Source organism: Rhodoferax sp. ZS1R25, assembly GCF_056521335.1.
In genome coordinates this window covers 1969256-2023667 of the sequence record NZ_JBWMAZ010000001.1, presented here as the reverse complement: position 1 = coordinate 2023667, position 54412 = coordinate 1969256, and the positions used below count along the sequence as shown (strand labels likewise).

The 54412-nt window shown below is 61.6% G+C and carries 61 protein-coding genes (2 of these 61 cut by a window edge); 29 read left to right on the top strand and 32 right to left on the bottom strand.

The window, feature by feature from the left end:
- From AC097R_RS09685 to AC097R_RS09655, 7 genes are all read right to left on the bottom strand, one after another.
- On the bottom strand, positions 1 to 374 hold the beginning of the coding sequence (locus AC097R_RS09685) for a hypothetical protein (RefSeq protein ID WP_479597873.1). 1012 nt of this gene lie to the left of the window's left edge; 374 of the gene's 1386 nt are visible here — the first part of the coding sequence; its start codon is at positions 372 to 374; the stop codon falls past the left edge of the window.
- A gap of 139 nt (positions 375 to 513) precedes the next feature.
- On the bottom strand, positions 514 to 1329 hold the full coding sequence (locus AC097R_RS09680) for a phytanoyl-CoA dioxygenase family protein (protein ID WP_479597872.1): 816 nt from the start codon (positions 1327 to 1329) through the stop codon (positions 514 to 516).
- 9 nt (positions 1330 to 1338) lie between these two features.
- Complete coding sequence (locus AC097R_RS09675) at positions 1339 to 2793, bottom strand: pyridoxal phosphate-dependent decarboxylase family protein (RefSeq protein WP_479597871.1); 1455 nt, start codon at positions 2791 to 2793, stop codon at positions 1339 to 1341.
- 6 nt (positions 2794 to 2799) lie between these two features.
- Positions 2800 to 3075, bottom strand: a complete 276-nt coding sequence (locus AC097R_RS09670; RefSeq protein WP_479597870.1) for a hypothetical protein — start codon at positions 3073 to 3075, stop codon at positions 2800 to 2802.
- A gap of 29 nt (positions 3076 to 3104) precedes the next feature.
- Entirely contained in the window at positions 3105 to 3755 is a 651-nt protein-coding gene (locus AC097R_RS09665; RefSeq protein ID WP_479597869.1) for an SGNH/GDSL hydrolase family protein, read from the bottom strand.
- A gap of 15 nt (positions 3756 to 3770) precedes the next feature.
- Entirely contained in the window at positions 3771 to 4445 is a 675-nt protein-coding gene (locus AC097R_RS09660; RefSeq protein WP_479597868.1) for a dihydrodipicolinate reductase C-terminal domain-containing protein, read from the bottom strand.
- Positions 4446 to 4470: 25 nt separating this feature from the next.
- Positions 4471 to 4977 (bottom strand): DinB family protein, encoded by a 507-nt coding sequence (locus AC097R_RS09655; RefSeq protein WP_479597867.1) that lies wholly within the window; start codon positions 4975 to 4977, stop codon positions 4471 to 4473.
- 121 nt (positions 4978 to 5098) lie between these two features.
- Here AC097R_RS09655 and AC097R_RS09650 point away from each other — a divergent pair, with 121 nt between their 5' ends.
- From AC097R_RS09650 to AC097R_RS09630, 5 genes are all read left to right on the top strand, one after another.
- Positions 5099 to 5575, top strand: a complete 477-nt coding sequence (locus AC097R_RS09650; protein ID WP_479597866.1) for an Rrf2 family transcriptional regulator — start codon at positions 5099 to 5101, stop codon at positions 5573 to 5575.
- A complete protein-coding gene (locus tag AC097R_RS09645) occupies positions 5572 to 6468 on the top strand; it encodes an NAD(P)/FAD-dependent oxidoreductase (protein WP_479597865.1) in 897 nt (298 codons plus the stop codon). The genes AC097R_RS09650 and AC097R_RS09645 overlap by 4 nt, the downstream gene beginning before the upstream one ends.
- Positions 6469 to 6814: 346 nt before the next feature.
- Positions 6815 to 7297 (top strand): GreA/GreB family elongation factor, encoded by a 483-nt coding sequence (locus AC097R_RS09640; RefSeq protein ID WP_479597864.1) that lies wholly within the window; start codon positions 6815 to 6817, stop codon positions 7295 to 7297.
- A gap of 259 nt (positions 7298 to 7556) precedes the next feature.
- Complete coding sequence (locus tag AC097R_RS09635) at positions 7557 to 8009, top strand: GFA family protein (protein WP_479597863.1); 453 nt, start codon at positions 7557 to 7559, stop codon at positions 8007 to 8009.
- Positions 8010 to 8297: 288 nt separating this feature from the next.
- Entirely contained in the window at positions 8298 to 10991 is a 2694-nt protein-coding gene (locus AC097R_RS09630) for a type I restriction enzyme HsdR N-terminal domain-containing protein (protein ID WP_479597862.1), read from the top strand.
- A 215-nt stretch (positions 10992 to 11206) separates the two neighbouring features.
- Here the strand turns inward: AC097R_RS09630 and AC097R_RS09625 are convergent, their stop codons facing one another.
- Positions 11207 to 12010 (bottom strand): SDR family NAD(P)-dependent oxidoreductase, encoded by an 804-nt coding sequence (locus AC097R_RS09625; protein ID WP_479597861.1) that lies wholly within the window; start codon positions 12008 to 12010, stop codon positions 11207 to 11209.
- 162 nt (positions 12011 to 12172) lie between these two features.
- Between AC097R_RS09625 and AC097R_RS09620 the strand changes: the two genes are divergently transcribed.
- From AC097R_RS09620 to AC097R_RS09605, 4 genes are all read left to right on the top strand, one after another.
- A complete protein-coding gene (locus tag AC097R_RS09620; RefSeq protein WP_479597860.1) occupies positions 12173 to 13207 on the top strand; it encodes a MerR family transcriptional regulator in 1035 nt (344 codons plus the stop codon).
- An 87-nt stretch (positions 13208 to 13294) separates the two neighbouring features.
- Positions 13295 to 14638, top strand: a complete 1344-nt coding sequence (locus AC097R_RS09615) for an MFS transporter (protein ID WP_479597859.1) — start codon at positions 13295 to 13297, stop codon at positions 14636 to 14638.
- Positions 14639 to 14722: 84 nt separating this feature from the next.
- On the top strand, positions 14723 to 15070 hold the full coding sequence (locus tag AC097R_RS09610; RefSeq protein ID WP_479597858.1) for an NIPSNAP family protein: 348 nt from the start codon (positions 14723 to 14725) through the stop codon (positions 15068 to 15070).
- Positions 15067 to 15789 carry an ArsR/SmtB family transcription factor gene (locus AC097R_RS09605; protein ID WP_479597857.1) on the top strand — a complete coding sequence of 241 codons (723 nt, stop codon included), beginning with the start codon at positions 15067 to 15069 and terminating at the stop codon, positions 15787 to 15789. The genes AC097R_RS09610 and AC097R_RS09605 overlap by 4 nt, the downstream gene beginning before the upstream one ends.
- A gap of 110 nt (positions 15790 to 15899) precedes the next feature.
- Here AC097R_RS09605 and AC097R_RS09600 read toward each other — a convergent pair whose 3' ends face one another.
- Complete coding sequence (locus AC097R_RS09600) at positions 15900 to 16826, bottom strand: LysR family transcriptional regulator (RefSeq protein WP_479597856.1); 927 nt, start codon at positions 16824 to 16826, stop codon at positions 15900 to 15902.
- A 147-nt stretch (positions 16827 to 16973) separates the two neighbouring features.
- Between AC097R_RS09600 and AC097R_RS09595 the strand changes: the two genes are divergently transcribed.
- From AC097R_RS09595 to AC097R_RS09585, 3 genes are all read left to right on the top strand, one after another.
- Complete coding sequence (locus AC097R_RS09595) at positions 16974 to 17369, top strand: RidA family protein (RefSeq protein ID WP_479597855.1); 396 nt, start codon at positions 16974 to 16976, stop codon at positions 17367 to 17369.
- Positions 17370 to 17450: 81 nt separating this feature from the next.
- On the top strand, positions 17451 to 18035 hold the full coding sequence (locus tag AC097R_RS09590) for a TetR/AcrR family transcriptional regulator (RefSeq protein WP_479597854.1): 585 nt from the start codon (positions 17451 to 17453) through the stop codon (positions 18033 to 18035).
- 71 nt (positions 18036 to 18106) lie between these two features.
- Positions 18107 to 18601 (top strand): hypothetical protein, encoded by a 495-nt coding sequence (locus tag AC097R_RS09585; protein WP_479597853.1) that lies wholly within the window; start codon positions 18107 to 18109, stop codon positions 18599 to 18601.
- 68 nt (positions 18602 to 18669) lie between these two features.
- Here the strand turns inward: AC097R_RS09585 and AC097R_RS09580 are convergent, their stop codons facing one another.
- The 3 genes from AC097R_RS09580 to AC097R_RS09570 all read right to left on the bottom strand — a co-directional run bounded on the left by AC097R_RS09580 (position 18670) and on the right by AC097R_RS09570 (position 21797).
- Entirely contained in the window at positions 18670 to 20328 is a 1659-nt protein-coding gene (locus AC097R_RS09580; protein WP_479597852.1) for a hypothetical protein, read from the bottom strand.
- Between the two features lie 39 nt (positions 20329 to 20367).
- Positions 20368 to 21120, bottom strand: a complete 753-nt coding sequence (locus tag AC097R_RS09575) for an SDR family oxidoreductase (RefSeq protein ID WP_479597851.1) — start codon at positions 21118 to 21120, stop codon at positions 20368 to 20370.
- 71 nt (positions 21121 to 21191) lie between these two features.
- Positions 21192 to 21797, bottom strand: coding sequence for an ATP-dependent Clp protease proteolytic subunit (locus tag AC097R_RS09570; RefSeq protein ID WP_479597850.1), 606 nt, complete (start codon positions 21795 to 21797; stop codon positions 21192 to 21194).
- A 93-nt stretch (positions 21798 to 21890) separates the two neighbouring features.
- Here AC097R_RS09570 and AC097R_RS09565 point away from each other — a divergent pair, with 93 nt between their 5' ends.
- A complete protein-coding gene (locus AC097R_RS09565) occupies positions 21891 to 22697 on the top strand; it encodes a sigma-70 family RNA polymerase sigma factor (RefSeq protein WP_479597849.1) in 807 nt (268 codons plus the stop codon).
- A 79-nt stretch (positions 22698 to 22776) separates the two neighbouring features.
- Here the strand turns inward: AC097R_RS09565 and map are convergent, their stop codons facing one another.
- From map to AC097R_RS09545, 4 genes are all read right to left on the bottom strand, one after another.
- Positions 22777 to 23568, bottom strand: a complete 792-nt coding sequence (map, locus tag AC097R_RS09560) for a type I methionyl aminopeptidase (RefSeq protein ID WP_479597848.1) — start codon at positions 23566 to 23568, stop codon at positions 22777 to 22779.
- Positions 23568 to 23822 (bottom strand): ParD-like family protein, encoded by a 255-nt coding sequence (locus AC097R_RS09555; protein WP_479597847.1) that lies wholly within the window; start codon positions 23820 to 23822, stop codon positions 23568 to 23570. The genes map and AC097R_RS09555 overlap by 1 nt, the downstream gene beginning before the upstream one ends.
- A gap of 105 nt (positions 23823 to 23927) precedes the next feature.
- Positions 23928 to 25934: an elongation factor G gene (gene fusA / locus AC097R_RS09550; protein ID WP_479597846.1), complete on the bottom strand. Its 2007-nt coding sequence runs from the start codon at positions 25932 to 25934 to the stop codon at positions 23928 to 23930.
- Between the two features lie 428 nt (positions 25935 to 26362).
- Positions 26363 to 26941, bottom strand: a complete 579-nt coding sequence (locus AC097R_RS09545) for a TetR/AcrR family transcriptional regulator (RefSeq protein ID WP_479597845.1) — start codon at positions 26939 to 26941, stop codon at positions 26363 to 26365.
- A gap of 93 nt (positions 26942 to 27034) precedes the next feature.
- On the opposite strand from AC097R_RS09545, the gene AC097R_RS09540 reads away from it, so the two are divergent.
- From AC097R_RS09540 to AC097R_RS09525, 4 genes are all read left to right on the top strand, one after another.
- Positions 27035 to 27502, top strand: coding sequence for a nuclear transport factor 2 family protein (locus tag AC097R_RS09540; RefSeq protein WP_479597844.1), 468 nt, complete (start codon positions 27035 to 27037; stop codon positions 27500 to 27502).
- Positions 27503 to 27558: 56 nt separating this feature from the next.
- Positions 27559 to 28002 carry a cyanase gene (cynS, locus tag AC097R_RS09535; protein WP_479597843.1) on the top strand — a complete coding sequence of 148 codons (444 nt, stop codon included), beginning with the start codon at positions 27559 to 27561 and terminating at the stop codon, positions 28000 to 28002.
- Between the two features lie 169 nt (positions 28003 to 28171).
- A complete protein-coding gene (locus AC097R_RS09530) occupies positions 28172 to 31156 on the top strand; it encodes an MASE4 domain-containing protein (RefSeq protein WP_479597842.1) in 2985 nt (994 codons plus the stop codon).
- A 19-nt stretch (positions 31157 to 31175) separates the two neighbouring features.
- The gene (locus AC097R_RS09525) at positions 31176 to 32411 is read left to right on the top strand and encodes an EAL domain-containing response regulator (RefSeq protein WP_479597841.1); all 1236 of its coding nucleotides are present in this window, start codon (positions 31176 to 31178) and stop codon (positions 32409 to 32411) included.
- On the opposite strand, the gene AC097R_RS09520 is transcribed toward AC097R_RS09525, so the two are convergent.
- From AC097R_RS09520 to hutU, 3 genes are all read right to left on the bottom strand, one after another.
- Complete coding sequence (locus AC097R_RS09520; protein WP_479597840.1) at positions 32408 to 33577, bottom strand: MFS transporter; 1170 nt, start codon at positions 33575 to 33577, stop codon at positions 32408 to 32410. The two genes, AC097R_RS09525 and AC097R_RS09520, sit on opposite strands and share 4 nt — an antisense overlap.
- Before the next feature lie 96 nt (positions 33578 to 33673).
- Entirely contained in the window at positions 33674 to 35221 is a 1548-nt protein-coding gene (gene hutH / locus AC097R_RS09515; protein WP_479597839.1) for a histidine ammonia-lyase, read from the bottom strand.
- A 26-nt stretch (positions 35222 to 35247) separates the two neighbouring features.
- Entirely contained in the window at positions 35248 to 36942 is a 1695-nt protein-coding gene (hutU, locus tag AC097R_RS09510) for a urocanate hydratase (RefSeq protein ID WP_479597838.1), read from the bottom strand.
- Positions 36943 to 37020: 78 nt separating this feature from the next.
- Here hutU and hutC point away from each other — a divergent pair, with 78 nt between their 5' ends.
- From hutC to AC097R_RS09485, 5 genes are read left to right on the top strand one after another with little or no spacing between them, the layout of a single operon-like run.
- A complete protein-coding gene (gene hutC / locus AC097R_RS09505) occupies positions 37021 to 37722 on the top strand; it encodes a histidine utilization repressor (protein WP_479597837.1) in 702 nt (233 codons plus the stop codon).
- A complete protein-coding gene (locus AC097R_RS09500; RefSeq protein WP_479597836.1) occupies positions 37719 to 38309 on the top strand; it encodes a HutD/Ves family protein in 591 nt (196 codons plus the stop codon). The genes hutC and AC097R_RS09500 overlap by 4 nt, the downstream gene beginning before the upstream one ends.
- Complete coding sequence (hutI, locus tag AC097R_RS09495) at positions 38306 to 39523, top strand: imidazolonepropionase (RefSeq protein ID WP_479597835.1); 1218 nt, start codon at positions 38306 to 38308, stop codon at positions 39521 to 39523. The genes AC097R_RS09500 and hutI overlap by 4 nt, the downstream gene beginning before the upstream one ends.
- On the top strand, positions 39520 to 40317 hold the full coding sequence (gene hutG, locus AC097R_RS09490) for an N-formylglutamate deformylase (protein WP_479597834.1): 798 nt from the start codon (positions 39520 to 39522) through the stop codon (positions 40315 to 40317). Before hutI ends, hutG begins: the two co-directional genes overlap by 4 nt.
- The gene (locus AC097R_RS09485; RefSeq protein ID WP_479597833.1) at positions 40314 to 41708 is read left to right on the top strand and encodes a formimidoylglutamate deiminase; all 1395 of its coding nucleotides are present in this window, start codon (positions 40314 to 40316) and stop codon (positions 41706 to 41708) included. The genes hutG and AC097R_RS09485 overlap by 4 nt, the downstream gene beginning before the upstream one ends.
- Before the next feature lie 84 nt (positions 41709 to 41792).
- Here the strand turns inward: AC097R_RS09485 and AC097R_RS09480 are convergent, their stop codons facing one another.
- A complete protein-coding gene (locus AC097R_RS09480) occupies positions 41793 to 42212 on the bottom strand; it encodes a BLUF domain-containing protein (RefSeq protein ID WP_479597832.1) in 420 nt (139 codons plus the stop codon).
- Positions 42213 to 42323: 111 nt separating this feature from the next.
- Positions 42324 to 43181: a hypothetical protein gene (locus AC097R_RS09475; RefSeq protein ID WP_479597831.1), complete on the bottom strand. Its 858-nt coding sequence runs from the start codon at positions 43179 to 43181 to the stop codon at positions 42324 to 42326.
- A gap of 14 nt (positions 43182 to 43195) precedes the next feature.
- Between AC097R_RS09475 and AC097R_RS09470 the strand changes: the two genes are divergently transcribed.
- Positions 43196 to 44071, top strand: a complete 876-nt coding sequence (locus AC097R_RS09470) for an AraC family transcriptional regulator (protein ID WP_479597830.1) — start codon at positions 43196 to 43198, stop codon at positions 44069 to 44071.
- A 13-nt stretch (positions 44072 to 44084) separates the two neighbouring features.
- Here AC097R_RS09470 and AC097R_RS09465 read toward each other — a convergent pair whose 3' ends face one another.
- Entirely contained in the window at positions 44085 to 44372 is a 288-nt protein-coding gene (locus tag AC097R_RS09465; protein ID WP_479597829.1) for a hypothetical protein, read from the bottom strand.
- Between the two features lie 102 nt (positions 44373 to 44474).
- Here AC097R_RS09465 and AC097R_RS09460 point away from each other — a divergent pair, with 102 nt between their 5' ends.
- On the top strand, positions 44475 to 45119 hold the full coding sequence (locus tag AC097R_RS09460) for a hypothetical protein (protein ID WP_479597828.1): 645 nt from the start codon (positions 44475 to 44477) through the stop codon (positions 45117 to 45119).
- Between the two features lie 35 nt (positions 45120 to 45154).
- Here the strand turns inward: AC097R_RS09460 and AC097R_RS09455 are convergent, their stop codons facing one another.
- The gene (locus AC097R_RS09455; RefSeq protein ID WP_479597827.1) at positions 45155 to 46099 is read right to left on the bottom strand and encodes a LysR family transcriptional regulator; all 945 of its coding nucleotides are present in this window, start codon (positions 46097 to 46099) and stop codon (positions 45155 to 45157) included.
- Positions 46100 to 46215: 116 nt separating this feature from the next.
- Between AC097R_RS09455 and AC097R_RS09450 the strand changes: the two genes are divergently transcribed.
- On the top strand, positions 46216 to 46890 hold the full coding sequence (locus tag AC097R_RS09450; protein ID WP_479597826.1) for a glutathione S-transferase family protein: 675 nt from the start codon (positions 46216 to 46218) through the stop codon (positions 46888 to 46890).
- A gap of 56 nt (positions 46891 to 46946) precedes the next feature.
- The gene (locus AC097R_RS09445) at positions 46947 to 47900 is read left to right on the top strand and encodes a hypothetical protein (RefSeq protein WP_479597825.1); all 954 of its coding nucleotides are present in this window, start codon (positions 46947 to 46949) and stop codon (positions 47898 to 47900) included.
- Between the two features lie 44 nt (positions 47901 to 47944).
- On the opposite strand, the gene AC097R_RS09440 is transcribed toward AC097R_RS09445, so the two are convergent.
- Entirely contained in the window at positions 47945 to 48172 is a 228-nt protein-coding gene (locus AC097R_RS09440) for a hypothetical protein (protein ID WP_479597824.1), read from the bottom strand.
- Between the two features lie 290 nt (positions 48173 to 48462).
- On the opposite strand from AC097R_RS09440, the gene AC097R_RS09435 reads away from it, so the two are divergent.
- Positions 48463 to 48684 carry a hypothetical protein gene (locus tag AC097R_RS09435; protein WP_479597823.1) on the top strand — a complete coding sequence of 74 codons (222 nt, stop codon included), beginning with the start codon at positions 48463 to 48465 and terminating at the stop codon, positions 48682 to 48684.
- Positions 48685 to 48714: 30 nt separating this feature from the next.
- On the opposite strand, the gene AC097R_RS09430 is transcribed toward AC097R_RS09435, so the two are convergent.
- The 3 genes from AC097R_RS09430 to AC097R_RS09420 form a co-directional block, all read right to left on the bottom strand.
- Positions 48715 to 49314 (bottom strand): PEPxxWA-CTERM sorting domain-containing protein, encoded by a 600-nt coding sequence (locus tag AC097R_RS09430; protein WP_479597822.1) that lies wholly within the window; start codon positions 49312 to 49314, stop codon positions 48715 to 48717.
- Positions 49315 to 49384: 70 nt separating this feature from the next.
- Positions 49385 to 50065 (bottom strand): hypothetical protein, encoded by a 681-nt coding sequence (locus AC097R_RS09425; RefSeq protein ID WP_479597821.1) that lies wholly within the window; start codon positions 50063 to 50065, stop codon positions 49385 to 49387.
- A 10-nt stretch (positions 50066 to 50075) separates the two neighbouring features.
- Positions 50076 to 50867 carry an IclR family transcriptional regulator gene (locus AC097R_RS09420; protein WP_479597820.1) on the bottom strand — a complete coding sequence of 264 codons (792 nt, stop codon included), beginning with the start codon at positions 50865 to 50867 and terminating at the stop codon, positions 50076 to 50078.
- A gap of 101 nt (positions 50868 to 50968) precedes the next feature.
- On the opposite strand from AC097R_RS09420, the gene AC097R_RS09415 reads away from it, so the two are divergent.
- Both AC097R_RS09415 and AC097R_RS09410 read left to right on the top strand, forming a co-directional pair.
- Complete coding sequence (locus AC097R_RS09415) at positions 50969 to 51973, top strand: TRAP transporter substrate-binding protein (protein ID WP_479597819.1); 1005 nt, start codon at positions 50969 to 50971, stop codon at positions 51971 to 51973.
- 16 nt (positions 51974 to 51989) lie between these two features.
- On the top strand, positions 51990 to 52430 hold the full coding sequence (locus AC097R_RS09410) for a type II 3-dehydroquinate dehydratase (protein WP_479597818.1): 441 nt from the start codon (positions 51990 to 51992) through the stop codon (positions 52428 to 52430).
- Here AC097R_RS09410 and AC097R_RS09405 read toward each other — a convergent pair.
- From AC097R_RS09405 to AC097R_RS09385, 5 genes are all read right to left on the bottom strand, one after another.
- Complete coding sequence (locus AC097R_RS09405) at positions 52372 to 52722, bottom strand: 4Fe-4S dicluster domain-containing protein (RefSeq protein WP_479597817.1); 351 nt, start codon at positions 52720 to 52722, stop codon at positions 52372 to 52374. The two genes, AC097R_RS09410 and AC097R_RS09405, sit on opposite strands and share 59 nt — an antisense overlap.
- Positions 52723 to 52787: 65 nt before the next feature.
- On the bottom strand, positions 52788 to 53024 hold the full coding sequence (locus AC097R_RS09400; protein WP_479597816.1) for a hypothetical protein: 237 nt from the start codon (positions 53022 to 53024) through the stop codon (positions 52788 to 52790).
- Between the two features lie 33 nt (positions 53025 to 53057).
- Positions 53058 to 53693: a DsbA family protein gene (locus AC097R_RS09395; RefSeq protein WP_479597815.1), complete on the bottom strand. Its 636-nt coding sequence runs from the start codon at positions 53691 to 53693 to the stop codon at positions 53058 to 53060.
- A gap of 24 nt (positions 53694 to 53717) precedes the next feature.
- Positions 53718 to 54158: a nuclear transport factor 2 family protein gene (locus AC097R_RS09390; protein WP_479597814.1), complete on the bottom strand. Its 441-nt coding sequence runs from the start codon at positions 54156 to 54158 to the stop codon at positions 53718 to 53720.
- A gap of 33 nt (positions 54159 to 54191) precedes the next feature.
- Positions 54192 to 54412: the 3' end of an MBL fold metallo-hydrolase gene (locus AC097R_RS09385; protein WP_479597813.1), read on the bottom strand. Its footprint extends 646 nt past the window's final position; the window shows 221 of its 867 coding nt (coding positions 647–867); its start codon lies beyond the right edge, outside the window — the gene reads right to left on this strand; its stop codon occupies positions 54192 to 54194.

The window sequence follows — 54412 nt, the reverse complement described above, 5'->3', positions numbered from 1 at the left end:
TCCACCCATTGGTTCTTGCTGATACTGGGATTGCACGGCTTCACACCGGCGTCCAGGTTGGTCAGGCGCCCGGTCACAGTAAAGACCATTAGCGGCAGCATGCTCCCCGGCTCGCTGTTCTTCAGCGTCAGGTCGTATTTGGAAATAGTCCCGGATGGCTCACGGGTCCGGCTGTTGATCAGCGGAATTTCTTGGATATTTCGCGCCACCACCGTCCATTGCCCCGGAGGCATAGGAAACGTTTTGCTAAAAATACCAAGACCAATCCCCCCCTGAACGACCGCCCCTACATCCAATTGTTCGTAATGGGTTTGGGCTTGCGTTGCTCCGGCGAGCCAGAGGACGGAAAACAAAAGAAACTGTACGAATCTCATAGACTGGTATCTCCCGAATTGCCACGGTAATGGGCAAGGCAGGGGGACTTTACAACATGCTTTCTGTACGCACGGCACAGTAGATATATTTAAAGAAAAGTAGGCCTCTAGCCCCCGTGGAATATGCGCAAGCAGCTATTTATTTAATAGCAACCAGCGGAAACAGCGCGTCCGCCATCTCCGCCCCATCGGGCAGGCGGTCCGCCAAACCCTTGAACGGCGGCGAGGTGCGCCAGCTGCGCACCGCGTGGCGCGCATCGTCGCCCAGGTAGCGGGCGGAGAACACGCGGCGCCGCGTGCCCGGCCCTACGCCGCTGCTGGCGTGCAGCGTCAGCATGTGGAAGGCCACGGCATCCCCCGGCTGCAGCGCCCAGCCCAGTTGTTCGAACTGGTCGGGGTGTGCGTCAATCTGCGGCAGCTCGGCCAGCGCCCCTTCGGGAAACCACTTGGCCTGCTGGTCGCGGAAGGTGCGCGGCATGTACCAGGTGCCGGCGTGCGAACCGGCCACAAAGCGCAGCGTGCTCTCCAGCGGCACGGGGTCAACGGGAATCCAGAAGCTCACGTTTTGCCGGCCCGCCACGTTGTAATAGGGCTGGTCCTGGTGCCATGGCGTGGGCTGGCGCGTGCCGGGCTCTTTCACTAGCAGGTGGTCGTGGTAGATGCGCACCGTGTCACTCTGCATCAGCTGCGCGGCCACACGGGGCAAGGTGCTGTGTTGCATCACCGCGGCGTAGTCGGCGTTGTGCTGCCAGGTGCAAAAGTCTTCGACAAACTTGCCCGGGTCGTCGGCCTGGCTGGCCACCAGCGCCAGTGGGCTCAGGTGGGCCAGGTTGTGCTCGATACCGCGCGCCAGCGTGGCCACTTCATCGGGGGTGAGCACACCGCGCAGCACCACGGCACCTTGGCGCGCGTAGTCCTGCGCGGTGGCGGGAGGCAAGGTGTAGCCGTTGTGCATGCTTGAATTTCAGGCGCGGCGGTCTGCCGCCTGGCGGATGGCGGCCAGCAGCAAGTCGATATCTTCTTCCCGCGTGCGGTGGTTCACCAACGCAACCCGAATAGCCGTCTTGCCACCCACGCGCGTGGTGGACGGCACGGCCACGCCAGACTCCTGCACATCGGCCGCCACATCAGCATTGAACTGGTCCAGGTCAGCTCCGTCCATCCCCTTGGCCAGCACGCGAAAGCACACCACATTCAGCGTCACCGGGGCCAGCAGCTCCAGCGACGCATCGGCCCGTACCCGCGCGGCCAGCGTCTGCGCCAGCGCGCAGTTGCCTGCCACCACCTGGCCCAGCTTCTCGGTGCCATAGGTCTTGAGCGTCATCCAGACCTTGAGCGCGCGAAAGCCGCGCGACAGGTCGGGCCCAAAGTCGGTAGGCCATGGGTGGTTGCCCGCCAGGCCGCGCGCACTGCGCTGCAAGTAAGCCGGCTGCGTGGCGAAGGTGGACGCATGCAGCGCCGCATCGCGCACCAGAATGCAACCCGCGTCGTACGGCACCTGCGCCCACTTGTGGAAATCAAACGCCACCGAATCCGCATCGCTGAGCCCAGCCACCACGTGCCGCTGCGCCGGCGACAACATGGCCAGTGCGCCAAACGCGGCATCCACATGGAACCACAGCCCCTGCGCGCGGGTCAGTGCGGACAGGGCCACCAGGTCATCCACGGCGCCGGTGTCTACCGTGCCCGCACTGCCAATGACCATGAAAGGCTGCAGGCCCGCCGCACGGTCTTGGGCAATGGCGGCTTGCAGCGCGTGCATGTCCATGCGGTGTTGCGCGTCCAGCCCAATCAGGCGCAGCGCCTGGCTGCCCAGACCCGCCATGTCCATGGCACGGGCCACACAGTTGTGCGCTTCGACGGAGGTGTAGGCCACCATCGGCTGGCCCTGCAGGCCCTGCTGGCGCACCGCCGTGCCCAGCGCCCGCGTGCGCGCCACCAGCACGGCAATCAGGTTGGCCATGGAGGTGCCGGTGACCAGCACACCGCTGGCGTCTTGCGGGAAGCCCAGCATCTGTGCGGACCAGCGGATCACCTGGCGCTCGACCTCGATGGGCGCATGGTCGCGGCCGCCCAGGTTGGGGTTGGTGGCGGATGCCAGCAGCTCGGCCAGCATGCCCACGGGGTTGCCCCCGCCTTGCACCCAGCCCATGAAACGCGGGTGGATGTTGCCGCTGCCATAGGGCTGCACCAGCGTCTGAAAATCCTGGTACACCGCGGCCAGATCACCGGGTGCGGTAGGCACATCGCCGGTGCGCAGTGCGTGTCGTTTGTCGGCCGGCATGGGCTGCCACACCGGGGCTTCGCGCAGGCCGGCCAGCATGTCCACCATGTCGTCGAGCATGCGGTGGCCCATCTGGCGCACGGCGTTCCAGTCGGTCGGGTCCAGGCTGTCGGCTGCGGGTTGGAAGGGAACCATACCGCTCTACTGCGCCCCACCCTGCGCCAGCGCCTGCTGCACGCCGGGCGCGTAATGGGTGTCGATCCATTGCGCCACCACCTCGGCCGTCATGGTCTCCGGGTTGCCGGCTTCTTCGCTCACGCGCGCCACTTCTTCGGCGCCGGTCAGGGTGCCTACAAACAGCTGGAGCACGGCCAGCAGCCCGCCTTGGGCCAATGCGGTATCGCCCAAGGCTTTGAGGGCCTCCCAGGCTTGTGATTCGGAAGCGGCGCTGGTAGAGACGTAGGGGGTAGTGGACATGGGAGTGGCAGGTTAGGTGAAAAGAAGAATTAAACAGAATCGGCGGCGATCAATTTCGCGACCACAGCAGACATTGCCAGCCCTAGCGTCCGATGCTCCGGTGCATCAAGATGCACGCCGTCCAGCACACTTACAGCGACGACGGAGGCAGCGTCAAAGAAGCTGCAATGGGCTTGCTCGCAGATGTGCGCATAGGCCTGGGCCAGGCCAGTGCTCTTGGCCTGAGCACCTTCAAACTTCGGCGCAATGGCTCCGTTGGGGGTGCTGATCGGCGGCGGCGCGATGACCAACACCTTGGGCACCGGCATGCCAGGCTCTATGGGCGCGTTGCGAATCGCCGCTATCAGTGCGGCGATGCCCTGTGCCGCATCCCGTGCGGTGTGCGCATGCATGGACTGAAAATCGTTGGTGCCGAGCATCAGAATGACCAGTGCTAGCGGAGAGCAGCTTTCTACCCTTTGCGCAAGGCCGGCCAGTCCATTCCTTCCGGGCTTGAGCGGGTCATCCAACACCGTGCGGCGCCCGTTCAGACAGTCTTCAACGACCCGCACCTGCTGCCCCTGCGCATTGAGTTCCGTTTCCAGCACACCGGGCCATCGCTGCCCGAACGCAAGGCGCTCTCGCGTCATGGGGATGATTCCCCAAGACAGGGAATCGGAATACACCAAAATTTGTTTCATGCTTTTTTTGACCTGCTAGAGCCAGCCCAGCTCGACGAACTCCATGACGGAGTAGCTGCGATTTTCCAGCGGGTGGGCACGCACTGCCGCAACGATGCGGGCAACACCATCTGCGTAGGCCGATTCGCCGTAGACCCGTGTTTCGAACTGCAGGCTGCATTCGCCGTCTTTGATCAGAATTTGGTGATAGGCGTGGCGCGCCAGGTGGGCTTCAGGAATCTGCAACTCCGCGCGTTGAACGTCTGCGCTCCTTATGGAATGAATGTCGCTGTCGTTCAACCCCAGCGAGTGCGCCAGGTTGACCGCTGTGCCAGGCACGGAGGTCTTGTTCGCCTGGTGGGACTCTGTCAGCTCGATCGTGTGGTTGCTAAACAGATGCCCACCCTTGGCCAGCATGCTCATGAACTTGAGCATCAGGATGTTGGTGTTGGGACACACGACGACCGGGAAGGCGTGCTGTGCGCCCTCCAGATCAGACCCGGTGGACAGCTCGATGAGCGGCGATTGTGTTGCCCCGCAGTAGGCGGCTACAGCCCTGAGCTCTCGGCCAGAACCCGCGTGGATGACGATGGACCGGTCGACACTGGGGGCTCTGTTTTCCCACGGTATGACCTGGCACCCACTGTCCACCTTGAGCAAGTTGAGCAGCTCGGTGGCCAGCTTGCCTGTTCCAACAACGATGATTTGCATGGGACGGTTCACACAGCTTGCCACTTCACTCGCCCTGCCGCCTGGTGGGCTCGCGCTGGTGCAAAAACTTGGTGAGCAGATCGCGCGGTGGCGTGACAGAAATACCCTTGAGCACCTGGCCCACATTGCCACGGTGGTAGGCGCCGTGGGTGAGTACGTGGAAGAGCATTTCCTCGCGCGTCATGCGCCCCGCATCGCCATCGGTAAAGCGGAACACCAGGCTTTCTGCCAACGCATCCGCACTCAACCCGGCCAGGTAGGACTCAAACCACAGGTCTGTCTCGGCCGCAGCAAAGTGCAGCTCGCCCAGTGCGGGCGTCTCCTCCGTGTTGCTTTGCGTGTAGCCATGTGGCTCGCCCAGCAGGTGGGCGCGAAAGATGCGGTCCACCACGTAGATATGGTTCAGCGTGCGGGTGGCGGTGTGCAGCGACTCAGCGTGCTGGGCAGCGTCCACCGTGGCCATGCAGTCGTACAGCTCGGCATTGGCCCAGGTCTTTTGGGCAAACAGGGTTTTCAGCATCGCGAGGGACATGGCTGGCTCCGGGTGGGTGGGCTGGGGTATGTCTTCATTTTATAGAACGGTGCCAGCGGCCAGCCCTGCCGCAAAACCCTTGCGCCTGGCAAGGTTTACATCATGCAACTACATTTGTTGCATGAAACAAAACAGCCAACTGTCAGACGTCCTCCATGTGCTGCTGCACATGGCCGAGGGCGAAGGCCCCGCCACCTCTGAGGCGCTGGCCGCCGCCATGCAGACCCACCCCGTGGTGCTGCGCCGCCTGATGGGCGGCCTGCGCGACGCCGGGTTTGTGGTTTCGGCCAAGGGCCACGGCGGCGGCTGGGTGATGTCGTGCGACATGGACCGCATCACCCTGGGCGATGTGTACCAGGCGCTGGGCGCGCCACCGCTGGTGTCGCTGGGCTTTCGGGAAGACAGGCCCACCTGCCTGGTGGCCCAGGCGGTAAACGACGCTCTGGCCGGCGCCGCGCAAGAGGCCCAGGCCCTTCTGCTCAAGCGCTTTGGCACCGTCACCCTGGCCACGCTCTCCAACGACTTTCACCGCCGCATGGCGCAGCGCAAAGCCGCTGGCCATGCGACACACCACCACCTGAAGGAACACACCTCGTGAAGCACATCGACTTTGCCGTTGTCGGCGGCAGCTACGCCGGCATGTCTGCCGCCCTGCAACTGGCGCGCGCCCGCCGCAAGGTGCTGGTGGTAGACGCTGGCCAGCGGCGCAACCGCTTTGTGGACGCAGCGGGTGAAACATCGCATGGCTTTTTGACACAGGACGGCCGCGCGCCAGCCGAGATAGCCGCCGACGCCCGCGAGCAGCTGATGAACTACCCCAGCGTGGAATGGATGCACGGCACCGCAGAGGATGCCCGCGTGGCCAGGGATGGGCGGCTGGAATTCCGCGTGGGCAGCGAGGCCATCAGCGCCGGCCGCATCATTCTGGCCACCGGTGTGCGCGACGAGCTGCCACCCGTGCCCGGCCTGGCCGAACGCTGGGGCCGCAGTATCTTCCACTGCCCGTATTGCCACGGTTATGAGATGAATGCGGGCCCCATCGGCATCATCGCCGCGTCGCCCCTGGCGCTGCACCACGCGCTGATGCTGTCGGACTGGGGCAGCCCCACCCTGTTTCTGAACGGCGCCTACACGCCCAGCGACGAAGACCTGGCCGCCATCGCCCGCCGCGGCACGCTGGTGGAGCCCGTGTTGATTGAACGCATAGACGGTCATGCGGATGTCGTCCTGCAAGATGGCCGCACCGTCCGCATGAACGGCCTGTTCACCCAGCCGCGCACGCTGCTTAGCAGCCCTGTGGCCGAACAACTGGGCTGCGCGCTGGAAGACGGCCCCATGGGCATGTTTATCAAGGTGGATGACTTCAAGGCCACCAGCGTGCCCAATGTGTTTGCGTGTGGGGATGCAGCGCGGGCGGCGGGGAATGTGACGCTAGCGGTGGCGGACGGCGCCATGGCTGCGTTTGGGGCGCATCGGGCTTCGATGGTGTGAGCTGCTTGCTAGGTCGCTTGGCATACTGCGTCGCAGCCGGCAGCCCATGGAAGCCTACGGACCAAAATAGCCGCTAGCCCCCTAGGAATATGCGCAAGATGCTTCTATTTTTATAGCAAATCGAATACAGAACATTGAGAATGCAAGTCTTGATAGCGGCTATGGGCCAGTTGCGGAAGTTGGCCAGTAGCTGCTTTCTGGAAGACAATCGCTTCCACTTGTCGTACCGCGGGATACGCAGCCGTTTAGCTGAAGTTAGCCTGAAGCCAACAGAAGCGTCCAAGGCTGGTAAAGCACTTCATATTCAACACCTGCCCTGCGCTTTTTGAGATGCCTACCTTTCATCATGGATAAATTCTTGCTGCAGCAGCAGGTGCTGGCGCGGCTCGCTGAAGACCTGTTGCAAGCCGAACAGGCAGTGCGTGCGGCCCATGAAACGGCGACTCACGAAGAAAACATTGCCGAAAACAAATACGACACATTGGGACTCGAGGCAGCCTACCTGGCTACCGGCCAGGCTCGGCGCGCCGAAGGCATCCGCCAGGCGATGGCCAATTGGCGCCAATTCCGCCCGGGCCCCTACGACGCCAGCAAAGGTATACAGCTCGGCGCGCTGGTCTGCCTAGTCGATTCCGACGACAAGCAGCTACAGCTCTTTCTCGGGCCGGATGGGGGCAGCATGAAGTTGGTCAGCGGCGCTCAGCTCGTTCAGGTCATCAGCAGCGAAGCCCCTTTGGGCAGGGCCATGCTGGGTAAATGTGAGGGTGATGAGGTTTGGATACAGGTCGCTCTAATCCGACAGCAATTTGAGGTGCTGCGGTTTTTTTAATCCGCAAGCAAGCCCACGCCAAATTGGCTTAGGTCAGCAGACGTGCCTGGAGGCTAGACTTCGGCTGTAGGCCAGGAGTGGGCATCGGTGAATGGCTGCTTTCTGGACCTACGCTTTGTATTCCGTATCGAGGAAGTTGACAAGCGCCTGCCACGATGAGTTTGGGCGCTTCGACATTGGAGTGAAAACAGACATTCGAACTATCCAGATAGTTGCACCGAAAGCCATAATTCAGTGCGTTCTATTTCGAAGGTTTTTGATGAAACAAGTGTTTGAAGGACATTGCCAGTGCGGAGCAGTTGCCTATCGTGTTACCGGCGTGACTGCGACTCTATTTGCATGCCATTGCACTGAATGTCAGTGTCAATCAAGCAGCGCATTTGGAATGGCGCTATGGGTAAAAGAGCCATCGGTCGAGTTCTCATCAGGCCAGGTGAAAGAATGGATTCGCACGATGCCATCGGGTCGAAAAATGTCCTGTCAGTTTTGCCCCGAATGTGGCACTCGTCTGTTCCATAAAACTGTGGGGCAAACTCAACTCCTGAGCATCAAACCAGGAACCTTGCGCGATACGAGCAAATTGAAGCCGGTCGGGCATATCTGGATTGATAGCAAGCAGAAATGGTTTGATATTGACGACGACATCCTTCAATACGGTGGTAACCCAGAATCTTTTGATGACCTTATTTGTGCGTGGTCGACGCATCAATGATGCAAATACTGGGCTGTCGAAACTGCACTTCCACTATCGGTTTTTCGCCGTCGCAGCTCTGGACCAAGTGCGGACAAAGTACTGAGTCCGCTTTGGGGCGCGCTCGTTGTGTTGACAAGTTAAATTGTCCGCCCTATGCCGGCCCCATATAGGTTGCGGGCAGTGAACACTCATGGCAATCGATTGAGAGGGAATTGCGACATCTGCTCAATGCAGATCGCTAACCTCGACTAAAAAGCTTTCATGGTCCGATGGGCTACTATTGACATCTAGAGTGGAGGCTGGAGCATGTGGCATACAGATGGTCTTAATAACGAGAGCGATGTAGAGCAAAAATTCTTATATGGATTTCTTACCGAACCGCTACCGCTCGGCTTGGAATTACCAAGCTCCATTATTCAAACGAAAGCCAACCTTCGCCGATTTCCGATTGGCAAGGGCAACGAGGCGAAGCTTTATTACCCCGACTATGTAGTCGTCAAGTTTGGCCTACCGCTGGTAGTGATTGAAGCCAAGGCTCCATCTGAGTCAGTGGAAGAGGGATATCGTCAGGCGCGACTGTATGCGCATGAGTTGAATGCGCTCTTCGCTACAGGCTTGAATCCAGCGAAATTTATAGTTGCCTCAAACGGCAAAGAGCTTTGGTATGGATATGCAGATCAAGCAGAGCCTCTATCCAAAGCGATAGTAGCGAATCTTGGAGCCTACTCCTCTGATATTGCAGCTCTGCAAAGTTTAATTTCTTGGAAAAATCTTTCTGCTTACGCGCAAAGTGTTTCCGCGAAAATTCGCCCTGATTCGCTGTTCAAGCCGAGACGATTCGTTGGTGGCACCGGGTTCCAGAATGAAGAGGTTGGCCAAAACACCTTTGGCTCAACACTAACGGCATCAATTAGTTCAATCTTCAATCCCACAACTAGGAACGAGAGAGCCTTTATTGCAAAAAACGGCTACATACCCTCAAGACGAAGAGAAAGGTATGTCGATCCGATTGATAGAGTCATCCGAGCTGCACGACCGCCTAGCGAGACCGACGCTTTGTTGCTGGAGGACACATCAAAACCAACTGAGCTTATCTCGCGACTTAAGGAGAAGACAGCACTTGAGCACAAAGTTCTGCTGTTAATAGGAAGTGTCGGGGCGGGCAAGACCACATTCGTCGATCATCTGCAAGAAGTAGCACTGCCAAGAGCGCTCATTGAGTCAACGGTCTGGTGCCGACTTGACATGAACTCAGCCCCAGTTTCACCGCTTGAGATTTACGATTGGCTCAGACTAGCGCTAATTGAAAGTTGTCGGGCGTCCCTGCCACAAGACGACTTTGACGACTTGGAGGTACTTCGAAAAGTCTTTTCAGTTGAAATAAACAGATTCAATAAAGGGGTAGGGAAACTCTATTCAGCTCAGCCGGAAATTTTTAACGTAAAACTCGCCGAACACATTGAATCAATCCAACGGGATCGCCACAACACTGCTCAAGCACACATTCGATATTGCTGCGGAGATCAAGATAAGCTTTGCATCATTGCTTTGGATAACTGCGATAAAAAGACTCGTGATGAACAACTTTTAATGTTCGAGGCTGCTCAGTGGCTCCAACGAGAATTTCGGGCGCTGGTTATTTTGCCCCTCCGCGATGAAACCTACGACAACCATAGGTCCCAACCGCCCCTTGATACGGCGTTAAAAGATATGGTGTTTCGCATTGAGCCGCCGTTGTTTCAGAACGTTCTTTTGAGTCGAGTTCGACTCGCAATGAAAGAACTAAATAAAAGCTCAGCTGATAAATTGCACTTCTCGCTCCCGAATGGAATGACCGTAGAGTACCCACGATCTGAACAAGCGTACTACCTCACTTCAATCGTAAAGTCACTTTTCGAACATGACAGGTTTGTTCGACGAATGATCGTTGGGCTATCTGGTCGGAATATGCGTGATGCCTTGGAGGTATTTTTAGAATTCTGTAATAGCGCTCATATTGGAGAAGATCAGATTTTTAAGATTCGCCAGTCTGAAGGGCGATACACATTACCTTTGCATCAGGTTGCTACTGTCCTTATGCGTATGAATCGTCGCTTCTATGACAGTGATTATTCCTACGTTAAGAATCTATTTTCGGCCAATCGAGAAGATGCACTTCCAAGTTTTTTCTGCCGGTATATGGTTTTACGATGGCTACGCGAGAAATTCTCCGCTTCGGGAACAGATGGATTAAAGGGCTACTACCGAAAAGGACTAATTAAACAGGAGCTAATGTCTTATGGCATGGCACCTGACATGCTTGACCGGGAATTCAACTATTTGCTTGCAAGTAGGTGTGTGATTGCAGAGCATTTAAGACTCGATTCAGTTGATGACGATGATTTGCTTCGCATTGGCCCCGCTGGTTTTGTGCATTTAGATTTAATCGGAAACGTCAGTTATTTGGCCGCGGTTTGCGAGGACACATTTTTCTCTGATCGCTTGCAGGCGGAAAGAGTTGCAAATCGAATTCGAGATTCGCACGTGCATCTTCACATTAAAACAGCCGTGGACAATGCGACTGAAGTCGTGGAATATTTGCAGATTGTTAAAGGGTTCATCTCTCCTCCACATGGCTCCTTCCTCGCTGAAGATCGTCTTGCAAGTCTTACAGACATCACGGATGCCACAGAGGCTCTAAAGAGAGTTAAACGAGATTTGGCATGGGATCCATGGTTTGATGTGGACAAAACTCTTCCTCGAGGCTCCATGCAACTGGCCGCAGTTGTTAACGTTGTCAGTTTTGGATGCTTTGTGGAATTCCCTGATGGCCTTCATGGACTCGTCCATACAACGAATATGAATGGTTTCCTTGTGGGCCTTGGTGACCAAGTGCGAGTCGAAGTGCTTTGGACTGACGCACATCAGAAGAAGATGAGCTTGCGATTAGTTGAAGTGGTCCGGGAAGATGCAGGCGATCTCTTTTCTGAACTTTCATCAACACAGTCCAATTTCAGTTGATTGTTCCGAGTGAATGTCCGCTTCTGAATATTGAATGTCGATTCACTGAAGACCGCATTGGGTCGACTCCTGCCTGTGGCCTGGGACGGCCGTAGCCGGATTGCCTCAAGCAGCGCTGTGGCTCAATCGAGATCGGTCGGCGCGGCGGCATCGTGACCCGAGAGGCAGGACTGCACGCACTGCACGCACCGCTGGACTGACGGTCGCCCTGCTCTTCAATAGTGGATGGCGCGCGGAACCCCGCCGCCCACGGCAATCGCTTCGCCGTTGATGGAGCGCGACCGGGGCGATGCGAGGAACACGACGACGTCAGCCACCTCTTCCGCCGTGACCACATGCCCCGTGCTGTTGCCCGCATCAAACTCGGCCTGCACCACCGATTCGGCGACGCCCCTGCGTTGGGCGTGGTGTGCCACCAGGTCTGGGGTGCGCTCCGTCACGGTGACGCCAGGGTGCACCACGGTGACGTTGATGCCATGGGCGCCGAGTTCGTCGGCCAGGTTCTTGGTCAGTGCGGCAACGCCCACGTTGCGGATGCTGCCCACGGTGTTGCCCGTCAATCGGGCCGCCAGGCCGCTGATGTTGATGATGCGGCCCCAGCCGCGGGCCTTCTGGCCCGGCGCCACGGCCTGGGCCGTGCGCAAGTAGCCCAGCACCTTGATGTCCAGCTGCTCATGAAAAAACGCACCGGTGATGTCGGCCAGCAGGGGCGGCGGTGCAAAGCCCGCAGGTTCTGCCGCGGCGTTGACCAGAATGTCGATGCCACCGCCCAGCGCAGCCTCGGCCTCTGCCACCGCGCGCTTCACAGCAGCGTCGTCCGCGGTGTCGGCGGCCACCCCAATGACGCGGCGGCCGCTGGCTGTGGACAGTTCGGCTGCGGCCGCCGCCAGGCGCTGCGGGTCGCGCGCCAGCAGCGCCACGTCCACCCCTTCGGCAGCCAATGCCCGTGCGATAGCTTTGCCAATGCCGCGGCTGCCGCCGGTGACCAGTGCGCGTTTGCCTGTGAGTTGTAGATCCATGGGTAACCAGCTCCTTCTGCGTTGGTTGGCATTGTGGTGTGGGGCTGCCCCACACCAAAGACCGATTCCGCATATCCATAGTCGCCTGCCACGGCCAAGCCACACCGCCTTGACCCTCACGCTGCGTCAGGGTTGATACTGCGCGCTGAAGGAGACCTGCATTTGCTACTCAAAGTTGGAGAACTGGCCACCCGCACGGGCCTGACGGTGCGCACGCTGCACCACTACGACACTATTGCGCTGCTCAAGCCTTCGGCCCGCTCGGACGCGGGCTACCGGCTCTACAACCAGGCCGACGTGGCCCGGCTGCACGCCATCCAGGCACTGCGGCACATGGGGCTGTCATTGGCCGATGTAGGCGACATGCTGGCGCGCGGGGGCGAGGGCCTGGGTGACACCATCGCGCGGCAGATCCGCGCGCTGGGCCATGAGATCATCCAGGCCACAGAGCTGCAGGCGCGGCTGCAACTGCTGCAGGAGCGCCTGGCCACCGGCAGCGAACCCGATATGGCGGACTGGCTGTCCACGCTGTCGCTGATGACGACGTACTCCAAATACTTCAGCGCGGCCGAGATCAAGCGCATTCTGGACAACCGCAAGGCGCAGGGGGAGAAATGGGAGCGCCTGATTGCCGATGTGCGTGGGGCCATGGCGCAGCAACTCGCCGCCGACACCAAGCCCGCGCAGGCGCTGGCACTGCGCTGGATGAACCTGACGCTGGCGATGATGGACGACGACTTCAAGCTAATAGACCGCTGGGGCCAGATGTACGACGCCGAGCCCAAGGGGCAGTTCAAGAATGGCCCCGGCCCCGAGGTTGTCACCTACATCAACGCAGCCATTGCACTGCGCATGGAGGCCATGCTGCGCCACATGTCGCTGGCCGAGCTACGCACCTTGCGCACCGGCTCGGATGCGGACATTGCACTGCTCACGCGGGACGCCCACGCGCTGCACGCGGCCCAGGCCGACCTGAAAGGCGCAGCCGCCCGCGATCTGGTGGCGCGGTGGGAGCAGTTCATGCTCACGCTGTGCGACAACCAGCCGGCCATGCTGCGCAAGCTGATTGCGGCGTACACCGCAGAACCGCTGTTGCATGGCACTACGGTCTTCGATGCGATAACGCTGGAAACCATCAAGCGCGGGCTGGATGTGCAGGGCCACCCGCTGTCCAACCCGTTTATGCCTCAGCCCTGAAAAAACACAAGAAGTGCTTGACCCTGACACTGCGTGAGGGCCAACGATTGCGGTTTTGAACAGACCAACGCAACGAGAGGACACCCCATGGGCCAAGCACAACACCCACCCCAGACACACCCACCGCAAACCGAGCGCGCAGCCCTGATGCGCGACAAGAACTTTGTCTGGCTGATGGCCGGCGCCATCATCTCCATGCTGGGCGACCAGTTCACGCTGGTGGCGCTGCCCTGGCTGGTGCTGCGGATGACGGGCGACCCGCTGGTGCTGGGCACCGTGCTGGGGCTGATGAGCCTGCCGCGCGCCCTGTTTCTGCTGATCGGCGGGGCCGTGGTGGACCGCTACTCGCCCAAAACTGTGTTGATGGTCACCAAGTACATCAACGCCGCGCTGCTGGCGGCGCTGGCCGTGCTGGTCCTGGTGGGCGGCCTGTCACTGTGGACGGTGTACGCGCTGGCCTTTGCCATTGGCCTGGCCACGGCGTTCAGCATTCCCTCGGCCACATCGATGCTTCCCCATGTGATGCAGCGTGCCCAACTGCCTGCGGCCAACGGCGTGATGATGGGCCTGCGCCAGCTGTCCATGTTCCTGGGCCCGCTGCTGGCTGGCTTGCTGATTGTGGTGTTTGGTGATGGCCTATCGAGCGGCGCTACCGCTGGCACGGGGACCGATGCAGCCGGCCTGGGCGTGGCCTTTGGCTTGGACGCGCTGAGCTTTCTGGCATCGGCCTGGACCTTGTCCCACGTGCGCATGCACAGCCAGGTGGCAGGCAACCCGGCGGCACCCACCCCTGCCAACCAAGCGGTGTTTGCGGCGGTGGCGGCGGGCCTGCGCCACTTGTGGAACGACCGCGATATGCGCCTGTGCTTCATCTACTGGGGCGTGGTGGCGGTGCTGATCACCGGGCCGGTGCAGATTGCCGTGCCGGTGCTGGCCACCACGCTCAACCTGGGCGCCGCGGCGCTGGGCATTTTGCTGGGCGCCCACGGCGCAGGCACCCTGGTCGGCATGGCCATGTCCGGGGCGCGGCCTGGCATGCGCCTGGGTACGCTGGGCATGACCATGCTGCTGATCGACGTGGTGGTGGGCCTGCTGTTCATGCCCATGGGCCTGATCACTGCCACCTGGCAAGGCGGGGTCTTGCTGGGCACCATCGGCGTACTGGGCGGCTTCATGCAGGTGTCCATCTTCAGCTGGCTGCAGCAGCGCACGCCGCCGGCGCTGATGGGGCGGGTGATGAGCATGTTCATGTTCATCTTCTTGGGCCTGGCCCCGCTGTCGGGTGCGGTCACGGGCTGGATGCTGCGCGCCATCACGCTCACGCAGCTGTTCGTGGGCAGCGGTGGTCTGCTGGTCTGCATCGCGCTGCTGGCGCTGGTGGCATCGCCCGTGCGGCAGGTGACGGACGGGCCAAGGCCGGTGGCAGCCTAGCCACCGGCTGTCATTTCGTCACCCACCAAAGCATTCCCAAGATTCGCCCCCCAGACTTCTCTCACCACCACAAGAGAAGTCCCCATGACGATCACCTGCTTCATCCGCTATGAGATTGACCCGTTCCAGAAAGACCAGTTCACGGCCTACGCCAACAACTGGGCCCGCATCATCCCCCGCCTGGGCGGGCATTTGCTGGGCTACTTTGTGCCGCACGAGGGCAGCAACTACGAGGCCTGGGGACTGATCTCCTTCCCCAGTCTGGCGGCGTATGAGGCCTACCGCCAGCGCCTGCGTGCGGACGATGAGGCGCAAGCCAACTTTGCCTTTGCACAGCGCGAGCGTTTCATCGTGAAAGAAGAGCGTACCTTCCCCCAGCCAGTGCCCGCCAGCTACCTGCAGGCACCCACCGGCTATATTGAAGCCGCATGAAATCCGCCCCAGCCACACCCTACGAGCCCAAGCTGGCCAGCATTGCTGCAGTGATTGCCGATGCCACGCGTGCGCGCATGCTCAGCTACCTGCTGGCTGGCGACTACGCCAGCGCGGGCGAGCTAGCGCGGGCTGCGTCGGTCACACCCGCCACGGCCAGCGGGCACTTGGGCAAGCTGATGGCGGCCGAACTGCTGGTGTGCGAGCAGCGCGGGCGGCACCGCTACTACCGGCTTGCCGACGACGAAGTGGCCCACGCGCTCGAGGCCGTGGCGCTGATTGCCGAGCGCCGCACCCACACCGCCGCCTGGGCCAACCCCACGCGCCAGCGGCTGCGCTTTGCCCGCTGCTGCTATGGGCACCTGGCGGGGCAGCTGGGGGTGGAGATGTTTTCGCAGCTCTTGTCCAAAGAATGGCTGTCCCCCGTCACCGATGGTTACCTGCTCACCGCCCAGGGGAAGGCGGGTTTGGATGCGCTTGGCTTTCCTGTCGATGGCATGGACAAAAGCAAACCGTCTGCCCCCACCCGCGTGGCCTACCGCTGCCTGGACTGGTCCGAACGCCGCGACCATATGGCCGGCAAGCTGCCCAAGGCGCTGCTGGCGCACTGCCTGGAGCAGGGCTGGCTGCGCCGCTTCGATGGCGAACGCGCGCTGGAGGTAACGCCGCTGGGCCGCAAGCACCTAGCGGGCTTGTTGCCTTCTGTCAACGCGCTATGAACGAAATAGGGCTCTAGCCCTCGTGGAATGTGCGCGAGCAGCTATTTAATTTATAGCAAATCTCTCGCGAAATTGACGCTGTGCATGTGGCGCAAACCCACGTGTTGCCTTCAACCGCTTGATCTGGCGACGATGGGTGCATGTTCCGCCATCACCTCAACAACCCAGTTAATAAAGACGCGCAACTTGACGCTGACATGGCGGTTGGGGTGGAAGGCCAGGTACATGGGCATGGGGTCTAGCGCCCAGTCTTGAAACAAGGGGGAGAGTTCGCCACGCACCAGGTGGGGCTTGGCCATATAGTGGGGCAGCCACAGTACCCCCACACCCGCCAAGCCCGCGGCCAGGTAGGCGTTGCCGTCGTCCACAGCCAGGGCGTGTTTTCCTTTGACTTCGATGCGCGCATCGCCCTGGCGCAGGGTGCTGGGCAACAGCTTGCCGGTGCGCGATGACAAGAAGCCAACGATACGGTGAGGGTCCAATTCCAGGTCCAAGGGGTGCAGCGGGCGTGTGGCCCTCTGCAGATAACTGGGCGCCGCATACACGCCAAGTTGCAGGTCACCCACATGGCGCGCGATGAGAGATGGTTCGGTGACCGCACCACCGCGTATCACGCAATCCACGTTGTCACCGATGAGATCGACCATGCGGTCGCTCACGCCCATCTCGATCTGAAGGTCCGGATAACGTGCATGGAATGCCGGGAATGCAGGAACCAATAGCATGCGCGCCAGCGGACTCGGAACATCCACACGCAGCCGCCCCCTGGGCCCGGCTGTGGCGCTGGATAGGCTGGTCTCGGCGTCGTCCAGGTCGACCAGCAAGCGCACTGCCCGCTCGTAGTAGGCCGCGCCGTCGGCGGTGACATGGACTTGTCGCGTGGTGCGGTTGAGCAGCTTGACGCGCAGCCGCGCCTCCAACTGCTGCACCAGCTGCGTCACTGTGGTTTTGCTCATGTGCAAGGTCAGCGCAGCCTTGGTAAAGCTGCCCGTCTCCACCACGCGCACAAATGCCTGCATTGCATCAAAACGGTCCATATCGGCCCCACCTTACCCCATTGATTGTTTGGGAATTGCAAACAGTGATTGTGCGACTTGCTGGTTTATCCCTGGGCCACGGCCGCCTAAATTCAGGGCGAGCCAATTGGCTTTTCTCCACACATTCACCATCCATCGAGGTACTCCATGTCAGTCCGCAATGTTGTTTTTCCAGCTGGGCGCCAGGCGCTTTATGAACAAAACCGCTATTCGCCCGCCATCAAGTCAAATGGCTTTTTGTTTGTTTCAGGCCAAGTGGGCAGCAAGCCAGATGGCTCGCCCGAACCGGATTTGACGAAGCAGGTTCGCCTGGCGTTTGAGAACCTCAACGCCATCCTGTCGGCTGCGGGCTGCACCTTCGATGACGTGATTGACGTCACGGTGTTTATCGTGGACCCAGAAAAGCATTTTGAAACCGTCATGCCCGTGATTCAGGAGTTTTGGGGCGAGGCTCCGCACCCGACGCTGACGGGGATTGGTGTGACCTGGCTCTACGGTTTTCAGTTCGAAATCAAGGTCATTGCCAAGCTGCCAGAGGCTTAGAAGACTTGAAACGCCTCCGCTAAAGGCGCTTTTTCACAAACTGCTTGACGTGCAAACCTACTAGTTGGTAGACTACGCGCCATGAACACTGAACTCTCCCCCAAAGCCGCCGAGATAGTCGCCCGCGCGCGTTCGCTGCTGGCCGCCGGGGGTTACAACGGGTTCAGCTATGCCGACGTCTCGGCGGCCGTGGCCATCAGCAAACCCAGCATCCACCACCACTTTGCCAGCAAGGCGGAGCTGGTGCGCGTGGTCCTGGTGCGGTACCGCGCGGAAATCCGGGAAGGTGTGGCTGCGCTGGAGCAACAGGTGTCTGACCCGTTGGCGCAGTTGCAGGCGTACACGGACTATTGGTCGTCCTGCATTCGCGAAGGTAGCCTGCCCTTTTGTGTCTGCGCCATGCTGGCCGCGGAGCTACCCGCCATCCCCACCGAAGTGGCGGACGAAGTGCGTGGCCATTTTTCGGAGTTGAGCGCGTGGCTTGCCGCCGTGTTGACCCGCGGTGCGGCGCAGAAGACTTTCTTCTTGCAGGCAACGCCCGAGGAAGAAGCCAAGACCTTCATGGCCACCGTACACGGCGCGATGCTGTCGGCCCGCGCCTTTGGCGACCCGGAGATGTTCCCCAGCATCGTGCAGCCGCTCCTGCGCCGGCTGACATCTCCATAAGCATTTCCCGGTTCGTTGCTCCGCCGTTTTTTAACCCATCAATCTACCAACTAATAGATAGGAAACTCACCATGCCACATCCTCTTTCCATCCTGGGCATCGTCCACACCGCCATCAGCCTCGTGCCGGTGGTTGCCGGCCTCTACAGCTTTGCGCACTACCGCACGATCGAGCCGACCACGCGCTCGGGCAAGGTCTACCTCGTCGGGCTGCTGGTCGCGGTGCTCACCTCGTTCGGGCTGTCCAGCACCGGCGGCTTCAACCCCGGGCATGCCTTGGGCATCCTGGCGCTGCTCGCGGTCGCGGGCAGCCTGCTCATTCCCCGCCTGTCGTTCCTGGGGTGGGCGCGGCCGTACTTGGCCACGTTCGGCCTGTCGTTCAGCTTCTTCCTGACGCTGGTGCCGGGCATCAATGAGACGCTGACCCGTCTGCCGGCTGCGCAGCCCTTGGCCAGCGGACCGGAATCGCCGCTGGTGCAAAGCACCTTGCTGGCTTGGGTCGTGGTCTTCCTTGCCGGTTTCGTATTCCAGGCGTGGACGATTCGCACACGGAAACAATCCAAATAGCCTTCTAGCCCCCGTGGAATATGCGCGAGCAGCTATCTAATAAATAGCAAAGCGCACCCGCACTTCCCTCAATCCCGATCGCGCTCACGGGCCCAGATGGCGGCGAAGGCTTTGATCTTGGTCCAGGTGCCTACGCGTTCTTCGGAGATCACATCCAGGAAATCAGACAATCGCTTGGACTTGGCAATGGTGTACACCGTGAGCGCAATCGTGACCACAAACACCAGGGCAAACACCACCACCTTGCGCGACATGGAGGCGTCTGCCTCGGCCAGCAGGTTCATGCCCAGGAAGCCGGTGGTGATGGTGCCGATCAAGCCCAGGATGGTGACCACGGTAAGGCGCACGACGGTGTTGGCCTGGCGGCGCAGGCTGTCGGCTTCGAGGTAGTTGTTCATGTCGGCAATGCGCTCTTTGACTTCGGCATACAGCGGGTCCAGCCCCAGGTGCTGAACACACTTGGCAAACAGCGCGCGGGTTTGGGCCTGCTCCGAGATTTCATGGAACCAGTAGCGGTGGGTAAAGCGCAAAAAGCCGGCAAAGCAGCTGCGGATGCTGCGCTTGAACACACGCACGCTGGCGGGGTCGCTGATGTTGAGGTTGCGCAGTGTTTCGGCCAGCCGGTCTGAGAACATCAGCAACGCGGCTTTCTGAAAATGCGCAATCAAAAACAGCAGAAAGTGCTGGTGCCTGAACTGTGCCAACACGCCCCGGTCACGGCAGGAGAAAAAGTGGCTGTTGGCATCGCCCACCACGATCAAGGAATGGCCGGTGCAGAGGTAGCGGGTGTGGGGCGCGGCGCCGCCGGGTGTCCAGAACCGGTCGTAGCAATATCGGTCTTCAAAATCGCAAAGGTGGTCGTCGGCAAAGGGCAGCGCGGCTTCGCCATCGGCACTGCCCGCGCCGGTGACCAAACCGAGCCGAACGAAATCGCTGCGGCTTAGGGTCTTGGGGTCATCCACGGCCAGGTAGCCCAGCAAGGGCATGCGGTAGTACTCGATCTGCCGATAGCGCAGTGCGCCCTCCTGCTCCGAGTGGTCGCTCACCAACGGCTGCAACAGCCAATCCCAGTGGGCGGCAATGCGGGGAGCGCGGTGGCGGGCCACATGCGCCATGAACAGGTCGCGCTCGCCCGCGTTGGATTGCGCCAGCACCTGCCCTTGCGCGCCTAGCCACTCGGCCTGGTGCAGGCAGTGTTGGGCCTGCCCCTGCGCATCCCAGCCCGAGGGGTAGCCACGGCCAAAGCGGTAGAGCAACTCTTGCGCCTGCGCCAGCGGCAAGTGGTCGCACGCCACCTCGACGTTGAGCAGCACCAGGTCCAGGTCCAAAAAGAAATACAGGTCGACATGCACCACATGCAGGGTGATCGCTTCTTCGGAGGGGCGCAAAACAACGCGCACCGCGCTGACATCATGACGGCGGAACACCCGCATGGGCGAGCCGCGCACCTGGCCGCCGCCCTTGGCATGGCCTTCGCCATACAGAAAGCGCTGCACGTAGGGCAAGAAGGTGACGAACTCGTTGTAATGCCGCTCGTGAAAGTGCTGGGCATCGCCGGTGTATTCGTCCACCACTTCGCGCCAAGGCGTGGCGTCGCCCATGGCGGACAAGATTTCCCAGGGCTTGGCGTGCTGCGCCTCTGCCCCGCGCACCGGCATCAGCCGCAGGGGCCACAGCAGGATTTGTCCGAAATGGCGTACGCCGTGGGGTGCTTCAGGCTGGTGCATGTCGGCCAGTATCGCACCGGCCTCTGGCTCTGAAAAGACTCAGCCGCGTCCCACAAACGGCATGTTGGTCGCCATGATGGTCATGAACTGCACGTTGGTGGAGAGTGGCAGCTTGGCCATGTGCAGCACGGCGTTGGCCACTTCCTGCACGTCCATCATGGGCTCGACGGCAACCTCGCCATGGGCCTGCAGCACACCGGTTGCCATGCGGGCCGACAGTTCGGTCAGTGCGTTGCCAATGTCGATCTGGCCACAGGCAATGTTGTACTTGCGGCAGTCCAAAGAGATGGACTTGGTCAGGCCGGTGATGGCGTGTTTGGTGGACGTGTAGGGAGCGGAGTTTGGGCGTGGCGCGTGCGCGGAGATGGAGCCGTTGTTGATGATGCGCCCACCTTGCGGCGCCTGGTTCTTCATGAGGCGGATGGCGCCTTGCGCGCAGAGGAACGAACCGGTCAGGTTGACGTTCACCACGTCTTGCCATTGCGCGAAGCTGATGTCTTCGATGTTGACCTTGGGGGCGCCCAGGCCTGCGTTGTTGAACAACAGGTCCAGGCGGCCGAACCTGTCCTTGATCATGGCAAACAGTTGGTCCACCGATTCCGGCTGGCTCACATCCGCGCAAAACGGGTGCGCGCGCCCGCTGCCGCTGGCCTGGGCCACTTCGTTCAGGGGCTCGGCGCGCCGTCCGGCCAAGACAACGCTGTAGCCGTCTTGCAGCAGCGCCAGGGCCACGGCCCGCCCAATGCCTGTGCCTGCACCGGTGACCAATGCGACTGGGGAGTTGGAGTTCATGGGGGGTCTTTCAGAAAATCGATGCCATCGCTTTGTACCAGAGGGGTTGATGCACTTGGGGACTTGCTGCCTCAAACGCCCCGCAATTCGGTCTTGCGTTCGATGATGCGCGACACCAGCCCGTACTCCACGGCCTCTTCGGCCGACAGCCAGCGGTCGCGCTCAATGTCGGCCAGCACCACCTCCAGCGACTTGCCGGTTTCGCGCGCAATGGTGCGGGCGATGCGCTCGCGCGCCTTGACGATCTCGCGCGCCTGGATGGCGATGTCGCTGGCCGGCCCGCCGGAGCCGCCGCTGGGCTGGTGAATCAGAAAGCGCGTGTTGGGCGTGCAGTAGCGCCGCTCGCGCGGCACCGACAAATACAGATGCGTGGCCGCGCTGCCCACCCAGCCGGTGCCCACCATGTTCACCGGCGCGGCGATGAAGCGCACGATGTCGTGGATGGCGTCGCCCGACTCCAGGTGGCCGCCCGGCGAGCTGACCAGCATGTCAATGGGCTCGGTGCTGTCGGCGTCCAGCGCGATGAGCCGGCGCGTCACGTCGGCGGCCATGGCATCGGTCACGGTGCCAAAGACCAGCAGGGTGCGGGACTTGAAGGCCTTTTCTTCCAGGTAAGAGGTGCGCGGCTCGGGGGCGCTGGCAGGTGTGGAGCCGGGTTCGGTGGTGGGGGTATCCATGGTGGGGTTCCTTGTGGTTGAACTGCCATGACGAACGAGGGGTGGTTTTCGTGACACACGCGGACCACATGGGGGCTATGGCACCATGCGGCCATGTACGACGCACGCCCCCTCACCCTGCCCGACGCTGACCACCGCCGCCTGGTGCGCGCCGCCTCCCGCCTGCTGGGCCCGGCCGACGCGGAAGACGCTGTGCAGGACGCGTATGTGCGTGTGCTGGAGGGCCAACCCCACGACCCCAGACGCGAACTCAACTCCGCCCAGGCTTGGCTGCTGACCGTGGTGCGCAACCTGGCCATCGACCGCCTGCGCCGCCGCAGCTGGATGCAGCAGTGGCTGGAAGAGATGGGCGCTGCAGACGCCGAGCGAACATCTCCCTCCGCCGAGGCAGACGCCGCCCTGGCCCAGGAAGCCAGCCGCGCCCTGCGCCTGCTGGCCGCCCAGTTGGCGCCGGAAGATGGCGCCGCCCTGCTGTTGCACGAAGTGTTCGAAGCGGGCCATGCCGAGATTGCGGATGCCAGTGGAAGATCTGAAGCTGCCAGCCGGCAGCAACTGCGGCGCGCGCTGCTGCGGCTGCGGCAGGCGCGGGGTTCGGCGGATGACGCCACGTCTTCCGAGCTGGAGTCCAACGAAGACACCACATTCCGCCTCTACCTGCAATCGCTGCAACTGCGCGACCCGCAAGTGCTATGGGCCATGCTGCGTCACCCGCCTATCAGCGCGGTGGCGGGGATGTCGGCGCTTGGAGCTGAGGCCACATCAACACCCCATACGATTGCCAGCGCAGTGGTTCAGATGGGCGGGCAACTGGGCCTGGTGCTCACGCTGGATGGTGTGCGGCTGTGCGTGGTGCCGCTGGGCGTGCAGTCTGCGTGCGAGCCGGAAGCCGCCTTGATTTGATAAGAAATAGGCCTCTAGCCCCCGTGGAATATGCGCGAGCAGCTTCTTTTTTGATAGCAAATTAGAAGCAACAAGCGCATCACATGGCCGGGTAAGCCCCCGTGCCGCCGGGCCAGGCCGTCAGCACTTCGTATCCATCCGCCGTCACCGCCACCATGTGTTCCCACTGGGCGGAGAGGGATCGGTCTTTGGTCACCACGGTCCAGCCGTCGGCGAGTTGTTTGGTGTCGCGCTTGCCAGCGTTGAGCATTGGCTCGATGGTGAAGACCATGCCGGGCTCCAGCGTCAGACCGTGGCCACGTTGGCCGTAGTGCAGCACCTGGGGTTCATCGTGGTAGATCTGGCCGATGCCGTGGCCGCAGTATTCGCGCACGACGCTGAAATGCTCCCGATGGGCGACAGACTGGATGGCATGGCCCACGTCACCCAACGTTGCACCGGGCTTGACCTGCTGGATGCCGGCGCGCAGCGCTTCATACGTTGTCTCGACCAGGCGGCGGGCCAGCACACTGGGTTCGCCCACAAAGAACATGCGACTGGTGTCACCAAACCAACCGTCCTTGTTGACGGCCACGTCGATGTTGACGATGTCGCCCTTCTTCAAGATCTTGTCTGCCGAGGGAATGCCGTGGCACACCACCTGGTTGACGGAGGTGAGGATGGTCTTGGGGTAGCCCTGGTAGCCCACGTTGGCGGGAATGGCGCCCTGCACATTCACGATGTAGTCGTGGCAGAGGCGGTCCAGCGCCTCGGTGCTGACGCCGGGCACCACGTGGGGCTCGATCATGGCCAGCACTGCGGCGGCCAGCTGGGCGGCCCGGCGGGACAGGGCCAATTCTTCGGCGGATTTGAGGGGAACGTCGTGCGCCATCAGTGTTTTCCGGCCGAGGCTGAACCGGCTTTTCCAAGTTGGCCTGCGGCCGCCCCGGCGATGTCCAGCCCTCCTGCCAGTTCAGCGCGAATGAGCAGTTGGCAGATTTCCCGGTAGTCCAGTTCCGGGTACATCTCGGTCAGCATGCCCACGCGCATCCAGTGCTCAGCCTGTGCGTTGATAGACCGGCTCAGCGCACTGCCCGCCACGCGCAGGTTCTCGTGCATTTGGTCCGAAATTTTGACAATCCCCATTCGCATAACTCCATATGAAACGTATACGTATTATATACGCTCCATATAGCGCAACTTGCCCAAAGAAAAAGGGCGAACCCATGGGTTCGCCCTTCCTCCACAGCCCTACGCCGCGGCAGCCAACGCCCTGGGCGCTTCGGCATAGTGGTCAAACTGCATCGAATAGCTGGCGCGCCCCGAGGTCAGCGCACGCAAGCTGCCGATGTAGCCAAACAGGTTTTGCAGCGGCACCATCGCATGGACCACCGCCGCATTGCCCACCTGCGCCTGCTGGCGCACCAGGGCGCGCCTGCGGTTCAAGTCGCCAATGCAGTCGCCCACGTAGTCCAGTGGCGTCGTCACCTGCACCGCCATCACCGGCTCCAGCATGACGGACCCCGCTGCCTTTTGCGCCTGCGCAAAGGCGGCCCTGCCCGCCAGCTCGAATGCCAGTGTGGACGAATCGCGGTCATGGAAACTGCCGTCTTCCAGAACCACCAGCACATCCACCACCGGGTAGCCCGCCAGCACACCTGCGCGCGCCGCACGTCGGACGCCCTCTTCCACGCTGGGAATGAACTCCCGGGGGATGGCTCCACCAGTCACTTCATTTACAAAGCGCAGACCGTCACCCCGTGGCAACGGTTCGATGCGCAGCGCCACCTCGGCAAACTGCCCAGGCCCACCGGACTGCTTCTTGTGCACATAGCGCACGCGGGTTTCCCGGGTCACCGTTTCACGCAGCGCAACCTGAGGTTGCCCTGTATGCACCGAGACGCCAAAACGGCTGCGCAGCTTCTCCAGCGTGACTTCCAGCTGCAGCTCGCCCACGCCCGAAAGCAGGGTTTGCCCAGACTCGCTGTCCTGGCTCAGGCGCAGGCTGGGGTCTTCGTCCACCAAGGTATGCAGTCCCTTGGAAAAGCTGGCCTGGTCCTCGCGGGCCAGGGGCTCCACCGCCATCGTGATGACGGGCTCGGGTGCGTGAATCTCTTCCAGCACCAGCGGCTGCTCCGGATCACACAGGGTGTGGCCCGTCTTGCTGCCCTTGAGCCCGGCCACGGCCACAATGTCGCCGGCCATGGCGTGCGTCAGCTCCTCACGCTGGTTGGCGTGCATTTGCACCACGCGCGACAGGCGTTCCTTGTGGCCCGTGCTGCTGTTGAGCACCATGCTGCCGGCCTGCGCCTGCCCACGGTACACACGCAGGTAACTCAGCGCCCCATGCTCGTCATGGACCACCTTGAACACTAGCGCGGCGAAGCCGTCACCGTCACCCAGCGCCTGTGCGCGGTCTTCTGGCGCAGGCAGGTAGTCCACCACGGCGTCCAGCAAGGGCTCAACGCCCTTGTTCTTCAGCGCAGAGCCGGCAAAGACCGGCACAAACGCCTGCTTCAGGGTACCCAGGCGGATACACGCGCGCAGCTGTGCTTCTGACACGTCCTGGCCGTTCAAATACGCGGCCAGTACCGTGTCGTCTTGCTCCACCGCGGTGTCTACCAACGCGTCGTGGGCCACCTGCGCTGCCAACACCATGTGCTCGGGAATGGCATCACGCGTCAGCTCAGGCTGGCCGTGCCCATTGCGCGGCCAACGCAGCGCTTGCATGCTGACCAGGTCAATCACGCCTTCAAACTCGGCCTCTTGGCCCAAAGGCAGTTGCATGACCAAGGGCTTGGCTCCCAGGCGCTCCGCCATCATCGCCACAACCCGCGCAAAGTCCGCACCGGTGCGGTCCAGTTTGTTGATCAGGGCAATGCGCGGCACACCGTATTGGTCGGCCAAGCGCCAGTTGGTTTCGGTTTGTGGCTCCACGCCAGCAACACCGTCAAACACGACGACCGCGCCGTCGAGCACCCGCAAAGAGCGGTTCACTTCGATGTTGAAGTCGATGTGGCCCGGCGTGTCGATCAGGTTGATCTGGTGCGCACGCCACGCCACCGTGGTCGCCGCACTGTTGATGGTGATGCCGCGTGCCCGTTCCTGCGGGTCGTAGTCCATTGTGGTGGTGCCCAAATGGACTTCACCGGTGCGGTGGATGGCGCCCGTGACATAGAGGATGCGTTCACTGACGGTGGTCTTGCCAGCATCAACGTGCGCGATGATGCCGATGTTGCGAAGTTGTCGCTTGTTCATAGTCGTATTCCTAAAAGACAAAAACCCTGGTCCTTGTGTGTGTGAACCAGGGTTTTCTGGGGCGATTGCTTTGGCAATCTGCCCATTGAGAAAACCCCGAACTAGGGGCTCAAGTCTTGCGCTGAGGCGGTGGCACCAATGGACGAGCGCAAGCCCACCATCCACTGGTGTGAATGAATTGTGGCAATCAGCTTGTCAAAGGTACGCATAGGAAATACTCGCAAAAAACAAAAAACCCCGCACAGAAAACTGCCGGGGTTTTGGGGTTCAAAGACCGGCAAGACATATAGCCTTGCCGACAGAGCGGTAAGGCTAGGTGAGGATCAAATCTTTGATAGAGAACATGGGTGGATTATACGAAGTATGGAGATTTCTTGCTTGCCGCAAAAAAAAAGCTTGGCCAGGTGGCTGCCTGCGATGACGTCGAATCAGGGCCTTGCTTGAAGGGCGTGCAACAGGTGCGCAAGGTTGGATAGAGCGCCATCAGGGCGCTCTGCCCACTGGGCCTGCACAATCGCTCCATCGATAGCCAAAGCCACCGCCTGTGCGGTGAGCAAGCGGTTCTTCGATGGAGGAAGCAAGGCAGCAACTGCCGCCGTCATACCCTCTTTGTGCATCTGGGCAATGGCCACAACTTCGGGCTGGGCTCCCCCCAGCTCCACCACGCTGTTGATAAACGCGCAGCCCCGAAAACCCTCATCTTCCAACCACTCACGCAGCGCGGGGACCACTGCGCCCAGGCCCACGCATTGGGTTCCGTATCGGCGCAAGGCATCGGCAAACCAACCCATCCACTGTTCATGCCGGTAGGTGAGGAACGCCTGGATCAACTCGTTTTTGCTGGGGAAGTGGCGGTAGAAGGTCACCTTAGCCACGCCTGACTCTGCAATCACGCGGTCGATGCCCGTAGCCCGAATGCCATCGCTGTAGAAAAGCCTGTGCGCCGTCAGCAAGATGCGGTCACGGGCAGGCTGATCTTTCAATTCGGGAGTGGCAAATAGCGACATGCAGACATTGTAGACAAGTCTGTCTACATCCATTAATATTCGTATGTAGACAGATCTGTCTACAGACTACTCCGCCGCTTTAAAAAGGTCCCCATGGAAGCCCGTCCACCAGTCCCCCCATTTACCCTTGCAACCGCCATACAAAAGGTGCGGCTGGCGGAAGACGCCTGGAACTCGCGCGATCCAGCACGCGTGGTGCTGGCCTACAGCACCGACACACGCTGGCGCAACCGTGCCGAGTTTCCGGTTGGCAGAGAGGCAGCGCAGGCTCTGCTGGAGCGCAAATGGACGCGTGAACTGGACTACCGGTTGATCAAGGAGATATGGGCCCACGCCGACCACCGGATTGCAGTGCGCTTCGCGTACGAATGGCACGACGATGCAGGCCACTGGTTCCGCAGCTACGGCAATGAGAACTGGGAATTCAACGCGGACGGCTTGATGACCCATCGCCACGCAAGCATCAACGACCAGCCGATCCAAGCATCTGAGCGCAAATTCTTCTGGCCACTGGGGCGTCGCCCCGACGACCACCCGGGGCTGAGCAATCTCGGCCTGTAAGGTGTGATTCTTGCATTCACTTTTGACTTTCTAACCACTGCCACCCAGGAGCACCTATGAACCGCAACGACGTTACCGAAAAAATCATCACCGCCAAAGTCGCCAAAGGGCTGAAATGGGAGAGCGTCGCCAAGAAGGTGGGGCTAAGCAAAGAGTGGGTCACCGCGGGCTGCCTGGGCCAAATGACCTTCGATGAAAAGCAGGCCAAGGTTGTTGGCAAGATTTTTGGCCTGAGCGCCGAAGAGATCAAATGGCTGCAGGTGGTGCCCTACAAAGGCTCGCTGCCCACGGCAGTCCCTACCGACCCCCTGATCTACCGCTGGTACGAACTGGTCAACGTCTACGGCACCACCATTAAGGAACTGATTCACGAGGAATTTGGTGATGGCATCATGAGCGCGATCGACTTCAGCATGGACATCGTGCGCCAACCCGACCCCAAGGGGGACCGAGTCAACGTGGTGCTGTCGGGCAAGTTTCTTCCGTACAAGCAGTACTGAGCGCAGCGAGGGGGGTAATCTCATCCGCCCCCTCTTGATTGCACTGCAGTTTAGGAATAAGCTGCCCAGCGTTGGAAGGACATGCTGTGGCATGAAAGGCTCCTGCTGAGACCCGACACAGGGTTCCGTGTGGAGTTGGCAGTTGTGCGGAGGGAGGGCCGCCCAGACCATGTCTTCAACATCCCAGGTGTACGCCCCACCTGCTGAATCGGCGTTCTTGTCCACCATGTCTGCAGATCAGCGGCATGGGTGGTTGGCTGCCGCGACGATTGGTGTATCCCTGCTCGTCTTTCTCGCAGCGGCGCCTTTTGCACGGGTCGCGCTCACGCCAGTTCCGGCGTTCATTCCTCTGTACCAGTCAGCGGTCATTACCAATGACATCATTACCGCGGTGCTGCTGTTAGGGCATTACCGCTTCCTGCGCACACCAGCCCTGTTGGTCTTGGTGTGTGGCTATCTTTTTTGCGCCGTGATGGCGACTGCACATGCCCTCAGCTTTCCCGGCCTATTCGCACCGGGAGGCGTAGTGGGTGGAGGCGCTCAAACCACGGCGTGGCTGTACTTTCTGTGGCACGGTGGCTTTCCGATATTTGTTCTGGTCTACATCCGCCTCAAGGAAACCAAGCGGACTCCCTCAGTGGGGCCACCGCCACAGACGGCAACACCCTCTACGGTTGCGCTTCCTGTGCTGGCAACGCTGGCGTTGTGCGGGCTTCTGGTGTTTCTGACAACCATCGGGCATGACACCCTACCGGCCATCATGCGTGGCAATCGGGACGATCCGCGCAAGATTTTTGTTGCGGCTTGTACGTGGGCGCTGTCTTTACTGGCTCTGTTCAAAGTATGGCGCAGTAAAGAGCGCAGCGTGTTGGATCTGTGGTTGATCGTTTCGTTGACCGCTTGGCTCTGCGATATCGGCTTGGCCGCACTGCTCAATGGGGCGCGTTTTGACCTCGGGTTCTATGGAGGACGGGTCTACGGACTCTTGGCATCGTCCTTCGTCTTGATGGTGCTGTTGCTGGAAAACGGACGCTTGCACATGGAGCTCGCCCACGCCAATGCGCGCGAACAACGCAGAAACGAAGAGTTGGAGCGCGCACGCAATGCCGCCGATGCTGCGACCCAAGCCAAATCGGACTTTCTAGCCGCGATGAGCCACGAAATCCGTACACCGATGAACGGCGTCATCGGAATGGTCGAAGTGCTGGCGCGCTCCAGCCTCAAGGGCCACCAGGTCGACATGGTCGAGCTGATCCGAGAGTCCGCATTCTCGCTACTGACCATCATTGACGACATTTTGGACTTCTCGAAGATCGAGGCGGGCCATATGGCGATCGAAGCCCGATCGCTGTCTGTGACCGAGGTGGTGGAGAAGGTCTGCGTCATGCTGAACCGGCTGGCGGAGAAACAGAATGTCGAGCTCACGCTGTTCACGGACCCGGCGATTCCACACAGTGTGGAGGGCGATAGTCTGCGTTTACGCCAAGTGTTGATCAACCTGATCAACAACGCCGTCAAATTTTCAGGGGGGACCAGGCGCGTCGGCAAGGTTCTGGTGCGGGCCGTACTGATGCGCTTGGAGGCAGGCCATGCCCACATTGAATTTCAGGTCATTGACAACGGCATTGGCATGGATGAGGCGACTATCGCGCGCCTCTTCACCGCGTTTAGCCAAGCCGACGCGTCCACCACGCGGCGCTTTGGTGGCACCGGCCTGGGGTTGGCCATTTCCCAAAAGTTGGCGTCTCTGATGGGCGGCACCGTGAGCGTGCACAGTACGCCAGGTCAGGGCTCTCGCTTCGTTCTGCACATGCCCTTCAAGGTTCTGACTATCCCCGAGGACGAGCGCAAACCGCCGCCGTTGGTCGCAGGACTGGCGTGCTTGGTCGTTGAGGATGGAGGCGGAGGTGACATTGCCAGAGATTTACAGGCGTACCTGGTTGACGCTGAAGTTCGCACCCAATCGGTAGCAGACCTGCAGGGGCTGCGCATGATGGCCTCCTCACTGGAACCCGGCCTGTGGATCTGGATCATCAACGCCGGCTCCAACCAACCTCCATCGGTCGATATGCTGCGCGACATTGCAGCACTCAATCCATCCATCGATGCGCGCTTTGTCGTCATCGGGCGTGGCCCTGACCGTTACCCGCACCGCGTAGATGCAGACCGGGTCACGGTGGACGGGAACGTGCTCACACGCTCGGCCCTGCTGCGCTCCGTTGCCATTGCGGCGGGGCGGGCGCAAGAAGACGATGAAAGTGCTGATGTGGTCGAAAAACCCAGGCATGCGGCAGCGCTGCCCACCACACTCTCGCGTGAGGAAGCGCGCCGACTGGGACGGCTGATTCTGGTGGCGGAAGACAACGCCATGAACCAGAAAGTCATCATCCAGCAATTCGCGCTGCTGGGACTCACGGCAGATGTGACAGGCGATGGACTGCACGCGTTGCACCGCTGGCAGAGCGGCGACTACGCTTTGATACTGACCGACCTGCATATGCCGGGCATGGACGGCTATCAGCTCAGCGTGGCCATACGGGCTCAGGAAGCAAAGTTGGCGTTGGGTTCTGAGCAATCAGCGCGCATACCCATCATCGCCTTGAGCGCCAATGCCCTCAAAAGCGAAGCTGAAAACTGCCGCAATGCCGGTATGGACGACTTCCTGCGCAAGCCCGTGCCGTTGGCCGAGCTGGAGGCCATGCTGGAAAAATGGTTGCCCAAGGTGGCGACTGCAACGCTTGTCGCACCGACCGTGATCACGGAACAAACGCATGGTAGTCCGGTAGATGTCCGCGTACTGAGTGATCTGATCGGTGATGACCCACACGTCATCGCAGAATTCCTGCACGAGTTCCGACGCAGTGCCCAACGCAATCAGCAAGAGATCGTCCGAGCATTTGCATCCCAGAGCGACGCCGACATTGTTGCTGCCGCGCACCAATTGAAATCGGCCGCTCGATCGGTCGGTGCGCTGGCATTGGGGGCGCTGTGCGAAGAACTTGAAGCGGCAGCAGCGCGTCATGACAAGTCGAGCCTGCAGCCGTTGCACGATCGCTTGCTGGGCGAGATGCAGCAGGTCGACACCTATTTGGCGGGCGTCTTGTCGGGCGACCACCCAAGCCCTGCTGTCCGGAAAGACCTGGCGCCCCCTTAAAGTCGATTCGGAACACGATATGCGTATCCCCCTCGATCTGAAAGTGCTGGTGCTGGACGATGAGCCATTCATCCTCAAGGTGCTGGCCTATTTGTTGGCCAGAAAAGGCTTCCATGACGTGACCACCTGCGACAACGGGTCGGCCGCACTGGCGTTGGTAGACGAACACGCGGCACCGCAACTCATCTTTTGCGACATCAACATGCCTGGCATGGACGGCGTGGAGTTTGTCCGCCGTCTGGTGGAGCACGGCTACTCCGGCAGCTTGGTGCTCGTGAGTGGTGAGGATGAGCGCACCTTGCAATCCATGCGAAGACTCGTGCAAGCCCATCACATCGAAGTATTGGGTTGCCTGCAGAAACCGGTAACTCCCGCGAGCCTGGAAGTCATGATGGAAGCCTGGAGGATGCCCATTTCCGCACCGCGCAGCATTGCGGAAAAGACCTACCATGAAGATGCGTTGCGACAAGCCATCGCGACGAAGCAATTGGTCAACTACTACCAACCGAAGGTGGCCTTGTCCACGGGCAAAGTGGTGGGCGTGGAAGCGCTGGTACGTTGGCAACACCCCACGGACGGCCTGGTCTACCCGGATCAATTCATCGGCGTTGCTGAGGCATATGGCCTGATTGACGACCTGACCCATTTGGTTCTGGAGCAGGCCCTGCAAGACATGGCGGCGTGGAAGCACATGGGGCTGGAGCTCCAGGTGTCGGTGAATGTTTCTATGGACAACCTCAGCGCACTGGACTTTCCAGATATGGTTTCCGCAATGGCCGCATCGGCCGGCATTGCGCCCACTGCGCTCATCCTGGAAGTGACGGAAAGCCGGCTGATGCACGACTTGCGTGCTCCGTTAGAAATCTTGACCCGATTGCGGCTCAAGCGCTTTGGGCTATCCATCGACGATTTTGGTACTGGACATTCTTCTCTGACGCAACTGCGCGACCTGCCTTTTGACGAACTGAAGATTGACCGGAGCTTTGTACACGGGGCCCACGATACAGAAAACATTCGTGCGATCTTTAACGCCAGTGTCGGCTTGGCCAAGGAGCTGGGCATGAAGGTGGTGGCAGAGGGTGTGGAGGATGCGGACGATTGGGCCTTCTTGCGTTCCACTGCCTGCGATCTGGCACAGGGGTATCACATTTCTCGGCCCATCTCTGCCAGCGAGTTTGTACGGTGGGTCGACTCGTATCGACGCAGTTTGGGAAATGATACGTCTGCCCAGGCCCCGAAATTGTCCCGAGGCTAAGCCACAGGTTTGTGTTTTCTAAAGGCTTGCCAGATTGCCAGGTCGTATGAAATCTTAAGAAGACCGCATGCAATCAAAGGGGCAGACAGCATGCCTACCGCAAAGAGCGCGCCTCCGATGGTGGGGGCTGCAGCCGAAGCCAGGCTTTTGGGAACCAGGGTGAAGCTTGCGGCAGCGGCACGCTCACCGGGAGTCACTACGGCCATCACAAACGCGCTACGGGCGGGAACATCCATTTGGGACAGCAGTGATCGAACGATCAGCAACGCGAGAACAACATGCAAATTCGAAACGAAGGCGGCCGCAATCAGGCATACGCTGGCAGGGATGTGTGTGAACACCATGGTGTTCAGCAGTCCAACGCGTTTGGCCAGACGTGGTGCGGCCAGTTGAGATGCAGCAGAGCAAAGCCCGGACCAAAAGAAAAAATGCCCTGCAGACGCAACCGACATGCCGAAGCGCTGAAAGAGCCAAAGCGCCAACAGGGCGTTGACCACCAAACCACCCGCAAAAGAGTCCACAGAAAACAGCGTTGCCAGTCGAATCACGATTTTCCGGGAAGGCCCCAGTGGAATGGCCGGCTTGCGCTGCTCCATATGGGGTTTTGGCAAGCGCAGGTAAAGCATCCACACCATCAGGCCAACACATCCGTAAAGCACGAACATGCAGCGCAAGGCTCTCAGCGGGGATACGCCTAACCACGCGCTGAGCAATCCTGGTACGGCGGCCGCGAGCGCACCAAACGCGGAAAGCAGCGATCCCATCAAGCTGTAGCGCGCAAACAGCGCCGTGCGAGCATCACCATCGGCGGCCTCGGCGATGCGTGCATGCTCCAAAGGAAGAAAAAGACTCACGTCGCCAGAGCTCGGGTTCAGCGTCCCCACAAATGCAATCAGCATCAATGGCCAGAATGTGGAACTCAACGCAAACGCGAAGCCTGTTGCGCTCATCAATAGTGCAGCGCCCAATAGCAAACGCCCATGGTGGACGCGGTAGCCCCAGGCGCCAATGGCCACCGTGGCTAGCGCCGACCCAAGCAAGGTGGAGGTGGCAAGCACGCCCACCTCCCAAGTGCCCAGGCCCAAAGCCATCAGGTACGCCGGCAGCAACACCGCGACATAGCCATCCGCGAAGGCACGCAATGCACGGCCCACCAGCACGGGCATGACGCTGGGCTGTGTGTCATGCGGTAGCAGCCAATGTTTCATTGCACCCGGGACTTTAGCGCGGAGCCTCACACGGCGCCAGTGGCCAACCCAAACTCACCCTGGAATCCACAACTTGGGCAAGCCGCCCAGTGGCTTGAGCAGCCGGGCTACCGCGCCATCGCGCACCAACTGGGTGGCATGCGCGATGTCCGGCGCGAGGTAGCGGTCCACGTTGTGGGCAGGCACATCTTTGCGCAGCAGCGCGTGCACGGCTTCCAGCACGGGTGAGCTTTTCAGCGGACGCAAAAACTCGATGCCCTGCGCGGCGGCCAGTAGCTCGATGCCAAGGATGTGGGCGGTGTTGTGGATCATGCCCTGCAACCGGCGCGCGGCGAAGGTGGCCATGGACACATGGTCTTCCTGGTTGGCGCTGGTGGGCAAGCTGTCCACACTGGCGGGATGGGCCATGGATTTGTTTTCCGACGCCAACGCTGCAGCAGTCACGTGCGCAATCATGAAGCCGCTGTTGAGGCCCGCATCGGCCGTGAGGAACGGCGGCAGGCGCGACACACCGCTGTCGATCAGCATGGCAATGCGGCGCTCTGCAATGGCGCCCACCTCGGCGATGGCCAAGGCCATGCCATCCGCGGCCAAGGCGACTGGCTCTGCATGGAAGTTGCCACCGGAGATCATCGCTCCATCGTCGGGAAACACGAGCGGGTTGTCCGTTACGGCATTGGCCTCGATGAGCAACACGCGCGCGGCGTGGCGCAGTTGGTCCAGGCAGGCGCCTACCACCTGCGGCTGGCAACGCAGACAGTATGGGTCTTGCACGCGGTCATCGTTCTCGGCATGGCTGGCTCGGATGGGGCTGCCCTTGAGAAGTTCGCGGTAGTACTGCGCCACGTCGATCTGCCCGGGTTGGCCGCGCACGGCGTGAATGCGCGGGTCAAACGGGCCGTCGCTACCGCGGGCGGCGTCCAGCGTCAGCGCACCAATCAGCAGCGCGGCTTCCAGCACCGGCTCAAAGGCCAGCAGGCCGTGCAGCGCCAGCGCGGTCGATGTCTGCGTGCCATTGATGAGGGCCAGCCCCTCCTTGGCCTCCAGCTCCAGCGGCGCAATACCGGCGTGTTGCAGCGCCTGCAGTGCGGGCACGCGCACACCGTCCACCATCATGTCGCCCTCGCCCATCAGCGCCAACGTCATGTGGGACAGCGGCGCCAGATCGCCCGATGCCCCCACCGAGCCTTGCGCAGGAACAAAGGGCACCAGGCCCGCGTTGTGCACGGCCAGCAGCGTGTCTACCACCCGCTCGCGGCAACCAGAGTAACCACGTGCCAGGCTGGCGGCCTTGGTGGCCATCATCAGCCGCATGATGGGCGCGGCCAGTGGCTCGCCCACGCCTACGCTGTGGCTGCGGATCAGATTGCGCTGCAGCGTGGCCAGTTGGTCCTTGTCGATGCGCTTGTTGGCCAGCTTGCCAAAACCGGTGTTCACGCCGTACACGGGTGCGTCACCATCGGCCGCGGCCTTCACCAGCGCGTGCGACGCGCGCATGGCTACGCGGGCGGAGTCGGGCAGGCTCAATTGGCACACGCCGGCGTGGATCAGGCCCAGCTCGTCGAGCGTGATCTTGCCGGGGTTCAAAACGAGAGATGTCATGGAATGTGCTTTCTTGTTGTTGTGGATTATTTCGCCAGCATGGGCAAGTTCATGCCCTGTTCTTTGGCGCACTGCACGGCAATGTCGTAGCCCGCATCGGCGTGGCGCATCACACCGGTGCCGGGGTCGTTCCACAGCACGCGCTCCAGGCGCTTGGCGGCCGCATCGCTGCCATCGGCCACGATAACGACGCCGCTGTGCTGGCTATAGCCCATGCCCACGCCACCGCCGTGGTGCAGGCTGACCCAGGTGGCGCCACCAGCAGTGTTGAGCAACGCGTTGAGCAGCGGCCAGTCGCTCACGGCATCGCTGCCATCCTGCATGCTTTCGGTTTCACGGTTGGGCGATGCCACGCTGCCGCTGTCCAAGTGGTCACGGCCGATGACGATGGGCGCTTTCAGCTCGCCACTCTTCACCATTTCGTTGAAGGCCAGGCCGGCGCGGTGGCGCTCGCCCAGGCCGATCCAGCAGATGCGTGCGGGCAGGCCCTGGAAGGCGATGCGCTCGCCCGCCATGTCCAGCCAGCGGTGCAGCGCCTTGTCTTCGGGGAACAGCTCTTTCATCTTGGCGTCGGTCTTGCGGATGTCTTCGGGGTCGCCGCTCAGCGCCACCCAGCGGAATGGACCTTTGCCGCGGCAGAACAGCGGACGGACATAGGCGGGCACAAAGCCGGGGAAGTCGAACGCGTTCTGCACGCCCTGGTCCAGCGCCACCTGGCGGATGTTGTTGCCATAGTCCACCGTGGGCACGCCCATGGCCTGAAAGTCCAGCATGGCCTGCACGTGCACGGCGCAACTCTGGGCCGCGGCCTGGCGCAACGCGGCGTGCCGGTTGTCGTCCGTCTGTGCGGCGCGCCACTGCTCCACCGTCCAGCCGCTGGGGAGGTAGCCGTTCACCAGGTCGTGGGCCGAGGTCTGGTCGGTCACGATGTCGGGGCGAATGGCACCGTTCTTCACACGTTTCACCAACTCGGGCAATACGTCGGCCGCATTACCCAGTAGCGCAATGGACACGGCTTTCTTCGCGGCGCTGTACTTAGCCAGGCGCGCCAGTGCATCGTCCAAGTCGGTGGCCTGCTCGTCTACGTAACGGGTCTTGAGGCGGAAATCGATGCGGCTTTGCTGGCATTCGATGTTGAGCGACGAAGCGCCCGCAAAGCTGGCCGCCAGCGGCTGCGCACCGCCCATGCCGCCAAGCCCGGCGGTCAGTATCCAGCGACCGGCCAGGCTGCCACCGTAGTGCTGCTTGCCAGCTTCCACAAAGGTCTCATACGTGCCCTGCACAATGCCCTGGCTGCCGATGTAGATCCAGCTGCCGGCCGTCATCTGCCCGTACATCATCAGGCCCTTCTTATCCAGCTCGTGGAAATGCTCCCACGTCGCCCACTTGGGCACCAAGTTGGAGTTGGCAATCAGCACACGCGGCGCATCCGCGTGGCTGCGGAACACGCCCACGGGCTTGCCACTTTGCACCAGCAGGGTTTCGTCTTCGTTCAAGTTGCGCAGGCTTTCCAGGATGGCCTCGTAGCAGTCCCAGTTGCGCGCGGCCTTGCCAATGCCGCCGTACACCACCAGAGCGTCGGGGTTCTCGGCGACCTCGGGGTCCAGGTTGTTTTGCAACATGCGGTAGGCGGCTTCGATGAGCCAGTTTTTGCAATGCAGCACCGTGCCACGGGGCGCGCGCACGGGGTGGGCTTGGGCAGGTATTTTGGAAGTTGGCATGGTGGTTTCTTTCAGGGTCAACGTCAGATGGCGCAAAGTTTACTTGTCTAGACATGTCTATGCAACTACAATTTATTCATGCCCCAAGCTCCCTACACCCGTGTCAAAGATTTCCTGAAAGACGGCCTGGCCCAGGGCCAATGGACGCCCGGCACGCAAATGCCATCGGAATCCGAGCTGGTCAGCCAATTCCAGGTCAGCCGCATGACGGTGGGCCGTGCCATACGCGAGCTGCAGGCGGAAGGGCTGGTCACGCGCATTCAGGGGGTGGGCACCTTTGCGGCCCACTTGGCGCGCGTGTCGTCCACGCTCACCATCAAAGACTTGCACGAAGAAATCCTGGCCCGCGGCCACCAGCACCATGCGCGCGTGGTGCTGTCCCGCGCAGAGCCCACGGCTGATGGCCTGGCGCAGCAGCTGGGCCTGCCACGGGGGGCGCCGGTGTTCCACACGCTCATCGTGCATTACGAAAATGGCGTGCCCCTGCAGTGCGAAGACCGCTATGTGAACCCAGCCTGCGCGCCCGACTATCTGCAAACCGACTTCACCCAGACCACGCCCACACACTACTTGCTGGCGGTGGCCCCGCTGTGGGAAGCGCAGTACTCCATCGAGGCCGGCCCGCCCAGCGCGCACGAGGCCGAGCTGCTGGGCATTGCACCGCAAGACCCCTGCCTCATCGTCGTGCGCCGCACCATGAACCGCGACGTGCCCATCACCCTGGCGCGGCTGGTGCACCCCGGCACGCGCTACCAGATCCACGGGCAGTTCAAGCCATGACGCCGCAATTGGTCCAGGCCCAGGAATGCGCCCCCCAACCCTGGCGCAATGGCGGCGGGCAAACGCGTGAACTGCTGACCTGGCCTGCGGGGCCGAACGGGCAGCTGCGCATCAGCCGGGCCGACATCGATGCGGACGGCCCCTTTTCTGCCTTCCCCGGTGTACAGCGTTGGTTTGCGGTGCTGCAGGGAGCGGGCGTGGCGCTGCAGCTGGGTAGCGAACGCCGGTTGCATGCGGGCGACGCACCGCTGTGCTTTGACGGTGCCGATGCACCCGCCTGCCGCCTGCTGGACGGCCCCACGCAAGACCTGAACCTGATGGTGCGCACTGGCAAAGGCTTGATGCAAGCGGCACGGCCGGGCCAGGCGTGGTCCGCCACGTTTGCCGCCTGCGGCCTCTACACCTGCCAAGCCGGGCGGTGGAGCGATGGCACACAGACGCTGCGCCTGGCCGCCCACACGCTGCTGTGGCACGCCACGCCGCGCAGCGCAACTTGGCAGTTTTTGGTCGACGACAGCACCCAAGCCCTGTGCGCCTACTGGCTGGGCTTTTCACCCGACAGTGCCACCATTGGAGGACACGCATGACCGCCCTCACCCTTTGGCGCAACGCCAACCTGGCCACCCTGCATGGCAACACCCCCTGGGGGTGGATCGCGGACGGCGCGCTGCTCACACAAAGTGATCGCATCGTCTGGGCCGGCGCTGCAGCGGCCCTGCCCGCAGCACAGGCCAAACTGGTGGAAGACGAATACGACCTGGGCGGCGCTCTGCTGACACCTGGCCTGGTGGACTGCCACACGCACCTGGTCTACGGTGGTCAGCGCGCGGCCGAGTTTGAGTTGCGTCTGCAAGGCGCCAGCTACGAAGAGATTGCGCGTGCGGGCGGCGGCATACGCTCCACCGTGGCGGCCACCCGCGCCGCGAGTGACGAGGAACTGTTGACAAGCGCCATGCGCCGCGCACAAGGCCTGATGGCCGAAGGCGTGACCACGCTGGAAATCAAATCAGGCTACGGACTGAGCGAATGGGATGAAGCCCGCTGCCTGCGCGTGGCGCGCGCGCTGGACGATGCGCTGCCGCTGAGCGTGCGCACCACCTACCTGGGTGCGCACGCCGTACCACCCGAGTTCGCGGGCCGCACCGACGACTATGTAGACGCCGTCTGCGCCTGGATGCCTGCGCTGCAGGCCGAGGGCCTGGTGGACGCGGTGGACGCGTTTTGCGAAAACATTGGCTTTACGCCCGCACAGACGCGGCGCGTATTTGAAGCCGCACGCGCGCTGGGTTTGCCGGTCAAGCTGCATGCCGAGCAGCTCAGCGACCAGAGTGGTGCGGCGCTGGCGGCCGAGTTTGGGGCGCTGTCGTGTGACCATCTGGAGCACCTCAGCGAGTCCGGCATACGCGCCATGCAAGCCGCAGACACCGTGGCTGTACTGCTGCCGGGCGCGTATTATTTTTTGCGCGATACCAAGCTCCCACCCATAGAAGCCTTGCGCGTGCACCGCGTGCCCATGGCCATCGCCACCGACCACAACCCAGGCACCTCGCCCGGCCTGTCGCTGCTGCTGATGCTCAGCATGGCCTGCACGCTGTTCCGCCTGACGCCCGAAGAGGCACTGCGCGGCGCCACGGTGCACGGCGCACGCGCGCTGGGCCTGCACGACCGCGGCACGCTGACCGCCGGCCAACGCGCGGATTTCTGCGTGTGGGACCTGGAACACCCCAACGAGCTGGCCTACTGGTTTGGCCACAACCCTTGCCGCCGCACCGTCGTGGGCGGACTGGAGCGCACGCTATGACCCATCCCGTGTTGACCTTGACGCCCGGCAGCACCCCGCTCTTAGTGAGCTTTCCGCATGTGGGCACCGAGATTCCGTCTGACCTGCAAGCCCGCATGGTGCCGCGCGCGCTGGCCACCGAAGACACCGACTGGCACCTGGAGCCACTCTACAGCTTTGTGCGTAGCCTGGGCGCGGGCACCATCGTGCCGCGCTACGCCCGCTATGTGGTGGACCTGAACCGCCCGCCCGAGAACGCTCCCATGTACCCCGGCGTGAACAACACCGAACTGTGCCCCTCCCGCTTTTTCAGCGGCGACCCGCTGTATCTGGAAGGCCAGGCGCCCGATGAGGCTGAGGTAGCGCAACGCCGCGATACCTACTGGCGCCCGTACCACGACGCCCTGCAGGCCGAGCTGCAGCGCCTGCGCGCCGTGCACGGCCACGCCGTGCTGTTCGATGCGCACAGCATCCGCTCTGTGCTGCCCTGGTTGTTTGACGGACAGCTGCCAGACCTGAACCTTGGCACCGTAAATGGCAGCAGCGCCTCGCCCGCATTGCGCGAGGCGCTATCAAAAGTATTGCAAAGCCAGTGCCACTTCAGCCAGGTGGTGGACGGCCGCTTCAAAGGCGGCCATATCACCCGCCACTACGGCCGCCCGGCCGAGAACGTGCACGCCATCCAGCTGGAGATGTGCTGGCGCTGCTACATGGCCGAGGAGCCGCCTTACGCGATTGACCCGGCACGTGCAGCAGTCGTGCTGCCCGTGCTGCGGGCGCTGGTGCAGACGATGGTGAACTGGGGGTCCGCATGAGCGAAGCTTTGCTGTGGGCACCGCAGGCCTGGATAAACGGTTCTAGCAAAAGCGGCCGCTGGGAACAGAACGTGTGTCTGACCGTGGACGCGCAAGGCCACTGGGCCGACATCACGCCCAACATCCACACGCCGCCCGCCCACGCCACCGTGCTGCCCGGCCCCGTGCTGCCGGGCATGGTCAACGCACACAGCCACGCGTTTCAACGCGCGTTTGCCGGCCTGGCCGAACGGCGCGAATCGGCAGCGGATGATTTCTGGTCCTGGCGCGACCGCATGTACGGCGTGGCGCTGCGCATCACGCCTGCGCAGCTGCGTGCGGTGGCGGCGCAGCTGTACGTAGAGCTGCTGCAGGGCGGCTACACGCAGGTGTGCGAATTCCACTACCTGCACCACCAGCCCGACGGGCTGCCCTACGCGGACGAAGCCACCATGGCCTGGGCCGTGGCCGACGCGGCCGCCGACGCAGGCCTGGGCCTGACGCTGCTGCCCGTGCTGTACGAGCGCGCAGGCTTTTCCCAGCCCACGCTGCGGCCGGACCAGCGCCGCTTTGCAGGCACACCGGATTTCATTTCCCGGCTGCAGACCACGGTGCGGGCCCGTGGCCGGCCGCTGGTGAATGCGGGTGTGGCCATCCATTCGCTGCGCGCAGCCTCGGCTGAATCCATCGACGCCTTGCTCGCCCAAGTGGGCGATGCGGACATACCCATCCACATCCATGTGGCGGAGCAGATGCAGGAGGTGCGCGATTGCCTGACCAGCACCGGCCAGCGACCCATTGCATGGCTCGGTCACCGCTGGCGCATGGACGCCCGCTGGCAGCTGGTGCATGCCACGCACACCGAGCAGGCCGAGATTGACGCGGTGGCGCGCAGCGGCGCGGGCATCGTCATCTGCCCCAGCACCGAGGGCAACCTGGGCGACGGCATTGCCGATCTGCCTGCGTGGCTGAACGCCGGCGTGCCCATGGCGCTGGGGTCAGACAGCCATGTGAGCCGCCAGTGGGCCGAAGAGCTGCGCTGGCTGGAGTACGGCCAGCGCCTGCGCCTGCAGCAACGCAATGTAGCCGCCGCGCCCACGCAACAACCCGCCACGGCCGCTCGCCTCTTCGATGCGGCCTTGCACGCCGGCGGCCCGGCCGCGGGTCAGGCGCTGTGGGGCCTCACGCGCGGCGCGCGTGCCGATGCACTGGTGCTGGATGTACAGACGCCGGGTCTGCTCGGCATACCCACCAGCCACCGGCTGGATGCGCTGCTGTTTGCCACCAATGCAGCCGCACTCAGCGAGGTCTGGGTGGCGGGCCGCAAGGTCGTGCATGGCGGGCGCCATGTCGAGCAGGACCGCATCGCCGGGGACTTTGAGGCCACGATGCAGTCGCTCTGGGGAATATAAGAAAAATCAGCCCCTAGCCCCCGTATCCATTGCGCCAGCAGCTCCTCTTTTAATAGCAGGCCGCACATGCCCAGAATTTTTCTCTCATGCCAGCCAGCGGACGTTCTGCAAGACCTCAGAGAAGAAGGCGCGCAAAGTCCCGGGACTCATTTTGTACGGGTCGAAGTCTGCACTGCTGGAGTACTTTAAAAACAGCTGTCGACTCTCTTGGGTCGCGGCAATCAACCCCATGGACCAGCCCCCGAACTGACGTACAACAATCTCTGAAAAATCCAGCACCGCGGGATCTTTGTGACGGCGGTCCTTCAATATCCGGTGGTACAGCGCATTGACCGCTAGGCGATCACCTTCAAGCTGCTGCAGGAAAATCCCGTTGGACAAACAGAGCGCCCCGGTAATTCCCGCGACCTGGTTATTGCGTGCGGAACTTTGCAAAATGTCCTTCACATCTCCAGGCCCCAGGATGTTTGCAGATCGACTTGCGTACGTCAGTTGCACTAGCATGGTGACCTTACCTTTGAATGTTTTCCGAATGAGCTAGCCAAGGAACATGAGGTTACAAGGCTTCCAATAGCTTGGTGGATCTCACGGATATTCAACGGCAAGGAGGAGTGGTTACTGGGCAACCTTGCCGGGAAGCGATAAATCGCCCGACGCCACCTTGAACACATCCACCACGCACAGCAACGGGTTGTGTACGCTGGCGTTAACGCGCAGCGCGGCGGTCACGCCATCAAAATTCGCTGTGTTGACCGCACCGATATCGTCAAATGGAACGCGGACCTCTACCGTGCCTCCTTTGAAAGTGGGGCTCCAACCGGGACTGTCGATCAGGATCGGGAGGCCTGGCCAAGTCTTTGGTAGCGTGGGCTTGGTACCGTCCGGAATATCCACAACCTTGAGCGCGCCTTTGCCGCAGGCTTCATCCGGTTGAAGTACGACCCAATGCGAATGCCACACACCGCCGTCATTCTTGGTGTCACCATCGCCGTTTTCATCGAAGAGCGGCGTGTCGTCAAAGTCAGGGTGTGAGGTCAGTGCGAAGGCCAAGATGCCCGCTTTGGCCTCAAATCCGACCATGGACGGATCCAGGCTGGTGGGCCAAACATAGGAGAACACGCTGCTGCCTGCCAGCTTGCCGGTCTTGGTCGGTTTGTTGGTGCCAGCTTTTCCTGAAACGTGCATGTGAAACACCGCCGTGTTGCCTTGCGTGGTGATCTTGGTGTGCACGATGTCGTAAGGCGGTTTCACCGCCTTGGCGACTTGGCTCTGAATGCCTCCGGTGTGGTGTTGACCATCGTGGGCCAGCGCGAGTTGGCTCAATCCAACGCAGGTCAAGGCGCTTGCCAGTTGCTGGAGACGAGAGAGTTTGTTCATCGAAATACCCTTTGGAAATAGGCCGGTGCGAATCTGCACAGAGAGAATTTTGTGGCCTTGGTCTGTATGATTGGTATCAAATAAACCATAAAACATACCAATTCATCCAAATGACGCTATCTTCGCCCCTGGCTTTGGACCGGCTGTCTTCATTGCTTGAAGGCTTTCAGGTGTCGGCACGGCTGTTCCATACGGGCGCCCTGTGCGGCGTCACAAGCTTCGATGCACAAACCGGCAGGGGTTTTTTGCATGTGCTTCGCAGGGGAAGCATGGCGGTGACCCACCGTCCTGGTGGGGGTGCCGTACAGCGCATTGAGGTGAATGCGCCGACGCTGCTTTTCTACCCTCAGCCCTTGGCACATCAGTTCCACAACGCGCCCGAGGACGGCTCGGACTTCACATGTGCCTCGGTCCACTTTGAAGGTGGAGCCCATCATCCGCTGGCGCGCGCGTTGCCTGCCGTGATCGTGCTGCCGCTGGCTGAAGTGACCAGCCTGGCCGGCACCTTGGATTTACTGTTCCTGGAAGCTGACAACGTGAGGTGCGGCCACAGATTGATCGTCGATCGCTTGTTTGAAATCGTCTTGCTCCAGCTGCTGCGGTGGTTGCTCGACCATGGTGACGAAGGTGGCGTCTCCATCGGCTTGGTATCTGGCTTGGCCGACCCTCAGCTAGCCCGTGCGCTCACTGCCATGCATGACAGTCCAAAGCGTCCATGGTCTTTGGAAGGGCTCGCAGCCCAGGCCCAAATGTCGCGCAGTGCTTTCGCCAGCCGGTTTAAAAAAGTGGTGGGGGTCGCACCGGCGGAGTATCTGATTGATTGGCGGATGACGCTGGCCAAGAAGCAATTGAAACAAGGCCTGTCCGTGAAACTGATAGCGCTGGAATTGGGCTACGCAAACGCATCAGCACTCTCTCGTGTTTTTTCGCAGCGCACCGGTATGTCCCCCCGCGACTGGCTGGCCCAGAGCCGCACCGCTACCTGAATGCATGGCACCACTACCCCAGCGTCTTGACAACCCAAGCCGCCAACAGAACGGCCCCCATTCCCAGCTGCACCCACCAGGCAGCCTTGCTGGCCTGTGCAAAGCCTGAGACCAAACGGGCTTTGCTGCGTGCAAATGCACCTAAGCCCAGCACAAAAACAAACGCGATCACCCAGGCAACCCAGGCCACGCCAACGCCCATGCAGCCAAAACTCTCGCACTGCAGACGCCAGATACCCATGGCCGCCGCCAGCAGCGCGAGCACCGCGATCCCATACACACTGACAAGTGCTTTAGCCATGCCACCAGCCTAACGCAAAAGTAGGTAGGCACCCGCAAACTGCACCCAAAACACATGCCAGTTCAACCGCTAAGGCGCGGACGCGTTTTCACATAATTCCTCATGATCTCGCCAACCCACGCATCCGCCATCTCTGCCGCCAACCAGCACGCCTTTACCGCGCCACCGGCAGAGAGCAATGCATCAGCCTTCCATGAAAACCTGCGACTCGCCACGGATGCGGCGAACCAGCCTGACGACACACGAGAGCGGTTTCGCATCACCGGTCCGGTCCACCAAGGCAAGCTGGTGGCGGAGTACCAGATGCCGGATGCGCTGGTCCAAGAAATGGCCACGCGGGAGCAGGAAGAAAAGCGGCGCGAAGACATCAATTTTCGCTACGCTTATGAGCACCAGTACAAGCCTGTAGGGCAGGTGCTGGTCAATGGGAAGTTGTTTGCCGAGGTGGACGAGAGCGGTGGCTATGGGCTTGCCCACAGCCTGCGGGGCCTGAACCCCAACGACGTGAGCCCCGAGGCACGCGTGGAAGAAATAGCGCGTGTACTGAAAGGCAAGGGCCAGGTGGAAATCAAATACGCTAACTTTGTGCCGGGCTTTGGCGGTTGGAGCGGACCGTCCGCTCCGGAATCCGCACTCCCTGCCTTCACCGCACGCAGCCGCCAGGACCTCATGCAAGAGGCCATGGACACGATGTCACGCCTGAAGTCGGCATCTGCAGCGCCGGTACCCCACACCGCCCAGCCTTAGGCTTTTCAAGCAAAATCGGCCTCTAGCCCTCGTATTTATTGCGCAAGCAGCTTCTCTTTTGATAGCAAATCGCGGTCCCAATAGGGGGGACTGCCGATGGCGGATTTGAGGTGGTCGATGAACAGCTGCGCCTTCGCAGCGTGCGAGCGCCCCTTCAGCCGCACGGCGTGGATGGCGCTCACGGACTTGGCGCCGCTGGCATCGTCGGGCGGGAACAGCTGCACCAGCGCGCCGCTGGCCAGCTGGTCATAGACCAGCCAACTGGCCAGGTGCACGACGCCCAACCCTGCCACGCCGGCCTGCAACAACGACGCCGTGTCGTCTGACTTGAACCGCCCTTTCACCGCCAGCGCGTTGCCGTGGTTCACCCCGGCAAACGACCACCAGCCCGTGGGCACGCGCGCCGATGACACGGTCAGGCAGCTGTGCTGCAACAAGTCTTCTGGCACTGCAGGGCGACCGTGGCGACGCAGGTAGTCCGGGCTGGCGCAGGCCAGGCGGCGGATCGGCGCCAACCGCGTGGCCACCAGGTCGCTGTCGGGCAGCGCGCCGATGCGGATGGCCACATCGGCGCGCTGGGTGCTCAGGTCCACCCACTGGTCGCTCAAGTGCAGGTCCAAATCAATCGCGGGGTACTTCGCCAAAAAGCTGGTGATGACGGGCGTGACGTGCTGGCGCCCGAATGCGGCGGGCACAGTCACCGTGAGCAGGCCCTTGGGTTCGGCCTGCGCGTCCAGCAGGGCTGCGCGCGCGTCTTCCAGCTCGGCCGCAATGTCGGTGGCGCGTGGCAAAAACAGCTCGCCCGCATCGGTCAGCAGCAGCCGGCGTGAGCTGCGCTGGAACAGGCGCACACCCAGCGACGCCTCCAGCGTGTCGATCTGCCGGGAGACGGACGACACCGCCACGCCGCGTGCCTTGGCCGTGGCGGAAAAGGTGCCGTACTGGGCCACATCAATGAATGCCTGCAGGTTTTCGATCATGGTGGGTTGGGTAGTTAGTTTGCGTTTTTTGCAATCTTCAATTGCGTATCGCATGATTGTTGCGAATAAAGCTCAAAAGCACAATCGCTCTCGTCATCAACCCTACGAGAGCCAACATGTTCAAGTTCTATTACCACCCCTCCCCCAACCCGGCCAAGGTCGCCCTGCTGCTGGAAGAGTTGGGTCTGCCCTACGAGATGGTGCCGGTCGACGTGCGCAAGGGCGAGCAGCACCTGCCCGCCTACCTGGCCATCAACCCCAACGGCAAGACGCCAGCCTTGGTCGATGGCGATGCCACCGTGTTCGACAGCAACGCCATCCTGCTGTACCTGGCGGTCAAGACTGGCAAGTTTTTGCCGGTGAACCAGCCTGCGGTGCGTGCGCAGATGTATTCGTGGCTGATGTTCATTGCCACGGGCATTGGCCCCTTCTCGGGCCAGGCCGTGCACTTCGAACACTTTGCGCCCGAGCCCAAGGCCTACGCCCAGCAGCGCTACAGCTTTGAAGCCTGGCGCCACTGGAAGCTCATCAACACCCACCTGGCCGAGCGCACCACCATGGTGGGCGATGACTACACCATCGTCGACATGGCGCTGTGGGGTTGGGCACGCGCGGTGCCCATGGTGCTGGGCACCGACGCCTGGGAGCAGTTGCCCCACGTGAAGCGCTTTCTGGACCACATCAACCAACGTCCCGCCGCGCAGCGCGCCGAGGCACTGGCCGAACGCCATGCCTTCAAGACGTCCATGGACCAGGTCGCCATGGACGCCATGTACCCCCACGCCCGGTGATGCGCAGCAGCACCAATTCATCCACCCTTGTTCAACCCTTCCACTTTTTCACTCTTATGAAAACACACCGCATCCCCACTTCCCTGCGCCGCCTTCTGCTGTCCACGCTGTTGGCCAGCACCACCGCCTTTGCCGGCGGCAACATCACCTTCAGCACCGAACAGGCCTACCCTGAAGGTGTAGCCTGGTCCGCCGCGCAAAAGGTCTTCTTTGTCAGCTCGGTGCACCAGGGCGTTGTCGGCAAGGTCACGCTGGACGGGCGCTACACACCCTTCATCCTTGACGAAAAACTCATTTCCAGCGCTGGCCTGCACCTGGACACGGCGCGCAACCTGCTGTGGGTCGCCATTGGTGACCTGGGCGCCTCGGTGCGCAGCAAGCCCGAGAACCAGGGCAAGCTGGCCGCCATCGCCGCTTACGACGTGACCACGGGTGAGCGCCGCGCGTACCATGACCTGGGCGCGCTCATCGAGGGCGGGCACTTTGCCAACGACATCACCACCGACCCGCAAGGCAACGTGTACGTGACGGACAGCTTTGCACCCGTGATCTACCGCATCGACCCCAAGGGCACGGCCAGCGTGTTTGCCAAGAGTGACATGTTCAAGGGCGAAGGCTTCAACCTCAATGGCTTGGTCTACCACCCCGATGGCTACCTGCTGGTGGGCAAGTACAACAGCGGCGAGCTGTTTCGCATCAGCACCAAAGACCCGTCCAACATCCGCCGCGTGAAGCTGAACGACACCCTGGTCGGCGCCGACGGCCTGCTGCTGCGCGGGCGTGACCGCATCACCGTGGTGCAAAACGCGGGCAAGGACCGGGTGCTCGATGTGGTGTCGCACGACGGCTGGGAAACCGCCACACTGCAAGCCGCCAAGCCCAGCGCGCAGTCCTTCCCCACGGCAGCGGCCGTGGTCGGCAAAGACCTGTATGTGCTGAACGCGCGGCTGGACACCTTGTTCTCGGCGGATGCGCCCAAGGTGAGTGAGTTCTTGCTGCAGAAGTTCTGATCGGAGAGAGCGGCCCCTATCGGGGTCGCTGCGCCAGCCCGGGCTCAGTCCGCGCTGGCGCCCGTGAAGGCCGCGGTCTTTCGAAAAACAATTTCCCCGGTCGCGACGAGAACGACCCGAATTTCCCGCCCATACGGAATGGTGACGCTCTTGGCCGCGACCACCGTCGCCAGCCCCCGGTCATGCACCAGCACGTTGTTGGAGCCCGCCGGGGGCAGCAGCGGCCCCACCATGATGTCCGAACTCTCGATTCGATAATTCGATCTTTCCATTCAAACCTCCTCGCCAGCCCAATTTTTGGGGGAAGTTGATGGTGTGCAGCTTGTGTGACCCGGCCGTGTCAATCACACGCCAAAGCGCACAAACAAGTTGATGGAAAACCCAGCTTGATAGGGGCCGCCTACCAGAGGCCCCCCAGGGCTGCCCCAAGCACGGTATTCGCTGGGGAAACAGCCAGCACTGGGGAAAACCTCACGATTGCTGCATTGCAACAAAGCAAGTAGTCTGTCCCTGTGTTGTCGGGTCGTCACCATTTCTTTGCATGAACTTAGGAGTACACACCATGGGTAAAAAGACGGAAAAGTTGCAGCGCGTTGTCAAAAAATTGGCCAACCGGTATGGCGCCGGTGACGCGGATGTTTTGCGCCTGGCATCGGAGTTGAAAGTGCTGGAGTCATTGGAGTCACCGCGCACTGAGCGGCGCTCTTACAAGACCTCCGACTTCAAGTTCCAAACGCCGGCCAAGCAATTGTTCTTTAGCGCTGACGAACCCACCAGCCACTAGACCGCGCAGAGGTGGTCTTCTCCAGGCCCCCTATTTGCGGCGGCGTACCGCCGCGCCCACCAAGCCCAACCCCATCAGCAGCATGGCGTAAGACTCTGGCTCTGGCACCGCACTGATGTTGTCCAGCCCCACCATATTGGCGGCGCCGGTCAGGTCGAACGAGCGCGCGGTGCCATTGAAATTCAGCGTTACGGATTTCCAGACGCTGTAGTCAGCGTCGGTGGCGGTGAGGTTGAAGCTGCCCAGCAATGTGCCCGATCCATTCAGCCCGGAATACACCTGAATGGCACCCGCCACGGCTACCGGGCTGGAATAGAAGAACGAAAGCCCCTGGTCCACGCCAGACGCCACGTTCATATACGCATGCGTGTTGACCGCCCCATCCAGCTGAACCAAGCCCACGCCCAGAGGCGACGGTGCCTGGGCGTAGTAGTCACCGTTGGGCAAGTTGCCCAGGCCATCGTTGTTGGATAAGCCCAGTACATTGGTAAACGTGACGCCCAGGGGTGAATAGAGGCTGTCTACCGCAGTGCCGTACTCCCAACTCTTTTCAAAATCCACCAGAAAAGAGGTGCCTGCAAACGCGGGGACAGAGGCGGCCAAGGCCACGGCTGCAATGAATGACTTCATGAAACACCATCCTGAGAAGAGTTGAATGCTCCCCATTCTTCACAGGCGTGTTTCAGCGCCGTGACACGGTTCAGGCGATTTCAGCCGCAGTGGCAGAGAAAGACAGCGTGTAGACGCCACTGAAGGCGCCCGCTTGCGCACCGCGCTGCACGAGCGCGTCCGCACACAACGACGAGGCGGCCAAGGCTTTGAGTGTGTCCAGGTCATAGCCAACCACCACCAAAACCCAATCCGCAAAACGGTCGCCACCGCGGATTTTTTGCTCTGTGGTCTGGGGCATGGCCGGCGCCTCGTGGCGCAGCAGGTGCCCACCCACACAGCCTGGCTGGTCCACCAAGGTGTCGATGGTGGTCTTCAGCGACGTGCGCAGGGTATCGTCAGACCCAGACGCAGGGGATAGACGAATAACCAGCGCGTGGCGCGCCACGTTGCCGCCCCGGGATTCGAGCACATGGCACTGGCTGCGCACCATGTTGCGGTGGTGCGGCATCATTTGTGTGGACCAGGGCGAAGGCGCATTCAGGTGTGCCAGATACGTGGCCGACGACAGCGTCGCGTGCGCGTCCAGCTCGTACATCTGAAACACGCCCTCGCCACCATCGGCTCTGCTCCAGCGCGTGGCGCGCGCAAAGCCGGGGATGGCCAGCCGCTCGCGAAAGTGTTCGTGCGAATGCCAGTCTTGAAACTCGGCGTTCATCTCGGGCGCCATGTCCCACCACATTGCCAATGCCGCGTGTCCCAGTAGTGCCATGTAATTCCTCTCAAGCCTTGCCCAACGGGGGCCTGCCAAACATACCAGAGGCGTTGCTGATGGGCCCCAACTCGGCTGCCGCCGCCAAGAGTGCGGGCGCCAGCGCGTACATGCGCTCCTTGGTCAACCGAATGCGGGGGCCGGCAATGCTGATCACGCCAATGGCCTCCTTGCGCCGCATGACCGGGGCAGCAATGGCCGTCATGCCAGGGGCAAACACCTCGTCAATCATGGCGTAACCACGCACGCGCGCCGCGTGCAAAAAGCCCAGCAATGCCTTCACCGTGGTGGGCGCGTTGGGGCCATAGGCGTCGGGTGTTCCAAAGCCTTGCTTGCTGACCAGCTCCAGCGCACGCTCGTCGCTCATGGTCAGCAGCCATGCATGGCCGGATGCAGTGCAAGACAGGTGGGCCAGCATGCCCATATCGGGGTCGTAGCGCAGCCCCTTGCGCATGCCCTGCGCTTTGGCCACCCAGGTGAGCCGGTCGTCGTCCACGATGGACAGCCGCACCAGCTCGCCGGACGCCGTGGCCAGCCGCTCCAGCAGCGGCTCGGCCACATCCACAATGCCAGCGCCACTCAAATATCCCAAGCCCAAGGACACGATCTTGGTGGTCAGCAGGTAGTCGCCCTGCGGGCGCACCTGGCGCACGTAGCCGCGGCCCACCATCTCGGTCAGCAGGCGGTGACAGGCGCTCAGGGGAATGTTCAGCTCTGAGGCCAACAGCGCCAGCGGCAGCCCGGCGGGGTGGGCTGCCAAATGCTCCAGTATCGATAGGCCGCGGTCCAGCGCAGTGCTCACGTTCCATTTCCTTTTTTGTATCGCGATATCAGTTTCCAATTCAGAAACTGTTTCTTTGTCTGCTTCAAGAATACAGGCTGGAACAACCAGGAGACATCACCATGCGCAAACTCTTTCTCTTCAGCCTGGCGGCACTTGGCCTGGCCATGGGCGCCACTGCCCAAGCCCAGGATATTCAGGAACGCACCATCAAGTTCGGCCACCTGAACAACCCGGACCACCCGGTCAGCCTGGGTGTGAAGCGCTTTGCCGAACTGGTGGCAACCAAGAGCGGGGGCAAGCTGAAGGTGCAAGAGTTCCCCTCGTCCCAGTTGGGCAACGAGATGCAGCAGCAGTCCGCCTTGCAAGGCGGTGTGCAGGAGATGACCGCACCCGCCACCACCTCGCTGGCGGGCATCGTCAAAGAGTTTGGGCTGGTGGACTTCCCGTTTTCCATCAGCAGCTATGCCCAGGCCGATGCGTTGCTGGACGGCCCGCTGGGCCTGGCCCTGCTGGCCAAGTTGCCCGAGCGCGGACTGGTGGGCCTGGGCTACTGGGACTTGGGGTTTCGCAACGTGACCAATAGCAAACGCGCCATCACCAAGCCCGAAGATTTGGAAGGCCTGAAACTGCGCGTGATCCCCAACCCCGTGTTCCTGGAGACCTTCAAGGCCTTCAAGGCCAACCCTGTGCCCCTGCCTTTTGCCGAGCTGTACGGTGCACTGGAAGCCAAGGCGGTGGACGGCCAGGAGAACCCCTTTGCCGTGATCCTGTCGAACAAGTTCTATGAAGTGAACAAGTTCGTCAGCGCCACCAACCATGTGTACGCGGCCAACATCATCTTGGTGAGCAAGCGCTTCTGGGACAAACTGTCCGTCACCGAGCAGAAGATCTTGTCTGACGCGGCCGTGGAGGCCCGCACCTACCAGCGCCAGGCCAGCCGCGCCGCCGCGCAGTCCGCCGTGAAGGAACTGCAAGCCAAAGGCATGCAATACAACGAAGTGGCCCCTGCCGAGCAGGCCCGCATGCGCAGCATCGCCAAGCCATTGACCGACAAGTTCGCTGCCAGCTACGACCCCGCCATCGTCAAGCTCTACAACGACGAGCTGGCCAAGACCGCCAAGTAAGCAGGAAGACCCGCCCATGAAAATCCTTGTCCTGCACGGCCCCAACCTGAATCTGTTTGGTCGGCGTGAACCCCATATCTACGGCACCACCACGTTGCCTGAAATCAACACCATGCTTGCGACGCTGGCCGCAGAACTGGGTGTGACGCTGGAAACCATCCAGTCCAACCACGAGGGCGCGCTGATCGACTTTCTGCACACCCACATTGACACGGCCAGCGGTGCCATCCTGAACCCCGCAGGCCTTACGCAGCACGGTGTGCCACTGCATGACGCGATCAAGGCCATGCCGTTCCCTGTGCTGGAGGTGCACATGTCCAACATCGCCGCCCGCGAGCCCTGGCGCAGCCACTCCATCATCTCGCCCGCAGTGAAAGGCACGCTGCAAGGACTGGGGCCTATGTCCTACCTGTTGGCCTTGCGTGGACTGGCAGAGCTGGCGCGCGCGTCAAAGTAATCGCCTTTTCGGGGCAGGCGGTCACACACAGGCCGCAGGCCCGACAGGCTTCCGGGTGCACCACGTGCACCTGTTTCCAGCCATGCACAAAGCCTTTCACCTTGCCCTTAAGGGTCAATGTGGCGCGCTGGTCTTTGGGCAAGATGCCCATGGTGAACACGTCGACGGGGCAAACGTCCACACACGGCCCCTTGCCCTCGCAGCGATTCGGGTCGACCACGGGGATCAAAAAGCCCGCGGGGTGTTTGAAGTGGGTGGCGTTGCCACGGGGGGGTGGGCTGTGTTTTTTCATGGTGCCGCCATGGTGCCCACGCACCGGCGCGCCTGGGTGGCACGCGGGTATCGGTTTGTTGCACTTTATTTCTGCAACGCTGCCTCGAAATGCTCCAGCTCTTCGTCCAGCGTGCCCCGGCTGCGGAAATGCCGGTTGGCCTTGCCGTACCAGTATTCGGCGTCTTCCAGGTCACCTTCCTGGATGTGCAGGATGCCGTGCAACCAGGCAGCCAACTCCGAGTCGTCTTCCTGCACCAGGTTGTGCGCCTCGCGCCAACGGCCCGCCCGAAGGTGCGCTAGAACGTCGTGAAGCAGGGGCATGGAGAACTCCTTCAGAGGGCTGCAGTGGTTTCTTCAAGCTGCGGCAATGTGGCTGAGCAAACTGTCAAAGCTGCCGTACAGCGCATCGCCGCGCAGCAGCCGGCTGCCATTGTCATCCGTCACGATCAGCGTTGGCACGCCTTGCGCGCCAAAGCGTTGCATCAGCCCTTGCGCTGTATGGACGCGCGCCGCGTTGGCGGTCAACAACTCTGCGTCGCCCGCAATCAGGCGGTCGGCTGCGGCAGTCAACCCTGTGTCGCGCAGCAGCGTCTCCACCGTGGGCACGGCGCAGGTGTCCAACCCCTGCACGTAGCGGGCTTCCTGCAAGACCTTCAAGGCTTCCAGTTCACGCGCAGGTTCCGTCAGCGCCACGGCGGTCAACGCCAGCGTGCTGGCGGCTGAATCAAAGCGGCTGCCGGGCCGCCCCAGTACCTGCGTGCGGTAGTCCTCCGTAAAGCGCTGGCCGGTGAGCTTGGCAATGCGCAGGTCGTTGGACCATGCGTACTCCGCAAACGCTGCATCCATGGTGCGCCCGCCACCGGAAAACAGGCCCGTGGGCGCCAGTTCCAGTTGAATGGTGGCGTGCTGGCCCAGCGTTTGGATGGCGGGCGAAGCCCCGTAGCACCAGCCACACAGCGGGTCAAATAAGTAAGTCACTGTCGTTGTCATGGTGCAGGGTCCTTCACAGTGCCATCACTTTTGCGGGTTGGTGAACATGGGGTTGCCGCTGGCAGTCTTGGTGACTTCCTCTTGCAAGATATCCCAGTGCTCCACAATTTTGCCGTTAGCCAAGCGGAAGATATCCACGCCAATCATGGCTTTGGGGCCAATGCCGGAGTAGCGGCCGTGCACCATGACCAAGTCGCCTTCCGCCACTACCATGCCGGGCTCGTACTTGAAGTCTGGCCCGAAATTGCTCACAAAGCCCTTCAAAACAGCAGAGCCGTTCGGCACCATGGGGTTGTGTTGGATGTAGTCGGGTGACCAGTATTTGTCGAGGACCGACGCGTCGCGCGAGATGAACAGGCCTTTCATGCCAGCCACCACGATTTCTTTGTTGGTCTGGGCAAAGGCGCTGGCAGAGAAGAGCGCAACAAGAGATGCTGCGACGAAGAGAGTTTTAACGGGTTTCATGGGAGCTCCTTGGGTTACGGTTGATGGAATCACTTACCACTTCATTTCGCCTGTGTTGACCTTGGCGCCAATGTCCAGCGACAGGGCTCCTTCGGTCAATGCGGGGTAGGCCTGTTTCATCGCAGGAATCAGCGCTGCGCTGGTCTTGTTGGCGGCCAGGTTTTTCTCAAAGGTCTGCAAGTAGTCCTTGGTGAAGGTGATGGTGCTGGCGTCGACCTTGGTGCCGGCCTTCATGTGGCCAGGGACCACCAGCT

Bases quoted from the DNA above. Each gene is read 5' to 3' on its own strand.
- AC097R_RS09680 (WP_479597872.1), bottom strand. From the start codon at position 1,329: ATGCACAACGGCTACACCTTGCCTCCCGCCACCGCGCAGGACTACGCG.
- AC097R_RS09675 (WP_479597871.1), bottom strand. From the start codon at position 2,793: ATGGTTCCCTTCCAACCCGCAGCCGACAGCCTGGACCCGACCGACTGG.
- AC097R_RS09670 (WP_479597870.1), bottom strand. From the start codon at position 3,075: ATGTCCACTACCCCCTACGTCTCTACCAGCGCCGCTTCCGAATCACAA.
- AC097R_RS09665 (WP_479597869.1), bottom strand. From the start codon at position 3,755: ATGAAACAAATTTTGGTGTATTCCGATTCCCTGTCTTGGGGAATCATC.
- AC097R_RS09660 (WP_479597868.1), bottom strand. From the start codon at position 4,445: ATGCAAATCATCGTTGTTGGAACAGGCAAGCTGGCCACCGAGCTGCTC.
- AC097R_RS09655 (WP_479597867.1), bottom strand. From the start codon at position 4,977: ATGTCCCTCGCGATGCTGAAAACCCTGTTTGCCCAAAAGACCTGGGCC.
- AC097R_RS09650 (WP_479597866.1), top strand. From the start codon at position 5,099: ATGAAACAAAACAGCCAACTGTCAGACGTCCTCCATGTGCTGCTGCAC.
- AC097R_RS09640 (WP_479597864.1), top strand. From the start codon at position 6,815: ATGGATAAATTCTTGCTGCAGCAGCAGGTGCTGGCGCGGCTCGCTGAA.
- AC097R_RS09635 (WP_479597863.1), top strand. From the start codon at position 7,557: ATGAAACAAGTGTTTGAAGGACATTGCCAGTGCGGAGCAGTTGCCTAT.
- AC097R_RS09630 (WP_479597862.1), top strand. From the start codon at position 8,298: ATGTGGCATACAGATGGTCTTAATAACGAGAGCGATGTAGAGCAAAAA.
- AC097R_RS09625 (WP_479597861.1), bottom strand. From the start codon at position 12,010: ATGGATCTACAACTCACAGGCAAACGCGCACTGGTCACCGGCGGCAGC.
- AC097R_RS09615 (WP_479597859.1), top strand. From the start codon at position 13,295: ATGGGCCAAGCACAACACCCACCCCAGACACACCCACCGCAAACCGAG.
- AC097R_RS09610 (WP_479597858.1), top strand. From the start codon at position 14,723: ATGACGATCACCTGCTTCATCCGCTATGAGATTGACCCGTTCCAGAAA.
- AC097R_RS09605 (WP_479597857.1), top strand. From the start codon at position 15,067: ATGAAATCCGCCCCAGCCACACCCTACGAGCCCAAGCTGGCCAGCATT.
- AC097R_RS09600 (WP_479597856.1), bottom strand. From the start codon at position 16,826: ATGGACCGTTTTGATGCAATGCAGGCATTTGTGCGCGTGGTGGAGACG.
- AC097R_RS09595 (WP_479597855.1), top strand. From the start codon at position 16,974: ATGTCAGTCCGCAATGTTGTTTTTCCAGCTGGGCGCCAGGCGCTTTAT.
- AC097R_RS09590 (WP_479597854.1), top strand. From the start codon at position 17,451: ATGAACACTGAACTCTCCCCCAAAGCCGCCGAGATAGTCGCCCGCGCG.
- AC097R_RS09585 (WP_479597853.1), top strand. From the start codon at position 18,107: ATGCCACATCCTCTTTCCATCCTGGGCATCGTCCACACCGCCATCAGC.
- AC097R_RS09580 (WP_479597852.1), bottom strand. From the start codon at position 20,328: ATGCACCAGCCTGAAGCACCCCACGGCGTACGCCATTTCGGACAAATC.
- AC097R_RS09575 (WP_479597851.1), bottom strand. From the start codon at position 21,120: ATGAACTCCAACTCCCCAGTCGCATTGGTCACCGGTGCAGGCACAGGC.
- AC097R_RS09570 (WP_479597850.1), bottom strand. From the start codon at position 21,797: ATGGATACCCCCACCACCGAACCCGGCTCCACACCTGCCAGCGCCCCC.
- AC097R_RS09565 (WP_479597849.1), top strand. From the start codon at position 21,891: ATGTACGACGCACGCCCCCTCACCCTGCCCGACGCTGACCACCGCCGC.
- map (WP_479597848.1), bottom strand. From the start codon at position 23,568: ATGGCGCACGACGTTCCCCTCAAATCCGCCGAAGAATTGGCCCTGTCC.
- AC097R_RS09555 (WP_479597847.1), bottom strand. From the start codon at position 23,822: ATGGGGATTGTCAAAATTTCGGACCAAATGCACGAGAACCTGCGCGTG.
- fusA (WP_479597846.1), bottom strand. From the start codon at position 25,934: ATGAACAAGCGACAACTTCGCAACATCGGCATCATCGCGCACGTTGAT.
- AC097R_RS09545 (WP_479597845.1), bottom strand. From the start codon at position 26,941: ATGTCGCTATTTGCCACTCCCGAATTGAAAGATCAGCCTGCCCGTGAC.
- AC097R_RS09540 (WP_479597844.1), top strand. From the start codon at position 27,035: ATGGAAGCCCGTCCACCAGTCCCCCCATTTACCCTTGCAACCGCCATA.
- cynS (WP_479597843.1), top strand. From the start codon at position 27,559: ATGAACCGCAACGACGTTACCGAAAAAATCATCACCGCCAAAGTCGCC.
- AC097R_RS09530 (WP_479597842.1), top strand. From the start codon at position 28,172: ATGTCTTCAACATCCCAGGTGTACGCCCCACCTGCTGAATCGGCGTTC.
- AC097R_RS09525 (WP_479597841.1), top strand. From the start codon at position 31,176: ATGCGTATCCCCCTCGATCTGAAAGTGCTGGTGCTGGACGATGAGCCA.
- AC097R_RS09520 (WP_479597840.1), bottom strand. From the start codon at position 33,577: ATGCCCGTGCTGGTGGGCCGTGCATTGCGTGCCTTCGCGGATGGCTAT.
- hutH (WP_479597839.1), bottom strand. From the start codon at position 35,221: ATGACATCTCTCGTTTTGAACCCCGGCAAGATCACGCTCGACGAGCTG.
- hutU (WP_479597838.1), bottom strand. From the start codon at position 36,942: ATGCCAACTTCCAAAATACCTGCCCAAGCCCACCCCGTGCGCGCGCCC.
- hutC (WP_479597837.1), top strand. From the start codon at position 37,021: ATGCCCCAAGCTCCCTACACCCGTGTCAAAGATTTCCTGAAAGACGGC.
- AC097R_RS09500 (WP_479597836.1), top strand. From the start codon at position 37,719: ATGACGCCGCAATTGGTCCAGGCCCAGGAATGCGCCCCCCAACCCTGG.
- hutI (WP_479597835.1), top strand. From the start codon at position 38,306: ATGACCGCCCTCACCCTTTGGCGCAACGCCAACCTGGCCACCCTGCAT.
- hutG (WP_479597834.1), top strand. From the start codon at position 39,520: ATGACCCATCCCGTGTTGACCTTGACGCCCGGCAGCACCCCGCTCTTA.
- AC097R_RS09485 (WP_479597833.1), top strand. From the start codon at position 40,314: ATGAGCGAAGCTTTGCTGTGGGCACCGCAGGCCTGGATAAACGGTTCT.
- AC097R_RS09480 (WP_479597832.1), bottom strand. From the start codon at position 42,212: ATGCTAGTGCAACTGACGTACGCAAGTCGATCTGCAAACATCCTGGGG.
- AC097R_RS09475 (WP_479597831.1), bottom strand. From the start codon at position 43,181: ATGTTTTATGGTTTATTTGATACCAATCATACAGACCAAGGCCACAAA.
- AC097R_RS09470 (WP_479597830.1), top strand. From the start codon at position 43,196: ATGACGCTATCTTCGCCCCTGGCTTTGGACCGGCTGTCTTCATTGCTT.
- AC097R_RS09465 (WP_479597829.1), bottom strand. From the start codon at position 44,372: ATGGCTAAAGCACTTGTCAGTGTGTATGGGATCGCGGTGCTCGCGCTG.
- AC097R_RS09460 (WP_479597828.1), top strand. From the start codon at position 44,475: ATGATCTCGCCAACCCACGCATCCGCCATCTCTGCCGCCAACCAGCAC.
- AC097R_RS09455 (WP_479597827.1), bottom strand. From the start codon at position 46,099: ATGATCGAAAACCTGCAGGCATTCATTGATGTGGCCCAGTACGGCACC.
- AC097R_RS09450 (WP_479597826.1), top strand. From the start codon at position 46,216: ATGTTCAAGTTCTATTACCACCCCTCCCCCAACCCGGCCAAGGTCGCC.
- AC097R_RS09445 (WP_479597825.1), top strand. From the start codon at position 46,947: ATGAAAACACACCGCATCCCCACTTCCCTGCGCCGCCTTCTGCTGTCC.
- AC097R_RS09440 (WP_479597824.1), bottom strand. From the start codon at position 48,172: ATGGAAAGATCGAATTATCGAATCGAGAGTTCGGACATCATGGTGGGG.
- AC097R_RS09435 (WP_479597823.1), top strand. From the start codon at position 48,463: ATGGGTAAAAAGACGGAAAAGTTGCAGCGCGTTGTCAAAAAATTGGCC.
- AC097R_RS09430 (WP_479597822.1), bottom strand. From the start codon at position 49,314: ATGAAGTCATTCATTGCAGCCGTGGCCTTGGCCGCCTCTGTCCCCGCG.
- AC097R_RS09425 (WP_479597821.1), bottom strand. From the start codon at position 50,065: ATGGCACTACTGGGACACGCGGCATTGGCAATGTGGTGGGACATGGCG.
- AC097R_RS09415 (WP_479597819.1), top strand. From the start codon at position 50,969: ATGCGCAAACTCTTTCTCTTCAGCCTGGCGGCACTTGGCCTGGCCATG.
- AC097R_RS09410 (WP_479597818.1), top strand. From the start codon at position 51,990: ATGAAAATCCTTGTCCTGCACGGCCCCAACCTGAATCTGTTTGGTCGG.
- AC097R_RS09405 (WP_479597817.1), bottom strand. From the start codon at position 52,722: ATGAAAAAACACAGCCCACCCCCCCGTGGCAACGCCACCCACTTCAAA.
- AC097R_RS09400 (WP_479597816.1), bottom strand. From the start codon at position 53,024: ATGCCCCTGCTTCACGACGTTCTAGCGCACCTTCGGGCGGGCCGTTGG.
- AC097R_RS09395 (WP_479597815.1), bottom strand. From the start codon at position 53,693: ATGACAACGACAGTGACTTACTTATTTGACCCGCTGTGTGGCTGGTGC.
- AC097R_RS09390 (WP_479597814.1), bottom strand. From the start codon at position 54,158: ATGAAACCCGTTAAAACTCTCTTCGTCGCAGCATCTCTTGTTGCGCTC.